Annotated in this window: 51 protein-coding genes, 1 other RNA gene and 1 pseudogene; 46 read left to right on the forward strand and 7 right to left on the reverse strand. The window is 48.0% G+C overall.

The features are described from left to right. Positions 1 to 740: 740 nt before the first annotated feature. The 13 genes from aroC to EGV91_RS15875 all read left to right on the forward strand — a co-directional run bounded on the left by aroC (position 741) and on the right by EGV91_RS15875 (position 11,692). Positions 741 to 1,913: a chorismate synthase gene (gene aroC / locus EGV91_RS15815; protein WP_135505395.1), complete on the forward strand. Its 1,173-nt coding sequence runs from the start codon at positions 741 to 743 to the stop codon at positions 1,911 to 1,913. A gap of 4 nt (positions 1,914 to 1,917) precedes the next feature. Next, positions 1,918 to 2,994 carry a 3-dehydroquinate synthase gene (gene aroB, locus EGV91_RS15820; protein WP_135505397.1) on the forward strand — a complete coding sequence of 359 codons (1,077 nt, stop codon included), beginning with the start codon at positions 1,918 to 1,920 and terminating at the stop codon, positions 2,992 to 2,994. Beyond that, positions 2,991 to 3,374 carry a chorismate mutase gene (aroH, locus tag EGV91_RS15825; protein ID WP_135505399.1) on the forward strand — a complete coding sequence of 128 codons (384 nt, stop codon included), beginning with the start codon at positions 2,991 to 2,993 and terminating at the stop codon, positions 3,372 to 3,374. Before aroB ends, aroH begins: the two co-directional genes overlap by 4 nt. Then, positions 3,371 to 4,459 carry a prephenate dehydrogenase gene (locus tag EGV91_RS15830; protein ID WP_135505401.1) on the forward strand — a complete coding sequence of 363 codons (1,089 nt, stop codon included), beginning with the start codon at positions 3,371 to 3,373 and terminating at the stop codon, positions 4,457 to 4,459. Before aroH ends, EGV91_RS15830 begins: the two co-directional genes overlap by 4 nt. Positions 4,460 to 4,474: 15 nt before the next feature. After that, entirely contained in the window at positions 4,475 to 5,758 is a 1,284-nt protein-coding gene (gene aroA, locus EGV91_RS15835) for a 3-phosphoshikimate 1-carboxyvinyltransferase (RefSeq protein WP_135505403.1), read from the forward strand. 86 nt (positions 5,759 to 5,844) lie between these two features. Then, positions 5,845 to 7,098, forward strand: a complete 1,254-nt coding sequence (locus tag EGV91_RS15840; RefSeq protein ID WP_135505405.1) for a tetratricopeptide repeat protein — start codon at positions 5,845 to 5,847, stop codon at positions 7,096 to 7,098. A 14-nt stretch (positions 7,099 to 7,112) separates the two neighbouring features. Then, the gene (locus EGV91_RS15845) at positions 7,113 to 7,676 is read left to right on the forward strand and encodes a ReoY family proteolytic degradation factor (protein WP_135505407.1); all 564 of its coding nucleotides are present in this window, start codon (positions 7,113 to 7,115) and stop codon (positions 7,674 to 7,676) included. A gap of 5 nt (positions 7,677 to 7,681) precedes the next feature. Then, positions 7,682 to 8,134 carry a DUF2487 family protein gene (locus EGV91_RS15850; protein WP_135505409.1) on the forward strand — a complete coding sequence of 151 codons (453 nt, stop codon included), beginning with the start codon at positions 7,682 to 7,684 and terminating at the stop codon, positions 8,132 to 8,134. Between the two features lie 140 nt (positions 8,135 to 8,274). Further along, entirely contained in the window at positions 8,275 to 8,781 is a 507-nt protein-coding gene (locus EGV91_RS15855; RefSeq protein WP_135505411.1) for a QcrA and Rieske domain-containing protein, read from the forward strand. 18 nt (positions 8,782 to 8,799) lie between these two features. After that, positions 8,800 to 9,474, forward strand: a complete 675-nt coding sequence (qcrB, locus tag EGV91_RS15860) for a menaquinol-cytochrome c reductase cytochrome b subunit (protein ID WP_135505413.1) — start codon at positions 8,800 to 8,802, stop codon at positions 9,472 to 9,474. A 39-nt stretch (positions 9,475 to 9,513) separates the two neighbouring features. Beyond that, positions 9,514 to 10,293, forward strand: a complete 780-nt coding sequence (locus EGV91_RS15865) for a menaquinol-cytochrome c reductase cytochrome b/c subunit (RefSeq protein ID WP_135505415.1) — start codon at positions 9,514 to 9,516, stop codon at positions 10,291 to 10,293. A gap of 58 nt (positions 10,294 to 10,351) precedes the next feature. Continuing rightward, positions 10,352 to 10,954 carry a lipoprotein heptaprenylglyceryl N-acetyltransferase LhaT gene (gene lhaT, locus EGV91_RS15870; protein WP_135505417.1) on the forward strand — a complete coding sequence of 201 codons (603 nt, stop codon included), beginning with the start codon at positions 10,352 to 10,354 and terminating at the stop codon, positions 10,952 to 10,954. 63 nt (positions 10,955 to 11,017) lie between these two features. Next, complete coding sequence (locus EGV91_RS15875; protein WP_135505503.1) at positions 11,018 to 11,692, forward strand: zinc metallopeptidase; 675 nt, start codon at positions 11,018 to 11,020, stop codon at positions 11,690 to 11,692. A 47-nt stretch (positions 11,693 to 11,739) separates the two neighbouring features. On the opposite strand, the gene EGV91_RS15880 is transcribed toward EGV91_RS15875, so the two are convergent. Then, positions 11,740 to 12,615, reverse strand: a complete 876-nt coding sequence (locus EGV91_RS15880; RefSeq protein ID WP_135505419.1) for a YitT family protein — start codon at positions 12,613 to 12,615, stop codon at positions 11,740 to 11,742. Positions 12,616 to 12,712: 97 nt separating this feature from the next. Here EGV91_RS15880 and EGV91_RS15885 point away from each other — a divergent pair, with 97 nt between their 5' ends. The 16 genes from EGV91_RS15885 to EGV91_RS15960 all read left to right on the forward strand — a co-directional run bounded on the left by EGV91_RS15885 (position 12,713) and on the right by EGV91_RS15960 (position 26,857). After that, complete coding sequence (locus tag EGV91_RS15885; RefSeq protein ID WP_135505421.1) at positions 12,713 to 13,048, forward strand: nucleotide pyrophosphohydrolase; 336 nt, start codon at positions 12,713 to 12,715, stop codon at positions 13,046 to 13,048. Next, entirely contained in the window at positions 13,049 to 13,849 is an 801-nt protein-coding gene (gene dapB, locus EGV91_RS15890) for a 4-hydroxy-tetrahydrodipicolinate reductase (protein ID WP_135505423.1), read from the forward strand. 13 nt (positions 13,850 to 13,862) lie between these two features. Continuing rightward, the gene (gene mgsA, locus EGV91_RS15895; protein WP_135505425.1) at positions 13,863 to 14,267 is read left to right on the forward strand and encodes a methylglyoxal synthase; all 405 of its coding nucleotides are present in this window, start codon (positions 13,863 to 13,865) and stop codon (positions 14,265 to 14,267) included. An 11-nt stretch (positions 14,268 to 14,278) separates the two neighbouring features. Further along, positions 14,279 to 15,421, forward strand: a complete 1,143-nt coding sequence (gene bshA, locus EGV91_RS15900) for an N-acetyl-alpha-D-glucosaminyl L-malate synthase BshA (protein WP_135505427.1) — start codon at positions 14,279 to 14,281, stop codon at positions 15,419 to 15,421. After that, the gene (locus EGV91_RS15905) at positions 15,418 to 16,551 is read left to right on the forward strand and encodes a CCA tRNA nucleotidyltransferase (RefSeq protein ID WP_135505429.1); all 1,134 of its coding nucleotides are present in this window, start codon (positions 15,418 to 15,420) and stop codon (positions 16,549 to 16,551) included. Before bshA ends, EGV91_RS15905 begins: the two co-directional genes overlap by 4 nt. Then, a complete protein-coding gene (locus EGV91_RS15910; RefSeq protein WP_135505431.1) occupies positions 16,529 to 17,512 on the forward strand; it encodes a biotin--[acetyl-CoA-carboxylase] ligase in 984 nt (327 codons plus the stop codon). Before EGV91_RS15905 ends, EGV91_RS15910 begins: the two co-directional genes overlap by 23 nt. A gap of 226 nt (positions 17,513 to 17,738) precedes the next feature. Further along, entirely contained in the window at positions 17,739 to 18,578 is an 840-nt protein-coding gene (gene panC, locus EGV91_RS15915) for a pantoate--beta-alanine ligase (protein WP_135505433.1), read from the forward strand. Positions 18,579 to 18,581: 3 nt separating this feature from the next. Then, the gene (gene panD, locus EGV91_RS15920) at positions 18,582 to 18,965 is read left to right on the forward strand and encodes an aspartate 1-decarboxylase (protein ID WP_135505435.1); all 384 of its coding nucleotides are present in this window, start codon (positions 18,582 to 18,584) and stop codon (positions 18,963 to 18,965) included. A 170-nt stretch (positions 18,966 to 19,135) separates the two neighbouring features. Further along, positions 19,136 to 21,895 (forward strand): ATP-dependent DNA helicase DinG, encoded by a 2,760-nt coding sequence (dinG, locus tag EGV91_RS15925; RefSeq protein ID WP_135505437.1) that lies wholly within the window; start codon positions 19,136 to 19,138, stop codon positions 21,893 to 21,895. Positions 21,896 to 21,936: 41 nt separating this feature from the next. Beyond that, positions 21,937 to 22,107 (forward strand): YpmA family protein, encoded by a 171-nt coding sequence (locus EGV91_RS15930; RefSeq protein ID WP_135505439.1) that lies wholly within the window; start codon positions 21,937 to 21,939, stop codon positions 22,105 to 22,107. Positions 22,108 to 22,115: 8 nt separating this feature from the next. After that, positions 22,116 to 22,592, forward strand: coding sequence for a cell wall elongation regulator TseB-like domain-containing protein (locus EGV91_RS15935; RefSeq protein WP_135505441.1), 477 nt, complete (start codon positions 22,116 to 22,118; stop codon positions 22,590 to 22,592). Beyond that, a complete protein-coding gene (locus EGV91_RS15940) occupies positions 22,568 to 23,797 on the forward strand; it encodes a pyridoxal phosphate-dependent aminotransferase (RefSeq protein WP_221300752.1) in 1,230 nt (409 codons plus the stop codon). Before EGV91_RS15935 ends, EGV91_RS15940 begins: the two co-directional genes overlap by 25 nt. A gap of 26 nt (positions 23,798 to 23,823) precedes the next feature. Then, positions 23,824 to 25,119 carry an asparagine--tRNA ligase gene (gene asnS, locus EGV91_RS15945; RefSeq protein ID WP_135505445.1) on the forward strand — a complete coding sequence of 432 codons (1,296 nt, stop codon included), beginning with the start codon at positions 23,824 to 23,826 and terminating at the stop codon, positions 25,117 to 25,119. A gap of 46 nt (positions 25,120 to 25,165) precedes the next feature. Next, positions 25,166 to 25,867, forward strand: coding sequence for a DnaD domain-containing protein (locus EGV91_RS15950; RefSeq protein ID WP_135505447.1), 702 nt, complete (start codon positions 25,166 to 25,168; stop codon positions 25,865 to 25,867). 11 nt (positions 25,868 to 25,878) lie between these two features. Beyond that, positions 25,879 to 26,559 carry an endonuclease III gene (gene nth / locus EGV91_RS15955; RefSeq protein ID WP_135505449.1) on the forward strand — a complete coding sequence of 227 codons (681 nt, stop codon included), beginning with the start codon at positions 25,879 to 25,881 and terminating at the stop codon, positions 26,557 to 26,559. Beyond that, on the forward strand, positions 26,534 to 26,857 hold the full coding sequence (locus EGV91_RS15960; RefSeq protein ID WP_135505451.1) for a YpoC family protein: 324 nt from the start codon (positions 26,534 to 26,536) through the stop codon (positions 26,855 to 26,857). The genes nth and EGV91_RS15960 overlap by 26 nt, the downstream gene beginning before the upstream one ends. A 41-nt stretch (positions 26,858 to 26,898) precedes the next feature. Here the strand turns inward: EGV91_RS15960 and EGV91_RS15965 are convergent, their stop codons facing one another. After that, positions 26,899 to 29,652 (reverse strand): PBP1A family penicillin-binding protein, encoded by a 2,754-nt coding sequence (locus EGV91_RS15965; protein ID WP_135505453.1) that lies wholly within the window; start codon positions 29,650 to 29,652, stop codon positions 26,899 to 26,901. A 30-nt stretch (positions 29,653 to 29,682) separates the two neighbouring features. Then, on the reverse strand, positions 29,683 to 30,279 hold the full coding sequence (recU, locus tag EGV91_RS15970) for a Holliday junction resolvase RecU (RefSeq protein WP_135505465.1): 597 nt from the start codon (positions 30,277 to 30,279) through the stop codon (positions 29,683 to 29,685). A gap of 187 nt (positions 30,280 to 30,466) precedes the next feature. Between recU and EGV91_RS15975 the strand changes: the two genes are divergently transcribed. The 11 genes and pseudogenes from EGV91_RS15975 to EGV91_RS16025 all read left to right on the forward strand — a co-directional run bounded on the left by EGV91_RS15975 (position 30,467) and on the right by EGV91_RS16025 (position 45,520). Next, positions 30,467 to 30,841 (forward strand): YppE family protein, encoded by a 375-nt coding sequence (locus EGV91_RS15975; RefSeq protein ID WP_135505468.1) that lies wholly within the window; start codon positions 30,467 to 30,469, stop codon positions 30,839 to 30,841. Beyond that, positions 30,838 to 33,108, forward strand: coding sequence for a DEAD/DEAH box helicase (locus EGV91_RS15980; RefSeq protein WP_135505470.1), 2,271 nt, complete (start codon positions 30,838 to 30,840; stop codon positions 33,106 to 33,108). The genes EGV91_RS15975 and EGV91_RS15980 overlap by 4 nt, the downstream gene beginning before the upstream one ends. Before the next feature lie 7 nt (positions 33,109 to 33,115). Continuing rightward, positions 33,116 to 34,366, forward strand: a complete 1,251-nt coding sequence (locus EGV91_RS15985) for a ribonuclease H-like domain-containing protein (protein ID WP_135505472.1) — start codon at positions 33,116 to 33,118, stop codon at positions 34,364 to 34,366. 98 nt (positions 34,367 to 34,464) lie between these two features. Further along, positions 34,465 to 34,757: pseudogene (gpsB, locus tag EGV91_RS15990) on the forward strand (cell division regulator GpsB). 49 nt (positions 34,758 to 34,806) lie between these two features. Further along, positions 34,807 to 35,184: RNase P RNA component class B (rnpB, locus tag EGV91_RS15995), an RNA gene on the forward strand. A 117-nt stretch (positions 35,185 to 35,301) separates the two neighbouring features. After that, the gene (locus EGV91_RS16000; RefSeq protein WP_135505474.1) at positions 35,302 to 36,438 is read left to right on the forward strand and encodes a THUMP domain-containing class I SAM-dependent RNA methyltransferase; all 1,137 of its coding nucleotides are present in this window, start codon (positions 35,302 to 35,304) and stop codon (positions 36,436 to 36,438) included. Between the two features lie 51 nt (positions 36,439 to 36,489). Further along, the gene (locus tag EGV91_RS16005; RefSeq protein ID WP_135505476.1) at positions 36,490 to 38,400 is read left to right on the forward strand and encodes an ATP-dependent DNA helicase; all 1,911 of its coding nucleotides are present in this window, start codon (positions 36,490 to 36,492) and stop codon (positions 38,398 to 38,400) included. Between the two features lie 54 nt (positions 38,401 to 38,454). Further along, entirely contained in the window at positions 38,455 to 39,957 is a 1,503-nt protein-coding gene (locus EGV91_RS16010) for a carboxypeptidase M32 (RefSeq protein ID WP_158290630.1), read from the forward strand. A gap of 165 nt (positions 39,958 to 40,122) precedes the next feature. Beyond that, the gene (locus EGV91_RS16015; protein ID WP_135505478.1) at positions 40,123 to 40,881 is read left to right on the forward strand and encodes an SDR family NAD(P)-dependent oxidoreductase; all 759 of its coding nucleotides are present in this window, start codon (positions 40,123 to 40,125) and stop codon (positions 40,879 to 40,881) included. A 129-nt stretch (positions 40,882 to 41,010) separates the two neighbouring features. Beyond that, positions 41,011 to 44,586 carry a dynamin family protein gene (locus tag EGV91_RS16020; RefSeq protein WP_135505480.1) on the forward strand — a complete coding sequence of 1,192 codons (3,576 nt, stop codon included), beginning with the start codon at positions 41,011 to 41,013 and terminating at the stop codon, positions 44,584 to 44,586. Between the two features lie 4 nt (positions 44,587 to 44,590). After that, positions 44,591 to 45,520: a sulfurtransferase gene (locus tag EGV91_RS16025; protein ID WP_135505482.1), complete on the forward strand. Its 930-nt coding sequence runs from the start codon at positions 44,591 to 44,593 to the stop codon at positions 45,518 to 45,520. A gap of 36 nt (positions 45,521 to 45,556) precedes the next feature. On the opposite strand, the gene EGV91_RS16030 is transcribed toward EGV91_RS16025, so the two are convergent. Then, positions 45,557 to 46,894, reverse strand: a complete 1,338-nt coding sequence (locus EGV91_RS16030; protein WP_135505484.1) for a hemolysin family protein — start codon at positions 46,892 to 46,894, stop codon at positions 45,557 to 45,559. Between the two features lie 181 nt (positions 46,895 to 47,075). Here EGV91_RS16030 and EGV91_RS16035 point away from each other — a divergent pair, with 181 nt between their 5' ends. After that, entirely contained in the window at positions 47,076 to 48,674 is a 1,599-nt protein-coding gene (locus tag EGV91_RS16035) for an amidohydrolase (protein ID WP_135505486.1), read from the forward strand. Next, a complete protein-coding gene (locus EGV91_RS16040; RefSeq protein WP_135505488.1) occupies positions 48,674 to 48,886 on the forward strand; it encodes a hypothetical protein in 213 nt (70 codons plus the stop codon). Before EGV91_RS16035 ends, EGV91_RS16040 begins: the two co-directional genes overlap by 1 nt. A 98-nt stretch (positions 48,887 to 48,984) precedes the next feature. Here EGV91_RS16040 and EGV91_RS16045 read toward each other — a convergent pair whose 3' ends face one another. Further along, on the reverse strand, positions 48,985 to 49,785 hold the full coding sequence (locus EGV91_RS16045; RefSeq protein ID WP_135505490.1) for a TIGR00266 family protein: 801 nt from the start codon (positions 49,783 to 49,785) through the stop codon (positions 48,985 to 48,987). Positions 49,786 to 49,962: 177 nt separating this feature from the next. Here EGV91_RS16045 and EGV91_RS16050 point away from each other — a divergent pair, with 177 nt between their 5' ends. Beyond that, complete coding sequence (locus tag EGV91_RS16050) at positions 49,963 to 50,220, forward strand: hypothetical protein (RefSeq protein ID WP_135505492.1); 258 nt, start codon at positions 49,963 to 49,965, stop codon at positions 50,218 to 50,220. Between the two features lie 42 nt (positions 50,221 to 50,262). Here the strand turns inward: EGV91_RS16050 and EGV91_RS16055 are convergent, their stop codons facing one another. After that, positions 50,263 to 50,907, reverse strand: coding sequence for an SDR family oxidoreductase (locus EGV91_RS16055; protein WP_135505495.1), 645 nt, complete (start codon positions 50,905 to 50,907; stop codon positions 50,263 to 50,265). Between the two features lie 176 nt (positions 50,908 to 51,083). Between EGV91_RS16055 and EGV91_RS16060 the strand changes: the two genes are divergently transcribed. From EGV91_RS16060 to EGV91_RS16070, 3 genes are read left to right on the forward strand one after another with little or no spacing between them, the layout of a single operon-like run. Continuing rightward, a complete protein-coding gene (locus tag EGV91_RS16060; RefSeq protein ID WP_135505497.1) occupies positions 51,084 to 51,290 on the forward strand; it encodes a hypothetical protein in 207 nt (68 codons plus the stop codon). A gap of 25 nt (positions 51,291 to 51,315) precedes the next feature. Then, a complete protein-coding gene (locus EGV91_RS16065; protein WP_135505499.1) occupies positions 51,316 to 52,326 on the forward strand; it encodes a S66 family peptidase in 1,011 nt (336 codons plus the stop codon). Between the two features lie 16 nt (positions 52,327 to 52,342). Then, a complete protein-coding gene (locus tag EGV91_RS16070; RefSeq protein ID WP_135505501.1) occupies positions 52,343 to 52,840 on the forward strand; it encodes a GNAT family N-acetyltransferase in 498 nt (165 codons plus the stop codon). 22 nt (positions 52,841 to 52,862) lie between these two features. On the opposite strand, the gene EGV91_RS16075 is transcribed toward EGV91_RS16070, so the two are convergent. Beyond that, positions 52,863 to 53,876, reverse strand: coding sequence for a PQQ-dependent sugar dehydrogenase (locus tag EGV91_RS16075; protein WP_135505507.1), 1,014 nt, complete (start codon positions 53,874 to 53,876; stop codon positions 52,863 to 52,865). Positions 53,877 to 53,883: the final 7 nt, after the last annotated feature.

Raw genomic sequence — 53,883 nt, forward strand, 5'->3', positions numbered from 1 at the left:
GTCTCGAAGCTAGCGAAGCGATGCAGAGACAGGCAGACGCTTTCCGCGGGCACGGCTTCAGTCTCCTCGTCGCTAGAAAGAGAGCTGCTCCTGCATCGCTGCGCTAGCTTCGTCGCAAACGAGGTTCTTCAAACCTCGTTTCCTGCGGGGTCTTCACCTCGTGTCGCTCAGTCGCTTTGCTCCATCACTGCTTCCGCAGGAGTCGCTGCCTTCCACTTCATTCAAAGGACTTTCTTTAATACAAATCATCTCTTTTATAGAACGACTAACTAGTTAGGACTCTTTTCACTTTCTATGCAATGTCACAGATATGTAGCAAACCAGCGGAGAAAACCGTACTGCTCCTGCAGTGCTTCGCACTTCGTCGCAAAGACTTGCCCTCGCAGGCTTCGGTCAACTCTTGCCTGCGGGAAAGCGAGACAGCCGAGACCCCGGAAGCACGCTTTAGCGAGCTGAGGAGGCTTGGCGCTCGCCCGCGGCAAGCGTAGCTGTTTTGCGAAATATCGTCAAAATATATAACTTTCTAACAAAAATCTAAACCCATCCAAGTCTCTGGATGGGTTTTAGCATATCAATTAAAAAAGGAAATACACCCTCTAATGCTATTTCGAAATAAGGGATTTTTCGGATTTTGTAATTAATTGAAGTTTCACATTATCGGAATTTAGGATAGAATTGTTGAAATACTATATGTTATAGTGTTATTTAAATACTTTAGTGCGTTGAAGGGAGAAAGTGCCATGCGTTATTTAACTGCAGGAGAATCACACGGTCCACAATTGACAGCAATAATAGAAGGTCTGCCGGCACAATTGCCTTTAACGGCGGAAATGATCAACAAAGAGTTGAAACGCCGCCAAGGCGGCCACGGCCGCGGCAGAAGAATGCAAATCGAGAAAGATACGGTGGAGATTGTCTCTGGCGTTCGGCATGGCAAGACTCTTGGCTCACCAGTCACATTGGTTGTTAAAAACGATGACTGGAAGCATTGGACGAATATCATGGGCATTGGCCCGATTGAAGAAGATGATGAAGTGAAACGCCAATTGACGCGTCCCCGTCCTGGGCACGCGGATCTTAACGGCGGTATGAAATATGGCCATCGCGATTTGCGCAATGTCCTTGAACGGTCATCTGCACGTGAAACAACAGTCCGCGTGGCAGTTGGGGCAGTAGCGAAGCAATTGCTGGCGGAGCTGGGTGTTGAAATCGTCTCCCATGTTACGGAAATCGGCGGCATTAAAGTCGACCCGCAAAGCTACCAAGGCAAGAGCGCTGCGGAAATCCGCGAATTGGTCGAGGCGGATGCGGTGTATTGCGCGGATCCATCTGTTACGCAGCAAATGACCGACCTGATCGATGAAACGAAAAAGAATGGCGATTCGATCGGCGGCACAGTCGAAGTGATTGTGGAAGGCATGCCTGCTGGAATCGGCAGCTATGTGCATTATGACCGCAAGCTTGATGGTAAAATGGCTGCTGCCATGATGAGCATCAACGCTTTCAAAGGCGTCGAGTTCGGCTTAGGTTTTGAGATGGCAAGATTGCCTGGCAGCAAGGTCCATGATGAAATTTTGTGGAATGAGCAGCAGGGCTATACCCGCAGCACGAATAATCTGGGCGGCTTTGAAGGCGGCATGACAACGGGAATGCCGATTGTGGTGCGCGGCGTGATGAAGCCGATCCCGACACTTTATAAACCGCTTCAAAGTGTTGATATTGACACGAAAGAACCTTTCCAAGCGAGCATCGAACGTTCAGACAGCTGTGCGGTACCGGCGGCGTCGATTGTTGCCGAACACGTCATTGCGTGGGAAGCTGCAAATGCGTTATTAGAGCAATTTGATGCGGATCAAATGCCGCGTTTAAAAGAAAATCTGCAGAGTTACTTAAAATACACGAAGGAGTTCTAAAAAAATGAAATCATTGCGAGTTGAAGCTGAAAAACCTTATGAAGTCCATATCGGAAGAGGCGTTTTGAATTTATTTTCCACAGAGTACCGCGAATTGCTGGGATCTGCGGATGCAATTGCCGTCATCGCTGACGAAAATGTCGCTTCGCTTCATCTTGACTATTTGCTTTCTTTTTTGGAACCTTTCCAAGTGCGTGTTTTCAAGATTCCTTCGGGCGAAGGAGCGAAATCGATTAAAGTTTTCATGGATTGCCATAGTTTCTTGCTGGCTGAAGGATTCTCGCGCAAATCGCTCATTTTGGCTTTCGGTGGAGGAGTGGTAGGGGACGTCGCTGGATTTGTCGCTTCCACATTTATGCGGGGCATCCCTTACATCCAAATACCGACAACGATTTTGGCGCATGACAGTGCAGTTGGCGGCAAGACGGCGATCAACCATCCGTCTGGAAAAAATATGATTGGGACATTTTATCAGCCTGCAGCGGTGCTTTATGATATCCAGCTGCTGCATACATTGCCGGCGAAGGAAGTTCGCTCCGGTATGGCAGAAGTCATCAAGCACGCTTTTATTTCAAACGAGCATTGGCTTGGCGAATTATTGGAAATAAAATCTCTGGATACCATATCAGATGAAAAAATGGTGCTTCATCTGGAACGGGGAATAGCTGTGAAAGCGGCAATCGTTGAAGAAGATGAATACGAGAGCGGTGTTCGCAAGTATTTGAATTTCGGACATACCTTGGCGCATGCCATCGAAGCGCATCTTGGCTACGGGCGTATTACGCACGGCGAAGCGGTAGCGCTTGGCATGGCTTATGCTTTGCAGCTGTCAGGCCATCCACGTCTAATGGATTTCCTGTCGTGGTGCAAAACTAACGGCTATCCGCTTGAAGGGCTGTCAGGCATCTCGTTCAAAGATGTTCTAGGCTACATGAAAAAAGATAAAAAATCTTCCGGCGGCTCTTTGAGCTTTGTCTTGCTGAAAGAGACCGGAACCCCTTATATGGAGACGATTGATGAAAAACGCGCGGAATCCGATTATGAGGAATTGCGTTCGAAAATAAATGAGGTGCTTAAATGATACGTGGAGTTCGAGGAGCCATCACAGTTTCTGCAGACCAGCCAGAAGAGATTTTAAAAGAAACCCGTAAGTTAATTTTGGAGATGGTAAAGGAAAACAAGATTTTCCCCGATGATGTCGCGTCGGTGATTATTTCAACGACTACAGACATTTCTTCAGCATTCCCTGCGAAAGCGGTCCGTACCATCGAAGATTGGACGTATGTGCCAGTCATGTGCACCCATGAAATGGATGTGCCGGGCAGCATGCCTTTATGCATCCGGGTCATGATGCACGTTAATACGTCAATCCCGCAACAAGAAATCCAGCACATTTACTTAAATGAAGCGGTAAAATTGCGTCCGGACTTGATCAAAAGCAAAGAGGCATCTTCGCTATGAAGGCGAATGTCCTGATTATCGGCCTTGGATTGATCGGAGGCTCTTTAGCGAAAGCGCTGCAGCGCCATGACGATGTGCACGTTGCAGGGTATGATGCAGATCCGCTGACGGCTAGAAAAGCATTTAAAATGGGTATTATTAACAGTTGCCCGCCGTCGCTTGAAAAAGCGGCGTCAGAAGCAGATGTCATTGTTTTTGCGACTCCGGTTGGCGCAACTTTGCGTTTGATGGAACAAAGCAAATTTTGGGATCTGAAAAAAGATGTCATTTTAACTGATACGGGCAGCACGAAGGCCCAAATCATGGAAGCTGCCGGAACGCTTAATCATGCATTCATCGGTGGCCATCCAATGGCCGGTTCGCATAAAAGCGGCGTAGAAGCTGCCAAAGACATGCTGTTTGAAAATGCTTTCTATATTTTGACGCCTGCTGAAGGCGTCAGCACAGACCAAGTGGCTTTTCTTGAAGAGCTGCTGTCGGTCACAAAAGCGAATATCGAAGTACTGCCTGCCGATGAACACGATTATATGACAGCGATCGTCAGCCATTTTCCTCACTTAATCGCCGCGTCGCTCGTCCATCAATTGGCGAAAGAAGAGCAATATCCGTTCGCTAAACAGCTCGCAGCAGGTGGTTTTCGCGATATAACCCGCATTGCCTCGTCAAACCCCGAAATGTGGCGTGACATCACTACGCAGAACAATCGCATGATCGCCCATCAACTGACAAATTGGATGGCGGAGATGGAAGGGCTGCGCAACCTGCTGCTGGACAATAAACCCGAATCGATCGAGCAATATTTTCAACAGGCGAAAACCGTCCGCGACGAATTGCCGATTGCTGGGCACGGCGCATTGTTCAGCGTCTACGATTTGTATGTCGACATCCCGGATGTTCCAGGGGTCATATCCGAATTGACCGGTTATTTGGCTGAAGAGCAGATTTCCATCGTCAATTTAAGAATTCTTGAAACCCGTGAAGATGTTTTCGGTATTCTGGTCATCAGCTTCCAGACGCCGGAAGACCGTGAGCGGGCAAAAAACTGCATCAGCAAGAGAACTGCATACGATACGTATATTTCTTAAAGGAGAGGCTCCATAATGACGTTATCCTTAACTTATTCCACCCCCGCTTTAAGGGGCACGATCCAGGTTCCTGGAGATAAATCGATTTCTCACCGTTCCATCATGTTCGGCGCCATGGCTGCAGGCACGACAACTGTTGAAGGCTTCCTGCTCGGAGACGATTGCTTGAGTACCATCAGCTGCTTCCGAAAGCTTGGGGTCGATATCGAACTTGATGGCGACAGAGTCACCATCAAAAGTGAAGGGGAACGGAATTGGCAAGAGCCTTCTGAAGTATTGGATACCGGCAATTCTGGCACGACGACACGGCTTATGCTCGGACTTCTTGCTGGGACGGATTTCCATTCTGTGCTTGCTGGGGATGAGTCCATCGCCAAGCGCCCAATGCGCCGTATCATCGATCCGCTGCGTTTGATGGGTGCGGATATCAGGGGGCGTGCAAATGGACAATTCACGCCATTGGCAGTTCAGGGCACAAAGCTTCATGCGATTGATTATACCTTGCCGGTTGCGAGCGCCCAGGTAAAATCCGCGATTTTATTGGCTGCACTGAAAGCGGACGGCGTAACCACAATTACGGAGCCGGTGGCGACAAGGGACCATACCGAAATCATGCTTGAACATTTCGGTGCGGAACTAGTGCGCGAAGAAAACAAGATTTCGCTCGCAGGCGGCCAGAGTTTGGCCGCAGCCCACGTGAAAGTTCCGGGTGACATTTCTTCCGCTGCATTCATGATTGGTGCAGCTTTAATCACGGAGGGCAGTGAAGTCGTGCTGACGAACGTCGGCTGCAATCCGACGCGGACAGGGATACTGGACGTAATCGAACAAATGGGTGCTGATTTCAGCATTAGCCTCCTTGAAGAAAACGGCGAAAGGCCAGCTGATTTGACGATCCGTTCTTCTTCTTTGAAAGGGATCGAAATCGGCGGCAGCTTGATTCCGAGATTGATTGATGAAATTCCATTGATCGCGCTAGTGGCAACGCAGGCAAAAGGCACGACGGTCATTAAAGATGCTGAAGAGCTGCGCGTCAAAGAAACAGACCGCATCGCTGCAGTCGTGGCCGAGCTGTCGAAAATGGGAGCGGATATCACCGCAACAGAAGATGGCATGATCATCAATGGTCCGACGCCGCTGCACGGTGCTTCGATGGTGACATACGGTGACCACCGACTTGGAATGATGGCAGCTGTTGCTTCTTTGATTGCGGATGGCCCAGTCGAAATCGATGATCCGGATTGCATTTCCGTATCGTTTCCTAATTTTGTCGAACAGATGAATTCGTTGATCGATTAACTCTCCTTCGGGGGAGTTTTTCATTATCATTCGAACACACTTTCGTGTAGGATGGAAGTATGAAACTCAAGGGAATAGGTGATAGGATGGCAAGTATAGAAGAGATACAAAAAGCGGTGGAAATGGGCGATCCGGATGCCGTCAATGCGCTTCTCGAAGCGTATTTGCTGAAAGGCGATCCGGATGAGCAATATGGTCTATCGGAATGGCTCGCGGAAATCGGCTATGTAGAAGAAGCGATCAAAGTTCTCGAACACCTGGAGTACGTTTTCCCAGAGGAATCGCAATTGAAAGTCGACCGCGCAAACATGCTGATGGAAGTGGACCGCGAAGACGAAGCGCTGAATACGCTGATGGAAATTTCGAAAGAAGATGAACTTTATCCGCAAGTGCTGGTCACATTAGCCGATCTTTTCCAATTGCAGGGACTTCTTGAAGCCGCAGAAAACCGGCTCAATGAAGCGATTGAGCTGCTGCCGGATGAACCGCTGCTGCTGCAAGCCAAAGCGGAACTCCTGTTGGATTCGGGACGTTATTTGGAATCGGCAAAGATTTACCAGGATCTTCAGCGCGACAACGTTCAAATAGAAGGTGTGAATCTTTCAGAGCGGCTGGCTGAAGTCTATAGCGCCGGTGCAGCCTATGAAGAAGCGCTGCCTTATTACGAAGCAGTGCTGGCAGACCAAGTGCAGCCGGATGTATTGTTCGGGGCCGCTTTTGCCGCTTTCCAGACGAAGCAATATGAAATGGCCGTCAAAAGGCTCGATGAGCTGATCGAGTTGGACCCGGATTATTTCTCCGCATACTTATTGCGCGCACAAAGCTTGAACATGGCCGAGGATTACGAAGGGGCATACAGCTCAATCCAGCAAGGCATCGCGCGCGACGAGTTCGACAAAGAGCTTTATTTGTTTTCAGGCAAACTGGCGCTGAAACTGGGCAAAACAGTGGAAGGCGTCGACCAGCTAAGGCAGGCGATTGCGCTTGATCCGGAATACATGGAAGCCATTTATACGCTGGTGTCTTATTTCCATGCAGAAGAAATGGATGATGAAGTCGTTGAATTGGCTGAAACCGTCATCGCCAATGAAGATGACTGGGCAGGGCTTTACCCGATGCTTGCCGAATCTTACGAACGCACCGAAAATTTTGAGCAGGCAGCTGTTTATTATGAAAAGGCGTATCCGTCATTCCGCGAAGATCCGAATTTCCTCGAAAAATACGCACGCTTTTTAATCGAGGAAGGAAAAAGAGGCAAAGCCCTCGAAATTATTAAGGAACTTCAAGTTTTGGAACCAGAAAACCCGGATTGGTTTGATTGGCAACAGTCATTTGAGTGAAAGGGGGAATTCCGATGACCGCTTCAATTTCTGTAGGAGAAAAAAAGCAGTTCGTCCGATGGTTCTTGCAATCCCATAAAATGAAAAGGCGGGAATGCATCTGGATACTCAATTACATGCTCAGCAACGAAGAGCTTCTTGAAAAAACGCATTTCGTGGAGGAAGCCCATTATTGCCCACGGGCAATGGTCATGTCCTCGACTGAGTCGGAAGAAATTCCATTCCGTTTCTATAAAGGGAATTTGATGACTGCAGATGCTGAAAAATCCTTTCATGATTTAAGGCTTAATCCAAACGATGATTTGTTCGTGCAACTGAATTTTCCAAACCGCCCGCCATCAGCACTTTATTTATCGGTGTTGGAAGAAAACCCTTATATGCCGAAAAATGCAATGATTACTGACGAGGACCGGCAGCTTGCTGAAAAAATGCTGGAAGCGAGCATGGCCACTTTTCAGGAAGAGGCAATTTTAAAGCAGATTGACGAAGCTCTTGATGCGAATGACCGTGAAAAATTCTTTGAACTTTCCGCGTTGCTTCATTCCATCAAGATTTTAAAGGAATCGGAGAGTGAATAAGGAAGATGCATTTTACGGGAAGAGATATCGACCAATATATACAGCAGCAACAATACGTGGATACTGCGGTAATCCCGCTCGTCCAGCTTGATTTAGCTCCGAACGGCTTGAAACAAAGCGCCAGCGCTTCGGATTATTTGCAGTCGCTGACGAATCTGCTGGAAAAGCAATTCAAAGGCAGAATCCTGCTGTTTCCTCCTGTCGCCTATTCAAAAAATGGGGATCGAAGCCGCCTTGCGGAAGAAATGAACGCAGAAATGCGCAATACCGAATTCAAGCATGTATTTTATATCACGACAGATGCCGAATGGCGCACTTTTGAAGAATTGAATAATGTTTTGTGGCTGCCGGCGATACCGACTGAGAATATGGACCAATCGTTCAAATTATCTGTCATGGAAGACCAGCTCCGGCAAGTCTTGCCGCTTTTCATAAAAGAATGGTCCAAGCCTTCATGAAATGTTCACAAACTGCGAGAATCGAAACAATGCTATATTGACCTTAACATTTGATTGATATATCATTAGGTTGTCCTAGTAATTATATTTGAAATGAGTATGTCCATTGGACTGACCTTGAATGTTAGAGGGGGGAAAGGATGAGTAATAATCGTGTATCACGACGTCAATTTTTAGGCTACACTTTAACAGGTGTTGGTGGATTTATGGCAGCAGGCATGCTGATGCCGATGGTTCGTTTTGCAGTCGACCCGCTTTTACAAGAAAAAGCTGGCGGAGATTTCATTTTGACCGATCAAAAAGTAGCTGACTTGAGCGAAGAGCCAGTTCGTGTCGACTTCGCATTTGAACAAGTAGATGCATGGTATACATCTGAAGTGACAAGTTCAGCTTGGGTGTATAAAGAAGGGGATAAACTGATTGCCCTGTCACCTGTCTGTAAACATTTGGGTTGTACAGTCAACTGGGGAGGCGATCCGGAACACCCGACGCAATTCTTCTGCCCATGCCACGCAGGGCGCTACGAGAAAAACGGCAAGAACATTGCCGGAACTCCACCGCTTGGGCCGCTCGACGAATTTGCTATCGAAGACCGTGACGGCTTAGTTGCTCTCGGTGCAGTAAAAGCGAACACATTAGTTAAATAGTTAGGGGGTACGATACCAGTGCTAAACAAGTTATATGATTGGGTTGATGAGCGGTTGGATATCACGCCGATCTGGCGCGATATCGCTGACCATGAAGTACCGGAACACGTAAACCCCGCACATCACTTCTCTGCATTTGTTTATTGTTTCGGAGGATTGACGTTCTTCATTACAGTAATTCAGATCCTGTCAGGTATGTTCTTGACAATGTACTATGTACCGGATATTGAAAATGCGTGGCAGTCGGTTTATTATCTTCAAAACGAAGTTGCTTTTGGAGAGATTGTGCGTGGGATGCACCACTGGGGTTCTTCTCTTGTAGTAGTTATGATTTTCCTTCATACACTGCGTGTATTCTTTACAGGTTCTTATAAGAAACCTCGTGAACTTAACTGGATCGTCGGCGTATTGCTATTCGGCGTTATCTTAGGACTAAGTTTTACAGGCTATTTGCTTCCATGGGATATGAAAGCATTATTTGCAACAAAAGTTGGTATTGAAATTGCGGCTTCTGTTCCGGTTATCGGCGGCGCAATCAAAGTCTTGCTTGCTGGGGATTCAACGATCCTTGGTGCACAGACGCTTACCCGATTCTTCGCGATTCATGTATTCTTCTTGCCCGCTGCTTTGCTTGGGTTGCTCGGCGCGCATTTTATCATGATCAGAAGACAAGGTATTTCTGGCCCATTGTAAAAAATGCGGCTCAAAGGATTTATTTAAGGAGGGGACACTATGCATCGCGGAAAAGGGATGAAATTCGTCGGGGATTCACGTGTACCAGGTTTACAGCATCGTAAGCCGAATATCCCGAAAGATTACTCCGAATATCCTGGCAAAACAGAAGCTTTCTGGCCGAACTTCCTTCTAAAAGAATGGATGATCGGTTCTGTCTTCTTAGTTGGGTACTTGCTCCTTACTGTTGCGCATCCATCGCCTCTTGAAGGCCAGGCGGATCCAACAAATACGGGTTATATTCCATTGCCAGACTGGTATTTCTTATTCTTATACCAATTATTGAAATATGAATTTGCATCTGGTCCATTCAACGTTGTCGGTGCCATCATTATGCCAGGTTTGGCATTCACCGCTTTGATGCTGGCTCCATTCTTGGATCCAGGTCCGGAGCGCCGCCCGTCAAAACGGCCGCTTCCGACAGGCTTTATGCTTTTAGCAATCGCTTCAATCATTTTCCTTACGTGGGAATCAGTAGTCAACCATGACTGGGAAGCTGCTGAAGCGCAAGGTAAAATTGTTGAAGAAGTTGAAATCGACACAGCGGATCCCGGGTATGAAATCTACTCAGGTTCAGCATGTATCAGTTGCCATGGCGACAATTTAGAAGGTGCGGTCGGACCAGCATTGACTGCAACAGCATTTACAGCAGAAGAAATTGCTGAAATCGCTGTTAACGGCATTGAACGTGACGGAGAGCAAGTAATGCCTCCATCATGGGATGGTTCCGAAGAAGACCTTAAGGTCATGACAGAATTCATCGATGGTTTATCCGAATAATACTTTAGAAAAGAGCCGGGAAACCGGCTCTTTTTTGCTACTTGAAAGGGAGAATCCGATGCTTTTCACAATACAGAAATTATCTGCTTGGCTGATGTTCCGCCCGTTTTTGATCTTGTTGTTCATCGTCAACCTGGCAGGCACGATTTATGGATACATATGGTACGGTTGGCAACTTGAAATCACCGAACCGAAATTTTTGATTTTTGTTCCGGATAGCCCGACAGCAAGCCTGTTCTTTACGATCGTGCTAGGACTGTGGATCATCGGCAAAAAAAGTGCGCTTTTTGAAGCACTGGCTTTTGTGACACTCATCAAATACGGCCTTTGGGCGGTTGCGATGAATCTGCTTACTCTAGTCGAGACCGGTTCAATCGGCTGGATCGGCTGGATGCTGGTCGTCTCCCATTTCGCGATGGCGCTGCAAGCTGTGCTTTATATAGACCATTACCGCTTCGGCTGGCTTTCCGCCGCAATTGCAGCAGTATGGACGCTGCATAACGATGTCATCGATTACGTGTTTGGCCAGATGCCGATTTACAGCAGGCTGGATATGTATACGGCACAAATCGGCTATTTCACGTTTTGGTTGTCGATCGCTTGTATTCTTTTCGCTTTCTTTGTCGTGTCTCTTAACAAGCCTACTAAGCGTTTCAGTTGACCTAAGTTGACCAAAGTTAGTAAAATAAAGATATAAACGAACGCAGAAAGGCGTGGGGAATTGATGGGGTATATCGTCTATTTTATTGTGCTGCTGATACTTCCAATTTGGGCGCAGCTCAAACTTAAAAGCACTTATGGAAAATATTCTAAAATCCGTTCGACTTCCGGGCATACCGGTGCGGAAGTCGCCCGCATCATTTTAGACCAGAACGGCCTGCAGGATGTCCAAGTGGTGGAAAGCCGCGGCATGCTAAGCGACCATTACAATCCATTGACGAAAATCGTTGCGCTGAGCAGCCATAACTTCCACGAAGCATCTGTGGCGGGTACGGCAGTGGCAGCACACGAAGTTGGGCACGCCATCCAGGATGCCGAAAGCTATGCGTTCTTGCGCATGCGCCATCGCCTCGTGCCAATCGTCAACATTTCTTCGAACATGTCATGGATCTTCATCATGATCGGTTTGTTCTCTTCTTGGAGCAACGGCTTGCTGATCGGTATCGTGTTATTGGCTGCAGGTGTTTTGTTCCAACTCATCACATTGCCGGTTGAGTTTAATGCTTCGAGCAGAGCGATGGACCAATTGGTAGCGCATAACATCATCCGCAACGAAGAAGAGCGCCATGCGAAAAAAGTATTGAGCGCTGCAGCAATGACGTATGTCGCTGCAACAGCCGTGGCTGTCCTTGAACTTGCGCGTTTGCTGTTGATTTACACAAGCATGAACCGTTCTTGATAATAGACATGAAAAAGCCCGTTCCGGCGTTCCGGAACGGGCTTTTCTTATTCAAGCGGACGTTTCAATTCATCTAAGGTGAAGCCTTCACCCATGACATCGTGCACCTCGGTCATGGAAACGAATGCGTGAGGGTCGACGCTGTTGATGATATTCTTCAAACGGACGATTTCGTTTTTAGCCACGACGCAATAAAGGACTTCACGTTCTTCTTTCGTGAAATGGCCATAGCCCCGCAAAATGGTGATGCCGCGGTCCATCTCGGCTGCAATGCGGTTCGCAATTTCTTCTTGCGAGTTTGAAATGATCATGGCGCCGCGTCCGGCGTATGCACCTTCCTGCACAAAATCGATGACACGTGCGCCGACGAAGACTGCCACGAGTGTATACATCATCGTGCGGTTATCGAGAAACGTCAGGCGCGATAAAGCGATGACGCCTGCATCAAAAAGAAACATTGTCTTGCCCATGCTCCAGCCGCTGTATTTCTGAACCAATCGGGCAATGATATCGACGCCCCCGGTTGTCCCTCCATAGCGGAAAATGATGCCAAGGCCGATACCGACAAAAACACCAGCAAACAGCGTAGCCAAAAATAAATCTTCATGCAGATCGATTTGGACTTCGTATACGAGGAAAATTTTCAGGAAGACCGAGACGGCGACTGTCCCTATTATCGTATAAAGGAAAACCTTTTTGCCCAGCAGCTTCCAGCCAATGAAAAATAAAGGTATATTCAGTAATAAGTTCATGAGCGCTGGATCCCATTGAAACAGGAAATACAAAATCAGTGTGATGCCGGCAAAACCGCCTTCTCCCAATTCATTTTGGATATTGAAATGGACAAATCCAAAACTGTAAATGGCAGATCCAAGCAAGATGAAGAAAATATTCTTCACGCGCAATTCTTTCAAAAAAATCATCCCCTAAATGTAAATTCGACTTCTGTATTATCGGTTATAATAATGATTTTGACAACATCTCTTGTTTTCTTTACGATGAAATGAGGAGTGTGATGATATGGACGGCAATAAATCGATGAAAGAGCTGCAAATGGATGTTGATAACTACATAAGCCAGTTTAAAGAAGGCTATTTTACACCGCTTGAATTGGTTGCTCGCATGACGGAAGAACTGGGCGAATTGTCCAGGGAAGTGATGCACGAACACGGTCCGAAAAAAAAGAAGGCATCTGAGAATGCGGGTAGCATCGCTGATGAGATGGGCGATATCTTGTTTGTGCTCATCTGTATGGCCAATTCACTAGACATCGACTTGGCAGAGGCGCATGAACGCGTCATGGCTAAATTCAATACACGGGACAAAGACCGTTGGACAAGAAAGGATGAGAGATAAATGACAATACGAGTGGCAATTGCAGGCGCAAGAGGCAAGATGGGCCAGGAAGCAGTACATACAGTGATGAAAAATGCTGAAATGGAATTGGTGGCAGTGCTGGATTACAAAGACATCGGAGCGACTTTGGGGGACACCGATATTTTTCCGGATTCATATGATGTTCCTGTTTTTACCGATATGGAAGAAATGCATGACGCAGCCGAGCCGCATGTCCTGGTCGATCTGACTTCGCCTGAAGCGGTTTATAAGCATACCAAAAAGGCTTTGGAATTGAACATCCGCCCGGTTGTCGGCACAACTGGATTTTCAGATGACGAACTGAAAGAGTTGGCCCGGTTGTCTGAAGATACGGGCGTTGGCTGTATCATTGCACCTAATTTTGCAGTCGGTGCTGTTTTGATGATGAAATTTGCCGAGCAGGCAGCGAAATACCTGCCGGATATCGAAATCATCGAAATGCACCATGACCAGAAATTGGACGCGCCGTCCGGCACCGCCATGAAAACGGCTCATTTGATTTCTTCGCATCGCCAAACTCATGAGCAGGGCCATGTTCATGAGAAAGAAACGCTTGAAGGTGCGCGCGGAGCGAATTATGACGGCATGAGAATCCATAGCGTCCGTTTGCCAGGTCTTGTCGCCCATCAGCAAGTACTGTTGGGAGGAGAAGGGCAGTTATTGACCATCCGCCATGACTCCTTCAACCGCGGCTCGTTTATGTCAGGCGTGGTATTATCTATTAAAACCGTTATAAAAACGGAGAAACTGATTTATGGACTCGAACATATAATTGACTAGAGGGGTAGAGCCGATGAACATAGCATTGATCGCACACGACCGAAAAAAAGATGATTTGATTCAATTCGTCACCGCTTATCAGCCGATTTTATCGGAGCATACGCTATACGCTACCGGCACAACCGGGCGCCGGATTATAGACGAAACGGACTTGGATGTCATTCGTTTCCAGTCAGGTCCGCTAGGCGGAGATCAGCAGATCGGGGCCATGATCGCGCAGAATGAAATGGATATGATCATTTTTTTCAGGGATCCGCTCACCGCCCAGCCGCATGAGCCGGATGTTTCGGCTTTGATGCGTTTATGCGACGTCTATAACGTGCCGCTTGCGACCAATATGGGAACAGCGGAAGTATTATTGAAGGGCCTGGAACAAGGCTTTGTAAACTGGCGGTTGATCCGTGAACAGAGAGGATAGGAGTGGCAGCAATGCGTAAAATGAAAATAGGCATCATGTGTTATCCAACAGTAGGGGGCTCGGGCATCATTGCCACAGAGCTGGGCAAAATGATTGCAGAGAAAGGCCATGAAGTCCATTTCATCACGTCAAGTACGCCTTTTCGGCTGAACCGGATGGACCCGAATATCTTCAGCCACCAAGTCAGCGTCAATACGTATTCCGTATTCGAATACCCGCCTTACGATATTGCCTTGGCGACGAAAATAGCGGAAGTCATCAAAAATGAAGGGCTGGACCTTTTGCATGTCCATTACGCTATCCCACACGCGGTTTGCGCAATTCTCGGGCGTGACATGGCAAATTCGGACATCGGCATTGTCACGACGCTCCACGGCACCGATATTACGGTGCTAGGCACTGATTCCTCACTGACGGAAGCGATCCGCTACGGAATTGAGAAATCCGATATCGTCACAGCGGTTTCCAACTCGCTCCGCGATCAGACCTATGATTTGGTAGGCCCTAAAAAACGGATTGAGACCGTTTATAACTTCGTTGACGAACGTGAGTATAAAGTGAAAGAGTCGAGCCAGTTAAAAAGTGACCTTGGGATTGCAGACGATGAAAAAGTGTTGATCCACGTTTCCAACTTCCGCAACGTCAAACGGGTTGAAGATGTTGTTGAAACCTTCTATAAAGTACATGATCAAATCAATTCGCGATTGATGCTTGTAGGCGATGGACCGGAAATGGGACGAATCGTCCAGCAGGTCAAAGATTTAGGCATTGAAGACTATGTGCTGTTCCTAGGTAAACGGGATAATTTGACAGAATTATACAATATCAGCGATGTTAAATTACTAATGTCGGAAAAAGAGTCGTTTGGTTTGGTTTTATTGGAAGCGATGGCTTGCGGCGTGCCATGCATCGGAACGGCTGTCGGCGGAATGCCTGAAATCATTGAACCGGGCTTCAATGGTTATCTGGTGGAGCTTGGAAATACGAATGAAGCGGCATTGAGCACGCTGAAAATCCTTTCAGACGAGGAAGAATACGCGCGGTTAAAAGCCGGCGCATTGGAAACAGTCCAGCTGCGATTCCATTCTTCTAAAATCCTGGATCAATATATCGGCTTGTATGAGCGCTTATTGGATAAAGGCGAAGGAAAATGAAAACAGCCGCAAAGGTGATCCGGAATTTGGAGAACGCCGGCTTTGAGGCATATATCGTCGGTGGCGCTGTGAGGGATTTTTTGCTCGGAAAAGTGCCTCACGATATGGATGTAGCGTCGAACGCATATCCTGAAGAAGTGAAAAAACTCTTTAACCGCACAGTCGACATCGGCATTGAACACGGTACGGTCCTTGTGCTGATGGAAGGTGAAGGGATTGAAGTGACGACGTTCCGAACCGAAAGCGAGTACACCGATTTGCGCAGGCCGGACAAGGTGGAATTTGTCCAATCGCTGGAAGAAGATTTGAAAAGGCGTGATTTTACGATCAATGCCATGGCGATGGATAAAGACCTGGCAATCATCGACCCGTTTGGCGGAAAAAGCGATTTGGAAAAATGCTTGATCCGGGCAGTTGGGGAGGCGGGCGAGCGGTTTCAGGAAGACGCATTGCGCATGCTCCGTGCTGTCCGTTTTTCTGGACAATTAAACTTTGCCATCGAAGAAGGGACGCTTGCGGCTATCCGCAGCCACGCATCGTTGATCCGTTCGGTTGCAGTGGAACGGCTGAAAAATGAACTGGATAAAATTCTTCTCAATCCAAGGACGCAGCACAGCATGGCATACTTGAAGGACTCAGGTTTGGCAAAGCATCTGCCAGCTGGCGGCCTGCTGTCGATGGATTGGACTGGCTACGAGCCGAAAGGCCAAGCGGCTTTCGGCTGGGCCTATTTGCTGCACAGCCAGCAAAAACAATTCGAAGAAATCAAAGGCTATAAATTTTCCAACGCTGAAAGGCGGCTGGTTGAACGCGCGCTTGAAGCGGCGAACCTTACTGAATGGGACGACTGGACCTTTTATTGTTTCGAGGCGAAAGAACTTGAAATCGCGTGTTATTTGAATGGGACAGATATGGACATTCCTTTAAGAAAAGAACAGCTGCCAATCAAGTCCAAACGGGAGTTAGCTGTAAACGGCATCGATCTGATGGAATGGAGCGGGCGAAAGCAAGGTCCGTGGCTGCGGCAGTGGATTGAAAAAATGGAGCGGCATATCGTGTACGGGCAGCTTGAAAACGATAATGGCCTGATAAAGGATTGGTTTCTAAATGAATATAACGGTGACTCATAAATTAGCCGGGCGGCTGATTGAAGCTAAAGGCACAGCCGTATCAGGGCAACAGCTGGCAGACGAATTCGGCATTTCGCGGACCGCGGTCTGGAAGCACATCAAAGAACTGGAAGAACAAGGCTATGAAATTGCTTCTGTCAAAAAGAAGGGCTATAGCCTTGTCAGCCAGCCGGATACATTGGAACCTGCCGGGCTTCAGCCGTTGCTGAAAACACGTATGATCGGGCGCACGATGGTATACCAGCAATCATGCGCTTCGACGCAGATCATCGCGCATCAATTGGCCCAGGAAGGCACACCTGCCGGAACTGTTGCACTTGCGGAAGAGCAGACGGCTGGACGGGGCCGCATGGCGCGGGTATGGGATTCAGCCTATGGCAAAGGAATCTGGATGAGCATTGTGCTGCGTCCGGATGTCGTGCCGCAGAAAGCGCCGCAATTTACGCTGGTGGCAGCAGTGGCGATGGTGCGCGCGATTGAAGAAGTGACTGGAGTCAAACCGGAAATCAAATGGCCGAACGATATATTGATCAGAGGAAAGAAATGCACCGGCATCCTGACAGAGCTTCAATCGGATGCAGATGGCATCCAGGCACTGATCATCGGCATCGGGTTGAACGTCAATCAGGAGCTGTCCGATTTTGACGTGCAAGTACAGCCCATTGCTACTTCTTTAAAAATGGAAAGCGGCAAACATGTCAGCCGCCAGGAAATGGTCCGGGCAATCCTTTTTTACCTTGAACAATATACAGATCTTTATATCGAGGAAGGCTTTGGCATCTTAAAAGTGCTGTGGGAGAGCTATTCATCGACAATCGGCAGCAAAGTGCGCGCGCGCTTGCCAAAAGAGACGCTGGAAGGCATCGCGGAAGGCATCACCGAAGACGGCGTCCTGCAGCTCCGGACAGCTGACGGCAAGCTGCATTCCATTTATTCAGCTGATATCGAGATGACAAGTTGAAGTATTTTGTTTTCTGCAAATTTCTGATATAGTATTTTTATCGGGCAGTATCGCTTGCGAACTGCACCGGAAAATAAGCGTGATTCGAATTTTATAGCACGAAGATCTGCCTTGATCTATCGCATGACAGGGACGGAGAGACCTAAACTTACATTTACTGTCCTTCTGCCCATTTAGCGGCGGGAGGACTTTTTATATGGCCTTCTTCCCGAGAGGAGAGAAATACTTGGAAATCATTACGACATTAAAAGACCTTAAAGCCTGGGTCCAAACGACAAAACAGCAAGGTGATTCGATCGGCCTTGTGCCGACGATGGGCTTTTTGCACGAAGGCCATATTTCGTTGGTAGACATGGCAAAAGCGGAAAACGCCAAAGTAGTGATGAGCATTTTCGTTAATCCGGCGCAATTCGGACCGAACGAAGATTTTGACCGCTACCCCCGCGACCTTGAGCGGGACAGCAAACTTGCAGCAGCAGCTGGGACGGATGTGATTTTTGCTCCATCCGCAGAAGAAATGTATCCAAGAGAATCCCATATCCAGCTGTCTGCCGGACCATTGGCAAATGTGCTGTGCGGCGCCAAACGCCCTGGTCATTTTGACGGCGTGCTGAAAGTCGTGACGAAATTATTTCATCTGGTACAGCCGGACCGGGCGTATTTTGGCCAAAAAGATGCGCAGCAGCTGGCGATTATCGAGTCGCTCGTTGAAGATTTCAATTTCCCGCTGGCCATCCGCAGAGGCGAGACTGTCCGCGAAGAAGACGGATTAGCAAAAAGTTCGCGCAACGTCTATTTAAGCGAAACCGAACGGCAGGAAGCTCCCCATCTGCGCAAAGCGCTGCTGCTCGGGGAACAAGCGGTCCTCAGCAATGAAGACGCGGTGCAGTCTATGACGGCATACTTAGAGCGTGAAGTATCAGGCAAAATCGATTATATTGAATTGCTGTCGTATCCGGATTTGGACCACAATGTGCAAGGGCTGGCAATTTTAGCGCTCGCAGTACAATTTGAAAAAGCGAGATTGATCGATAATATTATATTTCCGATAGAAGGGAAGAACTGAATTATGCTTAGAATGATGCTCAACTCCAAAATACACCGTGCCACTGTAACCGAGGCTGACTTGAATTATGTTGGCAGCATTACCATCGACCAAAACATCCTGGATGAGGTGGGCATGCTGGCGAACGAAAAAGTCCATGTCGTCAATAACAATAACGGCGCGCGTTTTGAAACGTATATTATTGCCGGAGAACGCGGCAGCGGCGTCATCTGCGTCAATGGAGCAGCCGCCCGCCTTGTGCAGCGCGGCGATATCGTCATCATCCTCACTTACGGATATGTCATGGACGAACAGGCGCGCAGCCACAAACCGACTGTCGCCATCATGGGCGAGAACAACGAAATCCGGGAAATCATCAATTACGAGCCTGAAGCAACTATTATGTAATCAAGCGATGGGAACAAGTGGACGATCGGCCTCGGCTGATCGTCCACTTGTTTTTTATTTCCAAGGAGTGAAAATTCCATAGAGCGATTTTCTGGTCTGGCGCACAGCGCAAAACAAGGGGATATGGTACAATTTTTAAAGAATGTATCACCTGAGAAAGAGGGTTTGCCATGAACACCCAAAGATACGTCGTTGTCGATATTGAAACAACGGGCCATTCCCCTGCAAAAGGTGACCGGATTATTCAAATAGCGATGGTAACGATTGAAAATGACATAATAATTGATACATATACGGAATTCATCCATCCCCAAAAGAAAATCCCTGTTTTTATCCAGGATTTGACGGGCATTTCAGATGTGGATGTTAAAGATGCGCTCCCATTCGAGGCCCACGCAGCAAAAATCTTCAGTATGCTGGAAGATGCTGTGTTTGTCGCGCATAACACCAATTTCGACCTTCCTTTTCTGCAAGCGGAATTTCAGCGCAGCGGTTTGCCGAAATGGCATGGGCTGACAATGGATACAGTGGAAATGGTCCGTCTAATGTACCCGACGGCGTTCAGTTTTAAATTGCAGGACATTGCTTCGGTGCTCAACATTCCGTTGGAGAACGCGCACCGGGCGGACGATGACGCGGTGGCCACTGCGCACCTGTTCCTGAAAGCAAAACAGGATTTCAGCCTGTTGCCTTATGAAACATTGGCATTGCTCCATAAACGGTCGTTCCAATTGAAATCAGATCTTTCCAGGCTGTTTTTTGAACTGACGCAGAAAAAGCGCAGTGAACAGCAAGTACAGTGTGAATATTTCCAAGGGATCCCGCTTAAGCATCGGCGCGGTATGGAAGAAGAAGAGCTTTCTTATCAACCGGCACATGATTGGGAAAAATCGCTTGAAAAGGCCTTTCCGAAATTTGAAAGACGCCAGAGCCAATTCGATATGATGGATTCGATTGAGTCAGCGCTGAAAAATAAAGAGGAGAGAGTGATCGAAGCCTCTACCGGCATGGGAAAAACAATTGGCTACCTGCTGCCGGCTGTGAATTACGCGATTGAAACCGGTGAACAGGTGCTCGTGAGCACGTATACAACTCATCTGCAGGATCAGCTCGTCCAAAAAGATGGTGAAATTGTCAGCAGTTTAGTCGGCGCGCCAATAAGAATTTCATTGATCAAAGGACTGGGGCATTACATAGATTTGCCGAGATTTGCCGAATTGGTGCACGGGCAGGATGAATCTTATGACGAGTCGTTTACAATCATGCAAGTGCTGATCTGGCTAAATTTGACGGATACGGGCGATTTGAACGAACTGAATGCATCAAGCGGCGGGCAATTCGTGCTGGATAAAATACGGCGTTCACATTTAAGGAGATTGGCGCGGGATGAAAGGCGCTATGATTTTTATGAATATGCGCTTGAAAAATCCAAAAAAGCACAAGTCATCGTCACGAACCATTCGTTTTTATTGAATCAGCGGATGCCGCATCAAAGCATTCTCGCGAATGTTGGCGCGTATATTTGGGACGAGGCGCATCAAGTGGTCCAAGCGGCGATATCACAACACGAAAAAACATTCGTTTACACGCAATGGAAATATATCTTCGGCCAATTGGGCACGTTTGAAGACCAGCAATTGTTTTACAGGCTCTACCAAACAGCGGAAAGAAGCGGATTCTCGACAGTGCCCGAATTGCTGAAGCTTGAATCGCTGTTCCTGAAATTTACCGCGTTGTTCGACGAAACGACAAACGGGTTAAGTGCAGCGTTCTATGCGAAATTCCAAGGCAGCCGCCACAAGAAATGTTCGACGCTTCTGAGTGAATTGAGTTATGACAGGCAGCGGTTTATAGAACTTCTTGGATTTCTCAATGATTGGATTGATATGTCGCAGCTTATTCTGCAAAAAGCGGAACGGCTGACAGAAACGACTATAGAGGATAAATTGGTCATTTCGGACTGGCGTTACTGGACAGAGGAATTGATGGTCAAGGCAGTCGAGTTTGGTGAAATTTTCGTCTTTCCATTGGAAGATGAAGTCAGCTGGTTGGAAGCGGATTTGCGAAGCTTGCCGACGAGCTTGTCATTTTACAAGCGTCCATTTGAAGTGACATCGATTGTCCAACGGGTGGCATCGCCTGTACGTGGAAAAAAATCGCTGATATGGTTGTCGGGTACGATGAGTGTGCCTTCGAATGAACGATTTATCGTCAATCAGCTCGGCATTCCGAATACCGTGCCGATCACCAAGTTCAGACCGCCGGAAGAATTCTATCAAGGTGCCCGGGTATTCATTGTTGATGATATGCCCGAAATCCAGCATGTGTCGCAAAGTGAATACATCGAATCAGTAGCAGATGCCGTCATCCAGACGGTGCTGGTAACAGAAGGGCGATGCTTTGTGTTGTTCACGTCACAGGATATGCTCCGCAAGACAGTGGATTTGATACAGGATACCGGGCTGCTTGATGGCTATATGCTATTTGCTCAGGGCATGACATCGGGCAGCCGCATGAAACTGCTGAAATCGTTCCAGCGTTTCCAGAAGTCGGTGCTGTTCGGCACGAACAGTTTTTGGGAAGGGGTCGATGTTCCCGGAGATGCGCTGCGTGCAGTCGTGGTCGTGCGTTTGCCGTTCACTTCACCGGATGAACCGATTTTCAAAGCGAAATCAGAAGCGATTTCCAAAGAAGGCATCAATCCCTTTTTGTATTACGCTTTGCCAGAGGCAGTGCTCAGGCTGCGGCAAGGATTCGGCCGTCTCATCCGATCGAAAGAAGATCAGGGATTGTTCATCGTCCTGGACCGCCGGATCGAAACAAAGTCGTATGGCATCGAATTCCTGAATGCACTGCCGCGCGTCAAGGTCTCAAAAGTGTCATTGGAAAAGATGGTAACGGATATTGAACATTGGTATAATAAGCAATGATATAAAATGGAACCACATATACAGAAGGGAAGATCGCTCTAATGGAATCGAAAATCGAAGTGCTGTCCACCGTGACAGTCAATTACCAGGCAGATTTGTATAAAGTCGTTGATGCATTGAACCGCACCTTAAAACACGATAATTTAATGTTCGGGTTGGCACTGGACAAAGAAGATCCAGAAAAAGCGATTTTTACAATCTATAAGACATAGGTGAGAAAATGAAACAATGGATCATATTTATACTTGGATTTCTGTCTTTTCTGGCAGTTGCTTTGATGATCGTCGTCATGGTGGCAGGCAATAAGCCGTTCACGGAAGTGGAACAGCAGGCAATTGACCGTGTGAAAAACGAGGAACTGCTGGCGGAAGTCAAACAGGCATATGTCTATGCCAATAAACAGACAGCTGTGACGGTGATCGGAACGGATGCAGAAGGCAAGCTGAAAGCGGTCTTCGTTCCTGCAGGCGAAGGCGAAATGCGTGAACTGATGATGGAAAATGCCATTGCCGCAAAAGAGGCGCGCGAAGTGGCGCTGGGTGGTATGGATGCCAAAAAAGTCCTCCATACCAAATTAGGGCTTGAAAAAGACGGCCCTGTCTGGGAAGTTGTTTTTATCAATGAAAAAGACCAGCTGAATTATGTTTACATCCTAGCGGCTGACGGCTCGAAATGGAAACAAATCCTGAACATGTGAAAGGGTTGGAGAAATTGATTAAATTAGCAGAGCGTGTACAAACTTTAACACCGTCCACTACTTTAGCGATCACAGCAAAAGCGAATGAATTAAAAGCGCAAGGTGTGGACATCATCGGCCTGGGTGCTGGTGAACCGGATTACAATACGCCTGAAAACATCATTGAAGCAGCTTACCGTTCGATGAAAGAAGGCAAGACGAAATATACGCCTGCGGGTGGTCTTCCAGCTTTAAAAGAAGCAATCATCAACAAATTGGAGCGCGACCAAGGGTTGGCGTATAAGCCGAACGAAATCATGGTCGGAATTGGCGCTAAGCATGTCTTATATACATTGTTCCAGGTGCTGCTGAATGAAGGCGATGAAGTGATCATTCCGATCCCTTATTGGGTAAGCTATCCGGAGCAAGTGAAATTGGCAGAAGGTGTTCCGGTATACATAGAAGCGACTGCCGGCCAGCAATACAAAATAACGCCTCAGCAATTGAAAGAAGCCATCACGGAGCGGACGAAAGCAGTCATCATCAACTCGCCAAGCAATCCGACAGGCATGATTTACTCGAAAGAAGAACTGCAGGAATTGGCGGAAGTATGCCGCGAGAAGGACATTCTGATTGTTTCTGATGAAATTTACGAAAAATTGATTTACGGTGACACCGTACACACATCAATCGCTGAGCTTTCAGAAGACGCGAAAAACCGAACGATCATCATCAACGGCGTTTCTAAATCGCATTCGATGACAGGTTGGAGAATCGGCTACGCAGCCGGCGATTCAGCATTAATCAAAGCGATGACGGATTTGGCGAGCCATTCGACGTCCAATCCGACGACGACTTCCCAATACGCGGCGATTGAGGCGTATAATGGAACACAAGATGCGGTCGAGGAAATGCGCCAGGCTTTCGAAAGCCGTTTGGAAACCATTTTCCCGAAAGTCGAAGCCATTCCCGGCTTCACAGTGATCCGTCCGCAAGGCGCATTTTATTTGCTGCCGGATGTCGCGGAAGCAGCGGAAAAAACCGGCTATTCATCCGTTGACGAATTTGTCGAAGGGCTATTGACTGAAGCGAACGTTGCTGTCATACCAGGTTCCGGATTCGGGGCGCCATCGACAATCCGCTTATCGTACGCAACTTCTCTTGAAGCATTGACGGAAGCGGTGGAACGCATCCATAAATTCGTAACATCTAAATGGAAAGAATGAGTGGAATATAATTTCTGGAGGCTATGATGAAAAAGATTACAATTGCTGAAATGGCAAAATACAACGGACAGACAATTAAATTAGGGGCTTGGGTATCAAACAAGCGCTCAAGCGGAAAAATCGCATTCTTGCAATTGCGCGACGGATCCGGCTTTGTACAAGCGGTCGTCGTCAAAGCGGAAGTTGGGGATGAGCTATTCGCAGCTGCGAAATCGCTGACCCAGGAGACTTCTCTATATGTAACAGGCGAAGTGAAAGAAGATTCACGTTCTTCATTCGGCTACGAGCTTGCCGTCAGCGGCATCGAAGTGATCAATGAAGCAGTGGATTTCCCGATTACGCCGAAAGAACACGGCACGGAATTCTTGATGGATAACCGCCACCTATGGCTGCGTTCACGCAAGCAGCACGCAATCATGAAAATCCGAAACGAAATCATCCGTGCGACGTATGAATTTTTCAACGACAACGGCTTTGTCAAAGTAGACCCGCCAATTTTGACTGGTTCCGCGCCAGAAGGCACTTCTGAACTGTTTGCGACGAAGTATTTCGATGAAGATGCTTATTTGTCACAATCCGGCCAGCTTTATATGGAAGCAGCTGCAATGGCGCTTGGAAAAGTTTTCTCTTTCGGGCCGACATTCCGTGCTGAAAAATCTAAGACGCGCCGCCACTTGATCGAATTTTGGATGATTGAACCGGAAATGGCTTTTGTGGAACATGCAGAAAGCTTGGAAGTCCAAGAACAATTTGTAGCGCATCTTGTACAATCGGTATTGAAAAACTGCCAATTGGAATTGGAGCGTCTGGGCCGCGACACGACGAAACTTGAAAAAATAAAAGCGCCATTCCCGCGCGTATCGTATGATGATGCGATCAAATGGTTGAATGACAATGGTTTTGATGACATAAAATGGGGCGAAGACTTCGGTGCGCCGCATGAAACAGCGATTGCTGAAAACTACGATATGCCAGTATTCATCACCAATTACCCGATCGGCATCAAGCCGTTCTATATGCAGCCGCATCCAGAACGCGACGACGTTGTGCTTTGCGCAGACTTGATCGCACCAGAAGGCTACGGCGAAATTATCGGCGGATCTGAACGGATCTACGATTATGATTTGATGAAACAACGGATCGCTGAACATGGTTTAGATGAAAAAGCCTACGCCTGGTATTTGGATCTCAGCAAATACGGCGCAGTGCCGCATTCAGGCTTCGGCTTGGGATTGGAGCGCACTGTCGCTTGGATCAGCGGAGCGGAACACGTCCGTGAATCCATCCCATTCCCACGCTTGTTGAACCGTCTATACCCTTAATTGTTGAACAGGACATTGGAATACAGAATAGAAAGGTGGTTGGGATATGAAACAGCCGAATCGATTGCACACCTGGATCGAGCAGGGGAATGTTAACATTTCCCAGCTCTTTTTTCAGTTTTATAAAGAGTTGAAGATAACCGATGAAGAAGCGATGCTGATTATGCACATCCATGCATACCAACAGGCGGGAAATCCGTTTCCGACGCCTGATGAAGTAGGAGCACGCATGATGGCCACACAGACAAATGTAACAACCATGCTGCAGAAATTGATGCAGCAAGGGTTTCTCGCAATCGAACAGGAACCTGGAGAAGATGTGAAGACAGAGCGCATTTCCTTGCTGCCGCTTTGGGATCGCCTCCTGGATTGTGTCTATAAAGAGAAGCATGCCGAACAGGAATCCTCCCAGAAAGAGCTTGAAGGAGAGATTTTCCAGCTCTTTGAACAGGAATTCGGCAGGTTTTTATCGCCGATGGAAATAGAGACGATTTCCATGTGGATGGACCAGGACGGCCACACGCCAGCCATTATCCGCATGGCTTTGAAAGAGGCTGTCATTTCCCAGAAAATCAGTTTGCGCTATGTGGATCGTATTTTGTTTGAGTGGAAAAAGAAGAACATCAAAACGACGAACGAAGTTTCGAAGCACGCCAGTTCTTTCAGAGAGAAAAATATCCAACTTCAGCCTGCAGCTTCAAATACAAAAAAAGTGCAGTTTTACAATTGGCTCGAGGACCGGAATTAGAAGGTGATCTTATGATGTCGAAGAAAGAATGGTTATCTTGTTTGGAAGAAATGGATGAAATGTTCCCAGATGCTCATTGTGAACTGATTCACCGGAATCCGTTCGACCTGCTGATCGCGACCTTGCTGTCTGCCCAGTGCACGGATAAATTGGTCAATAGAGTAACGGAAACGCTTTTCCAAAAGTACGCTACACCTGAAGATTATGTTTCTGTAACGCTCGAAGAACTTCAAGATGATATCCGTTCCATCGGCTTGTTTCGCAATAAAGCGAAAAATATTCAAGCCCTCAGCCGAATACTAATTGAGGAATATGGCAGCACTGTCCCGGCAGACCGGGATTTATTGACGACATTGCCAGGGGTCGGCCGAAAAACGGCGAATGTCGTCGTATCGGTGGCGTTTGGCATTCCCGCTCTAGCCGTGGATACGCATGTGGAACGCGTTGCTAAAAGGCTTGGACTAAACCGGTGGAAAGACAACCCGTTGCAAGTGGAAGAGACAATCATGAAAAAAACACCGGCGGAAGATTGGTCGAAGACTCATCATCAAATCATTTTTTTTGGACGCTATCATTGCAAAGCCCAGAATCCGGGATGCCACATTTGCCCATTATTCGATCGTTGCAGAGAAGGCAAGAAACGTGATAAAAAAGGGCTGGTTAAACATGAAGCAGTCACAAAAATTAACTAAAGAAACGATTGACCCTTATTTTGTCCAGTGGCAGCGGTTAAGTACGGAATTGCTGTACGTCCATCAGCAGCGCAGCAAAAGCGCTGACGAGCTGATGGCACAAGGAATCCTGCTCTTTACAGCGTTGCTGGAAGAATGCGGAGGGGAACTGGCGCCTTTGAATTGCGGGGAGCGGTTAAGCTTTGTCAATGCAAAACCGGCTCAATTCGCCGCGTTCCGACAGCTCGATGAATTGTTTACGGAAATGAATAAAAAGATTTCTTCAAAGCGGATCCAGTTGAATAAAAATGCCCATTAAAAATCCCCCCGACGCCTAAAGCGTTGGGGGGATTTTATGGTTTATGGACGATCATCACCGTTTCCATTGCCATTGTTCTCGTTGTTGTTTCCGTTATCATTGTTGTTGCTGTTGTCATTTTCGTTTTGGCCTTCTCCAGCATTGGCAGGGTCAACGGAAGCGGGATTGGCTTCGGTTTCACCTTCGCCGCCATCTTCAGGCGGAGCTTCTTCGCCTTCATCCGCTGGTTCTTCCTCAGCAGGAGGTTGTTCCTCGGCCGGAGGTTCTTCTTCAGCAGGAGGCTCTTCTTCAGCCGGTTCTTCCTCGGCTGGAGGTTCTTCCTCAGCAGGAGGTTCTTCTTCAGCCGGTTCTTCCTCGGCCGGAGGTTCTTCTTCAACAGGAGGCTCTTCTTCTACTGGTTCTTCAGGTTCTTCCACAGGCTCTTCTGGACGGGCAGCAACTTCGACGGACACAGAAGCAGAGTCGCTTCGCTGGTCATCAGTGACTGCCGCAACCCGGAAGGTATACGTTTTGCCTTCTTCAAGACCGCTGAACGTATAGCCCTGTTCGCCTGTAGTTGTCAAGACCGAACGAGATCCGTCAACTTCAACAGATACTTCGAAAGCTACATTGCCTGCATCTCCATAGTTCCAAGAGAGATTAACATTTTCGCCATCTACATTTGCTCTCAAACCTGATGGGGCGTTAAGGTCTTCCTGAACGTAGCGTTCTGAAACTTGGTTCGGCTCCGTGCCTTTTGCGAACAACTCTGTGCTGCGCAGGCTATACGGTGTGTATGCGCTCGCCAGTTGAAGAGGGGATGTACCTTCTTCAACTTGGAGTTCTACAACCGAATCAGGCTGGGTGAACGTTCCGCTTTCGCTTGTTGAAATCTCGGACATGACTGTTTTGAAAAGGCGCTGGGACAATAACCGTTCATCAGAGTCAGTGTCGACGCCGACTGCGCGCGTCGGGTAGCCGCTCCATACGGAGATTGAATATTCCGGAGTATAGCCGGCAAACCAGATATCCGGTGCGGATGATGCATCTAGACCATATTTGTCCAGTTCATCTTCCGTGTAATTGGATGTACCGGTTTTGCCAGCCAGATCCAATCCGCTGATGGATGCTTCTTTGCCTGTCGAACCGCGCAGGTCAGTATCGACCACGTCGCGCAGCATGTCAGTGACCATATAAGCTGTGCTGTCTTTCATTGCTTGTACCGGTTCTGGCTTGACGATCTGTTCAGTCGAGCCGTCGCGGAAAACGATTTTGGTGATCGTATGCGGTGCTGTATAAGAGCCATTATTGCCGAATGCCGCAAAAGCGCCAGCCATTTCGACAGTGGAGATATTATCCGTACCTAACGCTGTTGATTCGTAGACATTTTCTATCTCAAGCCCTAATTTCTTTGTAAAGTCTGCAGCATTTTCTGCTCCGACTTCTTCCAAAGTCTTTACTGCCGGGATATTGCGTGAGCGGTATAATGCTTCTCTGATCGACATCGTTCCGAGAAACTCGCCGTCAACGTTGCGGATTTCCTGGCCGCTTTCATAGGAAAGGGGTTCATCCACGACTGTTTCGCCTGTCGACCAGTCAAGGTACTCGATTGCCGGACCATAATCGATCAGCGGCTTGATCGTGGAGCCGATGTTGCGGTCTTTGGCTGTCGCACGATTGATGCGGACATCACCGCTGTAATCGCGGCCGGCTCCGACAGCACGGATGCCGCCGGTTTTGGTGTCGACGACTGTCATTGCAGATTGAACTTCCTCATCGAAGAACAAATCGGATGACATCGCATTGTTGACCACTTTTTGAGCATTGGGATCCAAGGTTGTATGAATTGTCAACCCTTCATCCATTGCGTAATCTCCATCAAGAGATTCAAGTTCGTTTTCCATCATTTCCATGAACGCCGTATATTCATTTGTTTCGACGACTTGTTTGCGCTGGTCTTCCGGCAGCAAGGAGTCTGTCGCGGAAGCCGCCTGGGCTTCTTCTTTTTCTGCAGTGGTGATTTTGCCGTGCTGCTCCATCAATTTCAATACGACGTTGCGGCGCGTTTCAGCGCGCTCCGGATTATTGAAAGGGTTGTAGCCGTTCGGGCTTTGCGGCATGCCTGCAAGCAATGCGGATTCGTGCAAGGCCAATTCGTTCAATGGCTTGCCATAGAAATGCTGAGAAGCGGTGCCGAAGCCGTAAATATTGCCAGACATCAAAATTTTGTTGAAATACATTTCAAAGATTTCTTCTTTTTCGTATTTCTGTTCAAGCTTGTATGCAAGGTATGCTTCCTGCGCTTTTCGCTTCAATGTCTTATCATTCGAAAGGAAGGAGTTTTTGATGACCTGCTGGGTGATGGTGCTGGCTCCTTGTGAACCGAAACCTCCGGTGATGTTGGCGATGACAGCACCGCCGAGGCGGATGACGTCAATCCCTGAATGGTCATAGAAGCGATTGTCTTCCGTCGCCAATATGGCGTCTTCCATCACTTTTGGAATATCTTCATATTCGATATATTCGCGGTTTTCTGCGGTCATATAGGGAATTTCCGTTTTGCCGTCAGCTGCCAGGATGGTCGGGCTGATCGGATCGCGGAGAAGTTCTTCATCAATTTCGGGGGCGCTGCTCGCGTAATAAGTAAAGAGGCCGATGCCGAATACGAGGCCGATTACGCCAATCAGCAGAAGGATCAGGAAAATTCGTTTAATCCAGCCTCCGCCTTTTGGTTTCTTGCTTTTCTGGTTGCTTTTCTTCTTCTGTTGTTCGATTGCTTTTCTGCGCTGTTCGCGCGAAACTGGTTTTTCACTCACAATCGGTCCCTCACTTTCAAATATGCTTCGTTAAAATTGTTTGAGGACAGGCAGGTAGTCAATGCGCGGAAATGCCCCCGGCACGACTTCGATTGCAATGTCTTCGATTTCTTGCAGCGCGATGGATTTTCGTCCGCCAGTCAACATGCGGTCCCAAAAAACTTCAAGCGCTTCAAAACGGATGATGAAATATCGCTGCAGCGCTGAAAAACGGATGATCATAAATGCCAGCCCCTGATGCTTGACGACCTGGGACATGTGATGGATTTGATGTTCGTGGATGTTTTTCAGCGGAAAGGAAGTTTTGTTTTCCGTTTCCTTTGCTTCAAAGTCGATGTATCGCCCATTCCACACCCCATTATAATCCGTGGTGGAAGGTGCCCGGAAATAGGCTTCCCGAATGACCGCGGCACTTCTTGAAGGGTATTCGACTTTGACGATTTGGACTGGAACCGGCTTTTTATGAATGACTGCAAGTCCTAAATGCAAGTAGTATTCATTGGTTTCATTTAATTCATCCTCTAAAGTTTTACCCCGATTACTGAAAGAGAAATCCTTTTTCTTCTTTTTCACCGGCTGTTCTTTAGCTGGGATAAATTTCTTGCCGTTCGGATAATTTATTGCCATTGTGATACACCTCGCTTATCTTATCATATCACACGGACTAAGACGACTTCCGGTATGAAAGGTTCCAAATAGGCTAGCCTAATAATAGCGGATTCCTGAGGCAAATCCAAATGAAAAGAATGCTTGTTCGATAAGTTAGTGAAGCTTTTGCTTATATGATAAACTAATGGCAATGGAGGGACGATAAATGACAGTTAAAGAACTCTCTTCCGCCTTATTTGACGAATGCGGAAAATGCCTGGACCGCTTTTACGCCATGCGCGAAAAAGACGCGGTACCGGATTTCTATAAAGATGTGAAACCATATGCAGATTACTGGCACGAGAAGATAAACGAATGGCAGCGGGAATCCTTGCTTTATATCCAGCAGGAGCGGCCAAAATATGCACATAAACCAACGATCGATACGGCTGCGGAAGGCATGGCGCAAGTTTTTGTACAAAGTTTCTATAAAGAGACAAGCAAAAAACGGTTTGTCCAAACCATCCAGGCGGCGCAATACACCTTGCAGACGCTGATGCTGGCCATCGACGAAATCGACGAAAAGGGCGAAGACAGATGATCAGAAAAAAGAAGCTACCTGAGCTGCTCGCTGAATGGAAAACAGAGCCGGACATGATGGAACGGATAGAACATTGGCATACGAAACCGGAAAAGCCGGCTGCTTATGCCGATTTCCCGCCGGCTATGCATGAAAGTTTAAAGGCGGCGCTGCGGAAAAAAGGGATTGAACAGCTTTATACGCATCAACGGCAGGCTTTCGATCTGGCAGTGGACGGCAAGTCATTTACGGCAGTGACGCCTACGGCATCCGGCAAATCGTATTGCTATCACTTGCCTGTGCTGCATAAAATCCTCAATGACCCGGGCGCGCGTGCGTTGTATTTGTTTCCCACAAAAGCGCTGGCGCAAGACCAGAAAAGCGATCTTCACGATTTGATCGAGAAAACGGAGAAAGATATCCTTTCCTATACCTATGACGGCGATACGTCACCGGCGATCCGTACGAAAGTGAGAAAAGCGGGACAAATCGTCATGACCAATCCGGATATGCTGCATTCGGCAATTCTGCCGCACCATACGAAATGGGTATCGCTTTTCGAGAACCTTCATTATATAGTCATCGACGAGCTCCATACGTACAAAGGTGTGTTCGGCACCCATGTGGCACATGTTATCCGCAGGCTGAAGCGCATCTGTGAATTTTATGGCAGCAACCCGGTGTTTATCTGTACCTCCGCGACAATCGCCAACCCCAAGGAACTTGCAGAGAGCCTGACAAATGAAGAGCATGTGCTGATCGACCAGAACGGGGCACCGTCCGGTAAAAAGCATATTGTCTTTTACAATCCGCCGATTGTCCATCCGACATTCGGTGTACGCAGAAGCGCGGTTCTTGAAGTGCGGGACCTCGCGACCCATTTGATCAAACAAGGGATCCAGACGATCGTTTTTGCGAAGAGCCGGGTGCGGGTGGAGATGCTTGTCACGTATTTGCAGGCCATCACGAAAACGAAGCTGCAGGATGAATCCATTAAAGGATACCGCGGCGGTTATTTGCCGACCGAACGCCGTGCCATTGAAAAGGGGCTGCGCGACGGTTCGATTCAATGTGTCGTGTCGACGAACGCACTTGAGCTTGGCGTTGATATCGGCCAGCTGCAGGCCTGCATCATGACCGGCTACCCTGGCAATATCGCCAGCGCTTGGCAACAGGCGGGCCGCGCCGGCAGAAGGCAAGATGAATCATTGGTCGTTTATGTGGCCCAATCCACCGCGCTCGATCAATACATCATCAACCATCCGGAGTACCTTTTGGATCAATCGCCTGAGGAAGCGCGCATCCACCCGGAAAATATCATCATCTTGATGGACCACTTGAAATGCGCGTCTTTTGAATTGCCTTTCTCGACAGACGATCAGTACGGGGAATTCGATGTCCAGGAGTTGCTGGAGTATTTGCAGGAAGAAGGGGTTCTGGTGCGCACAAGTGAACGGTGGCATTGGATGAGCGACCGATTCCCGGCGCATGACATCTCCCTGCGCTCCGCATCCCAGGAAAATGTCGTCATCATCGACCAATCGGTGCCGGCGAATACACGCGTCATCGGAGAGATGGATCGTTTCAGCGCCATGACGCTGTTGCACGAAGAAGCGATTTACCTGCATCAGGGGACACAATTTCAAGTTGAGATCCTGGACTGGGAAGAAAAGAAAGCCTTCGTCACGGAAGTTGATGTGGATTATTTCACGGACGCCAATCTGGCGGTCGAATTGAAAGTGTTGAGTGAAGACAAGTCGAAGAAATTCTACGGATCGGATGTCCAATATGGGGATATCGCTGTTTTGGCGATGCCGACGATTTTCAAGAAAATCCGTTTCGATACACACGATAATATCGGTTCGGGGCCGATTACGCTGCCTGCTGAAGAGCTCCATACTTCATCGACCTGGCTAAGTTTTACAAAACCTGCGGAATTCAGCGATTCCGAGCTGTCGGATACAATGACCGGAGCGGCTTACGCCATCGAGTCATTCATCCCGATTTTTGTCCAATGTGACAGGAGGGATGTCCACGTCGTGCCGCAGGTGAAATCGCCGCATAATGACATGCCGTCCTTTTTTATCCATGATTCATACCCGGGCGGCATCGGCATCAGCGAGCGCATCTACGATTTGTGGCAGCCGCTGCTTGAAAAAGCGCAGCAGCACGTGGAAGAATGTCCGTGTTTTGATGGCTGTCCGTCATGCATTGGTGCACAGGATGCAGCTGTCAGCATGAAAAATCATGTAATCGACTTGTTGAACGAGCTTCGAAAAGAGGGGTGACCGTCCGATGTCGTTTGAAAATAAATTGATGCAGATGAAAGGCATGCTGAAAAAGCAGCCGACTAAAAAGCAAGCCAAACCAAGAACCATTGAACGGCCTGCTTTTGAAGAAGCATGGGCGGGCATCGGCCTGGAATTGATTGAAAACCGCTTCGGCTTTGTTTACGTGAAACGGATCCGTTACCCGCTCGATACGATTCATGGCAATGTTAGTCTGTCGGAGCTGGACCGGGTGCGGACTGCGTGGGAACAAGCGCCGTTTGAGCATCCGTTCAAATTGAAAAAAGAAGAACCCATCCTGTTTTTTGATACTGAAACAACTGGCCTCAGCGGAACGGGCGCTTATATTTTCCTGATCGGCATCCTGGTGAAGAAAAGCGATCATTTTGAAATGACGCAATACATTATGCCCGATCCCTCTCATGAGGCTGCGTTTCTTTACGAAACCGGCTTGTGGCAGGCCGATGAGCCGACCATTTTTTCCTATAACGGCAAAAGCTTTGATTGGCCGCAGCTGACGTCCAGGTGGACGATGCACCGGCAAACGCTGCCGAAGCTGCCGGTGCCGAAGCAGATTGATTTGTTCCATGGCACGAAACGCATTTGGAAAAATGAACTCGAGCGCATGAAGCTCAGCACGATCGAAGCGGAAAAGCTGGGATTCGAGCGGGTCGGCGATGTCCCGGGCTTCCTCATTCCGGCGATTTATCTTGATGCGGTGAAAAGCGGCTATACGGATGGACTGGCTAAAGTGCTGTTTCATAACGAGCTCGACATTCTGTCGCTCGTTTCGCTGTATGTGCTGTCATCGGATCTGCTGATGGAGGATATGGTGTCAGAAACAAGCGGAGCTTATACCAATATCGGCAAATGGTATGCGGACTTGAAACAATACGACCAAAGTGCGGCTTATCTGGAACATGTTACACAAGAGCGCGGAAGCGGCGCTGCATTGGCGCGATTTTTCCTGGCCATCCAGAAAAAACGCAGCGGTGACCACGCCGAAGCAGTAAAGCTTTTTAAAGAAGCGGCACCGCATCTCCGCGGGGCAGCAGAAGTCGAAGCTTGGGTCCACGCTTCAAAACTGTACGAACATCAGCTGCGCAAAGTGGACCAGGCGATCATCATGGCCAATTTTGCAAAAGAGGCGAGCGAGCATACCCACGTGCGGAAATCGCTTGAGCAGGACATCCATAAACGGCTGATCCGTCTTCATGAAAAAAAACGAAAAAAAGGGCTGCAACTTGATAAGAACTAGACACGCAAAACTTGCCTTATGCTATACTTAGCGTAAAGCAAGTTTTTATTTTGCAAAAACGTCAATATCTAGTTGCACGTTACGGAAGGACGATTAAAATGGACAATAAATTCACAGCGAAAGACATTTTGGAAAAAGACTTCAAAACGGGAATGCGCGGTTATAACCAGGATGAAGTGGACCATTTTTAGATGATATCATCCAGGACTATGAAATCTTCAGCAAAAAAATCGAACAATTGCAAAACGAAAACAAGCGGCTTCGTGCTGAGATGGAAGATATGCCGAGAAAACAGGCAACTCCAGCTCCAGGAACAACCAATTTCGATATTTTGCGCCGTTTATCCCATCTTGAAAACCACGTGTTTGGCAGCAAATTGAACAACAATTGATTGGGATTGAAAGTTTCGCTCTTATAGCGTATACTTGTTAAGCCATCTGAAATTCTGGCAATCGCTCCAGTTCAGTCTGGAGAGGAAAGTCCATGCTCACACGGCCCTGCAATGGACGTAGTGATCGCGCTCAGCGAAACAATAAGCTGAGGCAGCCGCATAGCGGTTGACGGCGGGTAGAACGCCTAAGTCTTCGGATACGGCCGAAATACCCTGAAGGTGCCACAGTGACGGAGCTGCATAAGAAATTATGCAGGTGGAACGAGGTAAACCCCGCGAGTGAGAAACCCAAATTATGGTAGGGGCACTTTTCCGATGGAATCCAACGGAGGAAGAGGCAGGCTAGGCTTGCAGATAGATGGTTGCCGTCCACTAGTACGAGGCGAAAGCTGTTTGAGTACGTGGAAACAAAACATGGCTTATAGAATTTCGTTTGGCTTTAAAATGCTTATTGAAGGCTCTCCTTGCGGGGAGCTTTTCTACTTATTAGAGAATCGGATTGAACTTGCCCCTTTAAAAAACAGGGACAGGAAAAGGAGCTTATATGACTAAATTTAAATTATTAGCGACAGCTGCCATGGGCCTCGAGTCCATCGTAGCAGACGAATTGAAACAGCTTGGATACGAAACACAAACCGAAAACGGCAAAGTGTTTTTCGAGGGGGACGAACGCGATATCGCGTTCACCAACCTGTGGCTGCGGACAGCAGATCGCGTGAAAATCATCGCGGGCGAATTCAGCGCGTATACATTCGATGAATTGTTTGAACAAACGAAAGCGTTGGAATGGGAAAAATTCCTGCCGGTCGATGCCAATTTCCCAGTACAGGGGAAATCAGTGAAATCAAAGCTTTACAGTGTGCCGGATTGCCAGGCACTCGTCAAAAAAGCGATTGTGGAACGCTTGAAAAAAGCTTATCACCGCAACTCGTTCTTGGACGAATCGGGTGCCCGCTTTAAAATCGAAGTGTCGATCTTGAAAGACAAAGTCCAATTGTCGATCGACACGAGCGGAGCAGGCTTGCATAAGCGCGGCTACCGCTTGGATCAAGGGGAAGCACCGTTGAAAGAAACCTTAGCGGCAGCTTTGGTGAAACTATCCCGTTGGACGCCGGACCGGCCTTTTGTCGATCCATTCTGTGGATCCGGGACGATTGCGATCGAAGCAGCAATGATCGGACAGAACATCGCGCCAGGCTATAACCGTGATTTCGACAGCGAAAATTGGCCTTGGATGACGCAGGAGATTTGGGACAATGTCCGAGAAGAAGCGGAAGAGCTTGCCAATTACGACCAGCCGCTGAACATTCTTGGGACCGATATCGACCACAAAATGATTAGAGTGGCTGAGGAAAATGCGCGTGAAGCCGGCTTTGCCGACATCATCAAATTCCAGCAGCGCCAAATAAAAGACTTTACGACGAATGAAGAAAACGGCGTCGTCATCGGCAATCCGCCATACGGCGAACGGATCGGTGAAATCGAAGTGATTGAAGAAATGATCAAGGATATGGGCAACATCTTTGCGAAGCATCCGACCTGGTCGGTTTATATGCTGTCATCGATGGCCCGTTTTGAAACCTTATACGGCCAGCCGGCCACGAAAAAACGCAAACTGTTCAACGGCTTTATCCGCACGGACTTGTTCCAATTCTGGGGAGAACGCTCGAAAAACAAATGACATGAGAACGGAAGGGCCCCAGCCCTTCCGTTTCTCTGTGAGGAGAATTAGATGAGACAGCCATTACCATTTCCATTATCGAAAGATAAAACATTCTTTGAATCGCTGAATGACTGGATCGGGGACGTATTTTACGACGAATTGCCGGAAAAAGGCTTTGATCTGCGCGATGAACAGATTTTCATGGCGTTTCAGATTGAGCAGGCACTGAAAGACAAATCCGTCCTGTTCGCCGAAGCAGGCGTCGGCACCGGAAAAACATTGGCGTACCTTTTGCCAGCCATTGCCTACGCCCGCTATACCGGCAAGCCGGCATTGATTTCCTGTGCTGACGAAACTTTGATTGAACAGCTTGTCAAAAAAGGCGGCGACATCGACCGTTTGGACGCCATGTTCGATTTGAAATTGGATGTCCGCCTGGCCAAATCGCGGGACCAATATCTATGCTTGCAAAGGCTTGAAGGCGCACAAAAGCGCAGCGACGCCGATTTCCTGGACGATATTGAATTCAGTTTGCCGGAATTTGTCAACAAAACGTATTCGATGCAGAACACGTATCCGTACGGCGAACGGTCAAGTTATCCTGACGTCACCGATGACGAATGGCAGCAAGTCAATTACCACCCGATCCAGAACTGTACGGCGTGCGAGCTGCGCAATAAATGCGGCCAGACGATCCACCGCAACCATTACCGCGAAGCGACCGACCTCGTCATCTGTTCGCACGATTTCCTGATGGAGCACATCTGGACGAAAGAAACCCGCATCCGCGAAGGCCAGACGCCTTTGCTGCCGGAAGTTTCGCAAATTGTCTTGGATGAAGGGCATTTATTGGAATTTGCTGCACAGCGCGCATTGACGTACGAAGTGCAGGAAATGACGCTGCTGAATGTCACGGAACGCGTCATGGTTGATGGCGTACGTGAAAAAACGCTCGGCCTGATCGAGCAAACGATTGATTTACACAATGAATTTTTCCGCGTGTTGCGCGCAAATACGATTGCGTCGGACGAGGATCGCAAAGCGATCACCAAATCGGACGATTTATTGATGCTCGGCCATGAGCTGATCAATAAAATCGATTCGCTATTGGAAGAGTTCGTTTTTGAAGGCGAATTGTACACCATTCCGGAATACGATTTGAAAATTGCGGAAGAGTATTTTGACCTTTATACATTCGCCATGAAATTATTTGTCGAAAAAGGCGATGCCGTCAACTGGCTCGAAGTGAAAGATGAAATCGAGACGCTCGTCATCATGCCGCGCTTAGTGACGGATATCCTGGAAGAGAAATTCTTCGATGGCAAAATGCCGATCATTTTTTCTTCTGCAACGCTTTCCATTCAAAAAGACTTTACTTATATCGCTGACAGCTTAGGCATCGACGATTTCCAATCGTTCTCGGTGCCGTCGCCATTCGATTACGAAGAAGTCATGAAAATCTTCAAGCATGCGCTGCCGCAAGAAGAAAAATTCAGCCGCGTCTTCGACTTGTTGTCAAGTGGAGACCAGACCTTGGTATTGTTCAAATCGAAAATTGATATGGAGAACTTCAAGCAGTCTCTGCCGCTTGCACATCAATACACGATTGAATTTGAAGGGGACCGGGAATTGTCGACAGTCGTCAAAGACTTCCAGGAAGGCAAATTCCAAGTGCTGTGTTCGTATCATCTATGGGAAGGTTTGGACTTGCCGGGTGAAGCTTTGACGAAAGTCATCATTGTCGATTTGCCCTTGCCGCCGAAAGATCCGGTTTTCGAAGCGAAACGCAAATTCAGCCTGAACCCCCTTGAAGAAATCGATTTGCCGTTTATGCAGCTGCGCATTCAGCAAGGCATCGGCCGTTTGATCAGGACATCACGTGATTATGGAGAAATTCACCTTTTATTGAACGAAGAAGAATTGGTGATAGAACATCTTTGGGATAAAGTTTTGCCGGTAGCCGCAAAAAATTTCCTATAGGCCTTTCGGGTTATGATACACTGATGTTTCAATGCTTATATTGGAGGGGTTTTTGTGGATTTACAGCAATCATATAAAGAGCACGTCGCTAAAATGCGTGCCTATCAAGAAGCTATTTCGCTTCTATACTGGGACTTGCGGACAGGCGCTCCTAAAAAAGGGGTGGATTTGCGGTCCGAGACGATCGGCACCCTGTCATCTGAGCTTTTCGCTTTGTCGACGTCAGATGAATTCGGTGAAGTATTATCTGGTTTAGAAGCAGAGAAGATCGGATTAGATCCGGTCCTGAAGCGTTCCGTCGAAGAATCCCGGAAAGAATACGATTTAAGCAAGAAAATTCCACCTGCAGCGTATAAAGAATTCGTCGTGCTGCAGTCGAAAGCAGAATCCGTTTGGGAAACCGCAAAAGAGGAATCCGATTTTGCGATGTTCGAGCCGTATTTGGAAAAGCTGGTAGCAAAAACGAAAGAAATGATCGGCTATTGGGGCGAGAAGAACGGCAGTGCGTATAATACGCTGCTCGATCAATACGAGCCGGGCATGACGACGGATGTGCTGGATGAAGTTTTCGGCAAACTGCGCCAGCGCATAGGCAGTTTGGTCAAAAAAATCGCCGACTCCGACAACAAGCCGGAAACGGATTTTCTGTACAGCCATTTTCCAAAAGAAGCACAGCGTGATTTCAGCCTGCAGATTTTGCAGCAATTGGGCTATGATTTTGACGCCGGGCGCCTGGATGAAACCGTCCATCCGTTCATGACCAACATCAATCGCCAGGACATCCGCGTGACGACGAAATACGATGAGCATGATTTCCGCTCTGCGGTGTTCGGCACCATCCATGAATGCGGCCATGCGGTCTATGAACAAAATCTGGGCAGCAAGCTTGCCGGCATGCCGGTTGAAACCGGTGCATCGATGGGCATTCATGAATCCCAGTCGCTGTTTTTCGAGAATTTCATCGGCCGCAGCGAAAATTTCTGGAACCGCAATTACGCAGCCCTGCAGCACGCTTCACCCCAAGGTTTCGGGGATGTGGAAAAATCACAATACCTCCGTGCCATCAATGAAGCGAAGCCGTCGCTTATCCGCATTGAAGCGGACGAACTGACCTACGCGCTGCATATCATGGTGCGCTACGAACTTGAAAAAGGGCTCTTTAACGGCGACCTGCAAGTGAAAGACTTGCCGGAACTGTGGAACGCGAAATACGAGGAATATCTGGGCATTCGCCCTTCAACTGACGCGGAAGGCATTTTGCAGGACGTCCACTGGGCAGGCGCAAGCTTCGGTTATTTCCCTTCCTACGCGTTGGGCTATATCTACGCAGCACAATTCAAAAATGCGATGATGAAGGATCTGCCGAATTTCGACGCTTTGCTTGAAGAAGGCAATGCGGCGCCAATCTTAGAATGGCTGACGGAAAACGTCCACCAGCACGGCGCCATGAAAAAACCGCTGGAGATCCTGGAAGACGCAACAGGCGAAGGCTTGAATGCCGATTACCTAGCCGATTATCTGGAGAAGAAATACACGAGCCTATATAATTTGAACTGATGAAGTGATTTAAAAAACGATATTCCGTTTAGACATCACATTGAAGGAATATACAGATCTTCATAACTCTAAAAGCATGGACAAGGGAAACCTTTTTCATGCTTTTTTCATTTGCCTTAGCAATTGACCGAAAACAATGATTATAATGAAAGAGGAGGCGATCATATGTTGAAATCATTCAGTTTGGAAGGCAAGACTGCAATTGTGACAGGGGCTGGCAAAGGCATTGGCCGTGCCATCGCGATGGCGGTGGCAGAAGCAGGTGCGAATGTTATGCTGGTGGCGCGGACCGAAGCGGATCTGCGCAGCGTGCAAGAAGAGATCGGCAACGAACGGACTTCGTTTATTGCTGCAGACATCACAGAACGGGACCAAATCCGCAATGCTGTTCAGAAAACGGTGGAAAGATTCGGTGGATTGGATATCCTGGTCAATAACGCAGGCATGAACATCCGCTCCAAATTAGAAGACGCAAGCGATTTGGAATGGCATAAAATTATGGACACCAACGCGCATAGCGTGTTCATGTTTTCACAGGAAGCCGCCAAAGAGATGGCTTCAGGCGCGTCAATCATCAATATCAGTTCCGTCGGAGGCGACCGCGCCTTGAAAACGGGCGTCGTCTATGCGGCTTCCAAAGCGGCAATTATCCAGATGACACGCGTTATGGCAATGGAATGGGGGCCGAAGAATATCCGGGTCAATGCCATCGGCCCGTGGTATTTCCGCACACCGCTGACAGAAAAAATCTTAAGCGATGAAGAGTATTTAAATTCGATTCTTGCAGTGACGCCGATGAAACGCGTCGGAGAGTTGCCGGAAGTCGCTACGCCTGTGGTCTTTCTGGCATCGGACGCAGCGAGCTACATAACCGGGCAAACTTTATTCGTTGACGGCGGCATGTCGATCCACGGTTTTTCCTGATCACTGCTTGGCGAAATCCTTTCCTGGAAACAGGGAAGGATTTTTTTCGTTCCGCTTGAAAAAATGTTATGATATTAGCAGTATTGGAAGGTTTAACAAAGAACATCCGGAAGAAGGGAACAGACTTACATGACACAGGACCACAAAAGCGAATTGATTGAAACAGCGAGGCTCCACCAGATTTTTTTAGCCAATGAAGACACGGAGCGCGCGGCTAAAGCGGAGCTTTTTGCTAAAAAAATACTTAAGAACAATTTCATCATCGGTTTTGCCGGCCATTTTTCTTCAGGCAAATCCTCCATGATCAATGCGCTGACAGGTGAAACGATCTTGCCGTCCAGCCCGATTCCAACCAGCGCTAACATCGTTAACGTACATAAAGCAGAAAAAGACTTCGCAATCGTCAACATGAAAAACGAAAAGCCTGTTTTTTTCCCGGAGAATTATGATTTTGAAGCCGTCAAGGCATTCTGCAAAAGCGGGGATGTCACCCAAATTGACATCGGCCACCACGACTCGGTCCTTCCGGAAGGCATCACTGTCATGGATACCCCAGGCGTCGATTCGACAGACGATGCGCACCGGATGTCCACCGAGTCAGCACTCCACGTCGCGGATATGGTTTTCTACGTTATGGATTACAACCATGTGCAGTCTGAGCTGAATTTCAATTTTACGAAAGAACTCCAAAAGTACACTGAGCTGTACTTGATCGTCAATCAAATCGACAAGCACCAGTCGAATGAGATTCCGTTTGCGGATTTTCAGCAAACGGTCCATGATTCGTTTGCGGCGTGGGGCGTTGTGCCAAAAGGCATCTTCTTTACCTCGTTGAAGGATTTTAATTTTCCGGAAAACGATTTTGAAAAAGTGAAAAGCCTGGTTTCTTCGACGATGAACGATTGGAAAGGGCATGTCGGTGAAGCCACCCATTCCGCGCTGCAGCAATTAAAAGATGAACACCTGCAATTCCTGGAAGCCGAACAGATGGAACGGCTGGCTGCCTTTTCTTCGGTGTTGACCGAAGAAGAATGGGAAATGCGCAATGAGCTGAAGCTGGAAAATGAAAAAGTGGAACGCCGCTTGTCTGTGCTGGACTTTGAAAACTGGAAATCGAAATTCGAGAAAAGCCGCAAAGAGCTCGTTGAGAATGCCAATATCATGCCTTATGAGATGCGCAGCGCATTGACGAGTTACATGGAGTCGGTTCAGCCTGGCTTTAAAGTCGGTTTATTGTTCAGCGCCAAAAAAACGCAGGAAGAACGGAATGCAAGGCAACAGGAAGTGGCTGGCCATTTGGACGCGGTCACAGCTTCACAAATCACAAGCCATTTGAAAAAATTGATGAAAAATTCATTGAAAGATGCTGGCCTGCTGACGGACAGCGAATCGATTTCCATCGATGAAACAGAATTTCATGTGCCATTTTCCCTGGTGGATGATGGGATTCCGAAAAATGGTGCCGTAACAGCAGATGCCGTGCTGAATATCGCCAAAAGTATTACGACAGCTGTCCAGCGCTGGTTCATTAAAGAAACCGATAGCTGGAAAAATGAACAAGAAGAAAAGTTCAACGGCTTAACAGATGATGCGAGCACAGAAATGGATATGAAAGCGGAAGGGCTCAGCCAAAAAATGTTGGCGATCGCGACGCTTGAAGAAATGGACGAGCGTATTGCAAAAGTGAAGCGCGCATTCTCAGCTATGCTGCCGAAACAGAAAGAAGCGGCTGAACAAAAGGTTGCTAAATGGCAGGAAGAATTTCATCTTGACGAAGATGAAATGACGGTATTCGATCCTTCGATGCTTGCACCCGATAAAGTGCGTGAAACGGACGAGCGTCCGGAAGAAGAACTGGCTGTCCAGCAATTCGATGAAAACGCAGTTATCAAGCGCGCTGGCCAGACCGCAGCTGTACTTGGCCAAGTCAAAGGGTTCATGGAAACTGCGCAATACTTGAAACGCAAAGTAGGAAGGCTTGAAAACCAGGAATTTACGATCGCATTGTTCGGTGCGTTCAGTGCGGGAAAATCTTCTTTTTCCAATGCGTTGATGGGGGAATCGGTGCTGCCGGTTTCGCCGAATCCGACAACCGCTACAATCAACCGGATTCGGCCGGTGACGGCAGAGCATCCACATGAAATGGCGGATGTCCGGCTGAAAACAGTCGCTCAAATGACCGAAGACGTCCAAAATTCTTTCCAGGCTTTGGGGATTGCCATCCAGACTTTACCGGAAGCGTATGAAAAATCATCTTCGCTTCCTGCCAGTGATACGACGGAAAAACAAGTCCATCAATCATTCATCAATGCGTTCCGAAATGGCTATACGCAATTTGAAAAAGAGCTTGGCAAGACGCTCCGCGTCAACCGGGAAGAGTTCGGCTTGTATGTGGCCAAAGAGGAACGCAGCTGCTTCGTCGATGAAATCGACTTCTACTACGACTGCGAATTGACGAGGAACGGCGTCACACTAGTAGATACACCGGGAGCAGATTCGATAAATGCCCGCCATACGAATGTGGCATTCGAATACATCCGCAATGCCGACGCGATTTTGTTCATCACGTATTACAACCATGCATTTGCACGGGCGGACCGGGAGTTCCTCATTCAGCTTGGCCGCGTCAAGGATGCTTTTGAGATGGACAAGATGTTTTTCGTTGTCAATGCCATCGATTTGGCAAACAACGAAGAAGAAAAACAAGCTGTCGTTGATTATGTAAGAGATGAATTGCAGCGCTTCGGCATCCGTTTCCCACGGCTTTATGGTGTATCCAGCCTGCAAGCCCTGCGCGAGCGCGCCAGTTCGGGTGTGCCGGAATTCGAAACAGCATTCCAGCATTTCCTGAAAGATGAATTGAAAGGCATGGCAGTGCAGTCTTTGGCGGAAGAAGAACAGAAGGCTGTTGATCGCTTTAAAGGGCTGATCGAACAGACGGAACGGAATTTGATGCGCAAAGACGAGCGCTTGTCGGAACTGAAAAAACTGGAGCAGCAATTGCGGATATTGTTCAGTGCCTCTGCTTCGGCAATCCTGTCCCGCGAGACGCTGCAGGAACTTGACGAATTGCTTTATTACGTCAACCAGCGCGTGTTTTACCGCTTCAACGACTTTTTCAAAGAAGCGTTCAACCCGTCAGCTTTTTCCGGCAAGAGTTCCCAGCAAGCGCTTGACGGCGCATTGGCAGAGATAACCGAGATGGCAGCATTCGATTTTCAGCAGGAGCTGCGTGTTACGAATTTCAGGCTGTCCCAGTTTATCGATAAGAAAATCCTGATGCGTTTCAAGGATGATACTGCAAAGCTGAAAGAACTGAATCCGGACTTTTCTTTCACACCGTATGAAGTGGAAGAAGCGCCAGTCGGCGATGTTTCAAAACCGTTCGAACGAGCGGATTACAGCAGCGTTAAAGGGTATTATAAAAACAATAAAGCCTTTTTCGAGAAAAATGAAAAAGAGAAGCTCCGCGATGCATTGCAATCATTGATGCAGCCGGACGCCCAGAAATACTTAGCAATTGAAAAAGCCCGGCTCGGCGCTTGGGCGGAGCATTTGGTCGACCAGGAAGCAGAAGGGCTGCGCCAGCATATCCTGAGGCAGGCGGTTGACCAGATTGAATCCGAACGGACCTTGCTGCAGCAGCAGGAAATTTTGGACGAATGGAAAAAATCTTTATCCACTCTCTCACGCGAAAGGAAGTAATCGAATGAAAGTTTTTATAGATGTCCAAGGCACGGAAAATTATCGCTGGATCGATGCTCGTTTTGATCTGAAAGATCCTGTATCTGGCAAAAACATGTACGATAAAGGCCATGTCGAAGGGGCGATTTACTGGGATTTGGAAGAAGATTTATCCGACATGTCATCGAATGCAGGCCGCCACCCGATGCCTGGCAAAGAAAAAATCGCAGAGTTGATCCATGCCAGCGGGCTGGATCCGAAAGACCATGTTGTCGTCTACGACCAAGGCGGTGCGCCATTTGCTGCCCGTGCATGGTGGCTGTTGAAATATGCAGGGTTTGAAAACGCCTTTATCAGCAGAGTCGGATTTGAAGACTTGCAGAAACAAGGAATCAATGTCTCTACTGAAGTGCCGGTGTTCGATCGCACGGATGTGGCATTGAATTTTGAAGAGCCGCTCTACGCAGACCAGGATTACGTCAAGAAAATCATCAGCGGCGATGAGCTTGGCGTCCTAGTAGATGCCCGTTCCGCAGCACGCTATGCTGGGCTTGAAGAGCCGATTGATCCTGTATCGGGCCGCATTCCGGGTGCGCGCAATTTCGACTGGGAGAACTTGGTTGAAAACCGACAAATTAAAGGGGAAGCCGACTTTAGCGAAGTGCTGCAAAAACACGAACCCGCGGTTATTTATTGCGGAAGCGGTGTTTCAGCAGCCGTTTTATACGCTAAATTAGCGGAACAGGGGCACGATTCACTCAAACTCTACACAGGCAGTTTCTCAGACTGGATCACCGATGAAGCGAACGTCGTGGAATTTGACCGCGAAGAACACCCGAAAGCAGCCGATGATGAAACAAAAGCATTGCTTGCACGCCTGATCGACGAAGGTTATTCAGGTGAAATGCTGATGAAGAAATTCGAATACGAGAAATCATTGTTGAACGGAAAATAAACAAAACCCCCGCTTTTTTCAAAGTGGGGGTTTTGTCTATTCTTTTTCTGCAGTTTCAATCTCAGCTGGTTCTGGTGTTTCTTTGCGCGTCAGCTGGACGGTGATGATCTGGTGGTTTTCCATTTCGATGACGGTAATCGTATGTGCCGGCAAATCGATTGATTCACCTTCGTTGATTTCCGTGTTCTTCATTTGGACCCATCCGCCGATCGTATCGACGTCTTCGCTGTCATCAAAAGAAATGGCAAAGCGGTCTTCAAGGTCGGAAAGCAGCACGCGGCCGCTTAATAAATAATTATGGGCATCAAGCGCTTTGATTTCATCCGCTTCGTCCTCGTCGAATTCATCGCGGATTTCACCGACAATCTCTTCGAGGATATCTTCCATCGTTATGACACCGGCCGTGCCGCCGTATTCGTCAATGACAATCGCCATATGAACTTGTTGCCGCTGCATCGTCAGCAATACGTTTTGAATCGGAGAACCTTCTACCACAAAAGGAATGTCATGAACATTGACACTTTCTTTTAAATTATTGTTCATTGAAAAGGTGGTGAGCATTTCCTTGATGTTGACAAAACCGATAATATCGTCCTTGTCGCCATTTTCGGTTACAGGATACCGGGTATATTGATGTTCACGGACGATTTCCATTAAATCGTTATGATCCATTTCAAGCGAAATCGTTTCCATTTGCGTCCGCGGAATCATGACATCTTTAGCCTGGCGTTCATCGAAAGAAAAGATGTTCTGCATATACGACAATTCAGTCTGGTTGATCTCTCCGCTTTGATAGCTCTGGTTCATGATGATTTTCAATTCTTCTTCCGAATGTGCTTGTTCATGGCCAGCAGGCTCAACGCCAAATAAGCGAAGCAGCAAGCGGGCGGAACCATTCATCAGCCAGATGGCCGGATTCATGATCTTGCCGAAAATGATCAACGGACGCGAAAAGAACAAAGCCATTTTTTCGGAATACTGAATTGCCAAAGTTTTAGGCGCAAGTTCGCCCAGTACAACATGCAAAAACGTGATACCGGTGAAAGCGATGGCAAATGATAGTACAGATGCCGTCGGTTCGCCAATTCCGTAATTCTCGAACACCGGGTGCAGAATGCGTTCAACAGTCGGTTCACCAAGCCAACCAAGCCCGAGGGCAGTGACGGTGATGCCTAGTTGGCACGCGGACAAATAATAATCCAGGTGTTCTGAAATTTTCTTTGTCAACACTGCGTTTTTATTGCCTTCCATAATCAATTGGTCGATCCGCGACTGCCTGACCCGAATCATTGAAAACTCCGATCCGACGAATAACGCGGTTAAAGCAATTAATATGGCCACCAAAAACAAATTTAAAATAAGTATACTGTCCAATTGTTCCCTCCGGCTAGGAGGGTTCACCTCAGCTTTCTAAAATATGGACTTAATTATAGCATATTTTACCGCTATTTTGTTGCACTGGCAAATTGACTCAACTTTTGAGCAATTTAAAATCAATGTTGTTGAATACGTATGGTTTTGGATTTATGATAAAGAGTAGAAAAGGAGTGACATCATGAAACCCTTATGGCATGGAGGCATTATTTATACAATGGCGTCGGAAGGCGAAACCGTTGAAGCGGTGCTCGTTTCGGATGGTAAAATAGAGCAGGTAGGTTCTTATAGTGAATTGAAAAAGCGGGCGGATGAAGAAATCGATTTGCAGGGTAAAGTCCTTTATCCAGGTTTTGTCGATAGCCATATGCACATGATCGGCCATGGCGAAAAATTGCTGCGGGTGGATTTGTCCAAGATCGAATCAGCAGAAGAAATGAAAGCGGAATTGATCCGCTCGACAAAAAACCTCCCAATAGACGAATGGTTTATCGGGGAAGGCTGGAACGAAAACAATTTTGCTGACCGCAAAATTTTCCATCGAGACGAATTGGATGAGATTTCTGCATCACCGATGCTGTTGAAGCGCGTTTGCCGCCATGCCATTTTGGCGAATTCAAGTGCGCTTAAATTGGCAGGCATCACAAAAGACACACCGGATCCCGAAGGCGGCGTCATCGTCCGCGACAATAACGGCGAGCCGACCGGTTATTTACTGGATGCTGCGCAAGACCTTGTTTCAAGCCAAGTGCCGGAAGTGAGTGTCGACTATCTGACGACTGCCCTGAAAACGTCTGTGGAGGATTTGCTGTCGCTCGGGTTGACTGGTGCCCACACGGAAGACATGGGCTATTACGGTGATTTTAACCGGCCGTTGCAGGCGTTCAAAAACGTCATCGGCGGACCCTTGAAATTCCGGGCTCATCTGCTGCGGGCCCATAGCGTATTTGAAAACATGATGGAAACGGCTGAATACAATGAACCCTTTATTGATCCGGGCGCAATGAAAATATTTGCAGACGGCTCAATCGGCGGAAAAACGGCGTTGCTCAGCAAACCGTATAACGACGACCCGGCTACAAGCGGTGTGGCGATGCACAGCGACGATGAGTTGAAGCGTCTCGTCGGGATGGCGCGCAAGCACGGCGAAGCGGTTGCTGTCCACGTGATCGGCGACTTGGGAATGGAAAAAGCGCTTGACGCGATCGAAGCCCATCCTGTTCCGGCAGGGAAAAGGGACCGGCTGATCCATGCAATGGTTGTGCGGGAAGATTTGGTCGAACGCATGCAAAAACTGGACGTGGCGTTGGACATTCAGCCAAGCTTTGTGACTTCGGATTTCCCATGGGTCGTTGAACGGCTTGGCGTCGAGCGCATCAATTGGGCCTACGCTTGGAAGAGCCTGCTCGATAAGGGGCTGATTTCAGCTGGCGGCTCGGATGCGCCAATCGAAGAAGTCGATCCGCTGCTTGGCATTTACGCAGCGGTAGCGAGAAGAAAGCCGTACGAAACACACGAAGGCTATATGCCGCACGAAAAGCTCAGCCGCTTCGAAGCGATTCAATTGTATACAAGCGGCAGTGCAGCGGCAATCTGCAAAGAGCATGAACGCGGCCGGATCCTGGTCGGTTTTGACGCAGATTTCACCGTGCTGGATCGGGATTTGTTTGCAGGAGAACCGGAACAAATCGTTGAAGCGCAAGTGGAGATGACAGTCGTTGCGGGTGAAGTGATGTTTGCCAAGAAAGCGAAAGCAAAGCAGAAAGAGGGGATGGTTTGATGCCAGTGACACCAACAGCGATCCTCGACAGTTTGGCAGCAGCCGAAAAGTCAGGTGTCGATATGGGGAGCCCGAAAGCGGTTGTAGATTTTATGCTTGCACAAGGCGAACGCCAATCGATCTTGTATTTCTATAAGCCGAATAGTGTCGAATTCGATTTTGATAAATTTGAAGGCATTGTGAAAGAAATGCGCACGCGCAAAGAGCAATAAAGGATTCTGATTTCAATGAACCTATGATGAAAAAATAAAGGCAGTCCGTGAAAGTCATTTTAAGACTTTCACGGACTGCCCTTTATGTTTGCGGAATGTTATTTGCCGCCCAATATATTGAACAAGCCCCCGGCGATGCTGCCTTCACCTTGTGAGCTGCCGGCGGGGTTTTGGGGTGCAGCCGCAAAGACGCGGCTCGCCAGACGGCTGAAAGGCATCGATTGGATCCAAACACTTCCAGGTCCGCGCAGTGTAGCAAAGAACAAGCCCTCGCCGCCGAATAAAGCGGTCTTGATGCCTGCGACCCGTTCGATATTGTAATCCACATCAGCTGTCATGGCAACGAGGCAGCCGGTATCGACTCTAAGGACTTCGCCTTTTTGAAGATTTTTTCGGATCAGCGTTCCGCCGGCATGGACAAAAGCTAAGCCATCGCCTTCGATTTTTTGCATGATAAAGCCCTCGCCGCCAAAAAAGCCGGCTCCGAGTTTTTGCTGCAATTCAATGCCGATGGAAACGCCTTTGGCTGCTGCTAAAAAAGAATCTTTTTGGCAAATGATTTTGCCGCCGAGCGTGCTCAAGTCCATGGCGATAATTTTACCGGGATAAGGAGCGGCAAACGAAACATGGCGTTTGCCCGTTCCGTTGTTCGTAAAAGCAGTCATAAACAAACTTTCACCCGTCAGTACACGCTTGCCGGCACCCATCAGCTTGCCCATGAGGCCGGAGCCGCCTGAACTCTTAGAACCGTCGCCGAAAATGGTTTCCATCGTGATGCCGTCTTCCATCATCATCAATGCACCAGCTTCCGCAATCACTGTCTCTGCTGGATCTAGCTCGACTTCAACGAATTGCATATCGTCACCGTGTAATTTAAAATCGATTTCATGATTATTCAAGTAAGTTCCTCCTCAAGATTCTATTTTTCCATACTGCTTATACGGTCTATATACGCTAAAGGTTTCGCCAAATTTCATCAAACTCCTGCAATGAACCGGTCGTTAAAGAGGTGCTCTTCCGGTAGCCAGCGAAATGTGCTAAAATTTAGACAAACCGTTTAGGGATGGGGATATATTATGGAGATGGCATTATCATTATTAATTATCGCGGTGGCGATTTTCGCTGGCTATTCATTGAAGAAATTTTACGACAAGCCGTATATCGTGAATTTCGCTTTAGCGGCCATGCTGCTGCTGATTGTTCTTCGGACAGTGCTCTTGCAGCCAATCAATACACTTGGCTGGGCTGCAATCATCATTTGTTCTATTGCATTCGTTTTCCAGGCAGTTCTTGGCGTAAAGAGTTTGAAAGCCAAGCCACACGTACAAGCATAGAAAAGACGGCCCTTTCTGTAATGAGAAAGGGCGTCTTTTGGGTTAAAGCTGGCTTAGGGCTTCTTCAATCAAAACATCTCCTGATATGATTTCGAAGGTTTTATTAAACACATGGACATTGTCGAGTGAATAGAAAAGGACGCCGGCAACATCTTCGCGCGGTATCGGACCGGATTCCAGGCTTTCTCTTGCCTCGATCCGGCCAGTTCCCGGATCATTTGTCAATAGCCCCGGCCGGATGATTGTGTAGTTCAAGCCACTCGTCCGGAGAATGTTATCTGCATGGTGTTTAGCGACATAATAAGGGGCAATTTCGTCTCCCCATGATTCGCGTTTGTCAGCGTGGATGGCGCTGACCATTAAAAAGCGGTCAGTTCCGGTTTGTTCGGCGGCTTCGATTGATTTGGCGGCACCATCCAAGTCGATCAGCAGCGTCTTGTCCGCGCCGGTATCACCGCCGCTGCCTGCAGCAAATACAGCAGCATCGCAGCCCTGCATTGCTTGTGCGATGTCATCTACGCTGTCTTCGAGCGACGCTAAAACCGATTGGACTCCAAGGCTATTGAAAAAGCTGATTTGGTGCTGCCTTCGGATCATGGCGATTGGCGTATGAGCGCTGCTGTCAGCCAACAGTTTGACGAGATGCCTGCCAATTTGGCCATTTGCTCCTATCACTAATACTTTCATCTGTATCTGAACCTCCTCGCTGAATATCTTTTTACTGATATACCCTTCATGGAAGGGAGTAAGCGAACGAATCAAGGGTTTTCGAAATAATAAAAAAATTTCTGCACAAGCTGCGGCACTTTAGTATAATATAACTAATCTACTTTTTTTCAATTTAACGTTTTAGGAGGAATTTTATGGAACCACGCCGTATACGAAAATCAGACAAAACAACGAACGAACTCCATTCATCAGGGCTTTCATTGGGTGTAGCGCAAATGGATGTAAAAAAGCTTGATCGAAAACCAAGTGTCATCTGGGACTTCTTAACCCAATCGTTTTTATTTTTGCTAGGGGGAGTCATCCTCTGCGCATTGCTTTATGGACTCATTTATTTTACATAATGGAAGTTAAGGGAGGAGCCGCGATATGATCATTTACCCAGCATTATCCAAGCAGTCGATTGGAGTGACGGCGCCATCATCCGGCGTTGCTCCAGAAATCCACAATACGCTGAAACAAGCAATCAAGCGGCAAGAACAAAGGGGCTTCCAAGTCACAGTCGGTGAAACTGCTTGGACGCAAGCATTGGCCAAATCGGCTCCGGCAGAAGCAAGAGCCGCCGAGTTGATGGAAATGTTAAGCGATTCTTCTATAGACATCGTCATGCCGCCATGGGGAGGGGAATTATTGATTGAAATCCTGGAATTCATGGATTTTCAAAAAATCCCCGCAAAATGGGTTGTGGGCTATTCGGACATCAGCGTATTGTTACTGGCAATGACGTTGAAAACGGGTATTGCGACGGCGCATGGCTTGAATTTCGTGGATTTGAGAGGGCCGGAAACGGATGCTGTCAGCGCGAAATGGCTCGAAGTGCTTCAAACGGCTGCAGGTGAAAGCATCGAGCAGGAGGCGTCCCAAAAATTCCAGCTGAGCTGGGACCATGAAAATCCATCGCCTGTCGTTTTTCATCTGACCGAAGAAACCCAGTGGAAAACGGTGTCTGGTGAAACTGAACATATGGAAGGGCGGTTGCTCGGAGGCTGCATCGATGTGATCCGCCATCTAATCGGCACTCCCTACGGTGATGTCGACGCTTTCCGCAAGGAGCACATTCCGGGAGAGCCAGTCATCTGGTACTTGGAGAATTGTGAAATGAATATTGCCGACATGAAACGATCGCTGACGCAAATGAAATATGCAGGCTGGTTTTATGGCATATCCGGCATCGTTTTCGGCAGAAGCCCGGCCAATGAGCCGGTCAATGGCTACACTGCTGAAAAAATGTACGCCGATCTTTCGGAAGAATTGGGAGTTCCGATCATCTACGATATCGATTGCGGCCATGTACCGCCTCAGCTTACGTTCGTCAATGGAGCACACGCAGTAATTGAAGCGGGCGGCGGAACCGGAAAAATGTTGATGCAATTTTCATGATAAAGGAGCGATGTCCATGGAAATCCGGAAATTGACTACCGCTGATGCGATGGACTACAGGGCTCTTCGCTTGGAAGCATTGGCGAACGACGGAGATGCATTCGGGGCTTCGCTGGAAGATGCCCAGCGTGCACCGCTGTCAAAGACAGCTGACCGGCTGGCAGGTACAGATGCGATGACATTCGGCGCTTTTCTGGAAGGTAAACTGGTAGGCAATGTGACACTGTCGCGTGACACAGGAACAAAACTGCGGCACCGGGCATCCGTCTACGCCGTTTACGTGACAGCTTCGGCAAGAGGGAAAGGCATCGCGCATCGATTGATGCAAGAACTCATCGCGGCCGCTGGCGCCATTGAAGAAATCGAAAAATTGTATCTGGCGGTGTCCAGTGGAAATACTGCTGCTTTGAAACTCTATAAAAATTTGGGTTTTGAAAAATACGGAATCGATGTGCGGGCGATGAAAATCGGCGGTCGCTATGTCGATGAAGAGCTGATGGTTAAATTCCTATGAAAAAAGCGCCCAAAAGGCGCTTTTATTCATTGCTGAGCCTATATAATTTGTCGTCGCCTTCGATCGGTGTTCCGCGTCCATCCGTGTTGTTGGAGATGAAATAAATATTTGTCCCGTCCGAGTAAACATCGCGGACCCGGCCGAACCCTTCGATGGAGTCGGTGACTTCGCCCGTTTCCAGATCCATGACCTTCACAGCTGTGCCGCGGAGTGCCGCAATATAAAGCAGGCCATCCTGAATGGCCAGTCCGCTAGGTGCCCAAGTGTCATTTGAACCCGTCGTAAAATAAGGAGTGACGAGGCCGTCCTTGGCTTCTTCGCCTTCGATGAGCGGCCACCCGTAATTATCGCCTTCATTGATAATATTGATTTCATCATTTGCAGATTGGCCGTGCTCAGAAGCGTACATATCATCGCCGTTCCAGGCAATGCCTTGGGGATTCCGGTGGCCGCTGGAATAAATGATGAATTCATCGTTGTCATTCAACTTCAGGATCTTGCCATTGACTGAACCCATATCCTGGGCAAGATCGGGTTCAGATGAATCCCCGATGGTTGCATAGAGGGCACCTTCTTCATCGAGTTCCAGTCTGCCTCCGTGGTGGACATTCCCCGTCGGGATGCCTTCAATCAAAACTTCGGTTTCTTGCCAAGCATCGCCTTCGAGCTGGAAGCGTGCAATCTTATTGAAAGACTTGCCATCCCGTTCATAAACATAATAGCCGTAAGCTTTGCCGCTTTCTTCAAAATCCTTTGCCAGAACGAATCCAAGGAAGCCAGCTTCAGCCGCATTTGACAATGGATCGGAGAAATTAACTTGCTGGTGCGCCACAACGCCTTCCGCATTTACATGTGCGACAGTGCCAGGGCGTTCCGAAATGTAAAATTCATCGTTGATTTTATTGATCGACCAAGGGGAATCCAATCCTTGTGCAATCGCCTCCGTAGGGGCAGTCGCGTTCTCGGGATTGGCAGGAGCGTCATTGCATGCCGCAAGAAGCGCAACGGATAGAAAAGGCAAAACAAATTTCCTCATAACAAAA

Origin of the sequence: Planococcus koreensis (assembly GCF_004761975.1) — a bacterium.
In the GTDB taxonomy this organism is placed as follows: domain Bacteria; phylum Bacillota; class Bacilli; order Bacillales_A; family Planococcaceae; genus Planococcus; species Planococcus koreensis.

What these genes read in the sequence shown, in the direction of transcription:
- aroC (WP_135505395.1), top strand. Translation starts at nt 741, where the DNA reads ATGCGTTATTTAACTGCAGGAGAATCACACGGTCCACAATTGACAGCA.
- aroB (WP_135505397.1), top strand. Translation starts at nt 1,918, where the DNA reads ATGAAATCATTGCGAGTTGAAGCTGAAAAACCTTATGAAGTCCATATC.
- aroH (WP_135505399.1), top strand. Translation starts at nt 2,991, where the DNA reads ATGATACGTGGAGTTCGAGGAGCCATCACAGTTTCTGCAGACCAGCCA.
- EGV91_RS15830 (WP_135505401.1), top strand. Translation starts at nt 3,371, where the DNA reads ATGAAGGCGAATGTCCTGATTATCGGCCTTGGATTGATCGGAGGCTCT.
- aroA (WP_135505403.1), top strand. Translation starts at nt 4,475, where the DNA reads ATGACGTTATCCTTAACTTATTCCACCCCCGCTTTAAGGGGCACGATC.
- EGV91_RS15840 (WP_135505405.1), top strand. Translation starts at nt 5,845, where the DNA reads ATGGCAAGTATAGAAGAGATACAAAAAGCGGTGGAAATGGGCGATCCG.
- EGV91_RS15845 (WP_135505407.1), top strand. Translation starts at nt 7,113, where the DNA reads ATGACCGCTTCAATTTCTGTAGGAGAAAAAAAGCAGTTCGTCCGATGG.
- EGV91_RS15850 (WP_135505409.1), top strand. Translation starts at nt 7,682, where the DNA reads ATGCATTTTACGGGAAGAGATATCGACCAATATATACAGCAGCAACAA.
- EGV91_RS15855 (WP_135505411.1), top strand. Translation starts at nt 8,275, where the DNA reads ATGAGTAATAATCGTGTATCACGACGTCAATTTTTAGGCTACACTTTA.
- EGV91_RS15865 (WP_135505415.1), top strand. Translation starts at nt 9,514, where the DNA reads ATGCATCGCGGAAAAGGGATGAAATTCGTCGGGGATTCACGTGTACCA.
- lhaT (WP_135505417.1), top strand. Translation starts at nt 10,352, where the DNA reads ATGCTTTTCACAATACAGAAATTATCTGCTTGGCTGATGTTCCGCCCG.
- EGV91_RS15875 (WP_135505503.1), top strand. Translation starts at nt 11,018, where the DNA reads ATGGGGTATATCGTCTATTTTATTGTGCTGCTGATACTTCCAATTTGG.
- EGV91_RS15880 (WP_135505419.1), bottom strand. Translation starts at nt 12,615, where the DNA reads ATGATTTTTTTGAAAGAATTGCGCGTGAAGAATATTTTCTTCATCTTG.
- EGV91_RS15885 (WP_135505421.1), top strand. Translation starts at nt 12,713, where the DNA reads ATGGACGGCAATAAATCGATGAAAGAGCTGCAAATGGATGTTGATAAC.
- dapB (WP_135505423.1), top strand. Translation starts at nt 13,049, where the DNA reads ATGACAATACGAGTGGCAATTGCAGGCGCAAGAGGCAAGATGGGCCAG.
- mgsA (WP_135505425.1), top strand. Translation starts at nt 13,863, where the DNA reads ATGAACATAGCATTGATCGCACACGACCGAAAAAAAGATGATTTGATT.
- bshA (WP_135505427.1), top strand. Translation starts at nt 14,279, where the DNA reads ATGCGTAAAATGAAAATAGGCATCATGTGTTATCCAACAGTAGGGGGC.
- EGV91_RS15905 (WP_135505429.1), top strand. Translation starts at nt 15,418, where the DNA reads ATGAAAACAGCCGCAAAGGTGATCCGGAATTTGGAGAACGCCGGCTTT.
- EGV91_RS15910 (WP_135505431.1), top strand. Translation starts at nt 16,529, where the DNA reads ATGAATATAACGGTGACTCATAAATTAGCCGGGCGGCTGATTGAAGCT.
- panD (WP_135505435.1), top strand. Translation starts at nt 18,582, where the DNA reads ATGCTTAGAATGATGCTCAACTCCAAAATACACCGTGCCACTGTAACC.
- dinG (WP_135505437.1), top strand. Translation starts at nt 19,136, where the DNA reads ATGAACACCCAAAGATACGTCGTTGTCGATATTGAAACAACGGGCCAT.
- EGV91_RS15930 (WP_135505439.1), top strand. Translation starts at nt 21,937, where the DNA reads ATGGAATCGAAAATCGAAGTGCTGTCCACCGTGACAGTCAATTACCAG.
- EGV91_RS15935 (WP_135505441.1), top strand. Translation starts at nt 22,116, where the DNA reads ATGAAACAATGGATCATATTTATACTTGGATTTCTGTCTTTTCTGGCA.
- EGV91_RS15940 (WP_221300752.1), top strand. Translation starts at nt 22,568, where the DNA reads ATGGAAACAAATCCTGAACATGTGAAAGGGTTGGAGAAATTGATTAAA.
- asnS (WP_135505445.1), top strand. Translation starts at nt 23,824, where the DNA reads ATGAAAAAGATTACAATTGCTGAAATGGCAAAATACAACGGACAGACA.
- EGV91_RS15950 (WP_135505447.1), top strand. Translation starts at nt 25,166, where the DNA reads ATGAAACAGCCGAATCGATTGCACACCTGGATCGAGCAGGGGAATGTT.
- nth (WP_135505449.1), top strand. Translation starts at nt 25,879, where the DNA reads ATGATGTCGAAGAAAGAATGGTTATCTTGTTTGGAAGAAATGGATGAA.
- EGV91_RS15960 (WP_135505451.1), top strand. Translation starts at nt 26,534, where the DNA reads ATGAAGCAGTCACAAAAATTAACTAAAGAAACGATTGACCCTTATTTT.
- recU (WP_135505465.1), bottom strand. Translation starts at nt 30,279, where the DNA reads ATGGCAATAAATTATCCGAACGGCAAGAAATTTATCCCAGCTAAAGAA.
- EGV91_RS15975 (WP_135505468.1), top strand. Translation starts at nt 30,467, where the DNA reads ATGACAGTTAAAGAACTCTCTTCCGCCTTATTTGACGAATGCGGAAAA.
- EGV91_RS15980 (WP_135505470.1), top strand. Translation starts at nt 30,838, where the DNA reads ATGATCAGAAAAAAGAAGCTACCTGAGCTGCTCGCTGAATGGAAAACA.
- EGV91_RS15985 (WP_135505472.1), top strand. Translation starts at nt 33,116, where the DNA reads ATGTCGTTTGAAAATAAATTGATGCAGATGAAAGGCATGCTGAAAAAG.
- EGV91_RS16000 (WP_135505474.1), top strand. Translation starts at nt 35,302, where the DNA reads ATGACTAAATTTAAATTATTAGCGACAGCTGCCATGGGCCTCGAGTCC.
- EGV91_RS16005 (WP_135505476.1), top strand. Translation starts at nt 36,490, where the DNA reads ATGAGACAGCCATTACCATTTCCATTATCGAAAGATAAAACATTCTTT.
- EGV91_RS16015 (WP_135505478.1), top strand. Translation starts at nt 40,123, where the DNA reads ATGTTGAAATCATTCAGTTTGGAAGGCAAGACTGCAATTGTGACAGGG.
- EGV91_RS16020 (WP_135505480.1), top strand. Translation starts at nt 41,011, where the DNA reads ATGACACAGGACCACAAAAGCGAATTGATTGAAACAGCGAGGCTCCAC.
- EGV91_RS16025 (WP_135505482.1), top strand. Translation starts at nt 44,591, where the DNA reads ATGAAAGTTTTTATAGATGTCCAAGGCACGGAAAATTATCGCTGGATC.
- EGV91_RS16035 (WP_135505486.1), top strand. Translation starts at nt 47,076, where the DNA reads ATGAAACCCTTATGGCATGGAGGCATTATTTATACAATGGCGTCGGAA.
- EGV91_RS16040 (WP_135505488.1), top strand. Translation starts at nt 48,674, where the DNA reads ATGCCAGTGACACCAACAGCGATCCTCGACAGTTTGGCAGCAGCCGAA.
- EGV91_RS16050 (WP_135505492.1), top strand. Translation starts at nt 49,963, where the DNA reads ATGGAGATGGCATTATCATTATTAATTATCGCGGTGGCGATTTTCGCT.
- EGV91_RS16055 (WP_135505495.1), bottom strand. Translation starts at nt 50,907, where the DNA reads ATGAAAGTATTAGTGATAGGAGCAAATGGCCAAATTGGCAGGCATCTC.
- EGV91_RS16060 (WP_135505497.1), top strand. Translation starts at nt 51,084, where the DNA reads ATGGAACCACGCCGTATACGAAAATCAGACAAAACAACGAACGAACTC.
- EGV91_RS16065 (WP_135505499.1), top strand. Translation starts at nt 51,316, where the DNA reads ATGATCATTTACCCAGCATTATCCAAGCAGTCGATTGGAGTGACGGCG.
- EGV91_RS16070 (WP_135505501.1), top strand. Translation starts at nt 52,343, where the DNA reads ATGGAAATCCGGAAATTGACTACCGCTGATGCGATGGACTACAGGGCT.
- EGV91_RS16075 (WP_135505507.1), bottom strand. Translation starts at nt 53,876, where the DNA reads ATGAGGAAATTTGTTTTGCCTTTTCTATCCGTTGCGCTTCTTGCGGCA.